The organism is Mesorhizobium sp. M1329 (assembly GCF_040318035.1).
GTDB lineage: Bacteria > Pseudomonadota > Alphaproteobacteria > Rhizobiales > Rhizobiaceae > Mesorhizobium.
The window spans coordinates 167915-222912 of the sequence record NZ_JAMYLN010000003.1 but is presented as its reverse complement, the minus strand read 5'-3'; the positions used below and the strand labels follow the sequence as shown (position 1 = coordinate 222912).

The following is a 54998-nucleotide window of genomic DNA, read 5'->3' as shown; positions in this document are numbered from 1 at the left end:
ATACTGCGCCCAATGCTTGCCGAAGGTGACGTTGTCGCCGCCGACATAGGCGTTGAAATCCGCCTTCGGGTCGGGCGTGTTGAAGTTGATGATCGGGATGTTCGCCGCCCGCGCTTCCTTGACGATCTCGACAAGGCTGCCCGGATCGGGGCTGGTCGTGGTGATGCCGTCGGCCTTGGCGGCGATTGCGGCGCGGACGGCTTCCTGTTGCGACGCCACGTCGCCGTTGTGGAACGAGGTGTTGACGGTATTGCCGGTGTCCGCCGCCCATTGCTTGGCACCGGCAAGGAAGTAGGTCCAGACCGGATCGGCCGGGCCGCCATGCGAAATCCAGTAGAACGTCTTGGCCTGTGCCGCGGCCGGAATGGCCAGCGCCATCACCAAGCCAAGTACAAGCAGTCTTAGCCTCGTCAGCATTTGATTTCCTCCCATTTGAACCTCCTCCTCCTCCGACGATCACCGCGAAAAGCCGTGCGCGGCCAAAACGGTGGTCGCATTTTGCCAGCGTCGACCTGGACGCATTAGAGCATTCCCTTTTTCGATCGATGGCAAGCCTCGATTGCCAATGGACGTTGGCGCAAGGCACCACGCCATCAGCAATCCCATCAGATTGCATCAGTTTGGCTGATATTTTCCAGGCGGCCGACGATCGTCCTTGCGACCGTCATGCAATGCCGCGCGGCGGCGCGCCGAGCACGGATTGCTCTAGGTCGATAAGCGTCCCGGTCATCAGCCCGGAGGCGTCGCTGAGCAGGAACAGCGTTAGCCGGGCGACTTCGTCCATGGTCAGCAATCGACCAAGCGGCAGGCCGGCGGCGGCGATCTTTGCCCAGTTTTCGCCCTTGCCCAGCGTGCGCGCCTGCATCTCTTGTTCGGCCGGCGTCGCTACCCAGCCCATGTTGATGCCGTTGACGCGGATGCGATCGGAGAGATGCGCGTTGGCAATGTTTCTGGTCAGCGTCGAAAGCGCGCCCTTGGTTGCGGAATAGATGGCAAGGTCCGGCGCACCGCAATGCGCATTCACCGACAGTATGTTGACGATGGCGCCCGCCGCCCGCCGTGTCTTCATGTCGGCTACGGCCGCCTGCATGAGGAAGAACGGCGCGCGCGCATTGACGGAAAACAACCTGTCCCAGTCGTCGATTGTGCCAGTTTCCAGCGAGGCCCGGTCGGTGAGGGCCGCGGCGTTCACCAGACAATCGATGCGGCCGAGTCTTTTGATCGCTTCCGCCATGACAGCTGCAGGCGCGGCCGGATCTCCAAGGTCGGCCTGGATGAAGACGACGGGCCGGCTTGGTCGTGAAAGCTCTTCGGCGATGCGTCTGCCACGCTCGGCATTGCGGCCGACAATGGCGATCCCTTCGCCGCCGCCGGCTGAGGCCAGCCGGGCGATGGTCTCGCCAAGCCCTTGCGTCCCGCCGGTAACGACAAGGGTCTTGCCCTCAAGAGCGACGATCAATGGACTCTCCCGAATGCCGACGAGCAGGTAATTTCCAATCAGAGAATTCTAGAATCTATCGGATGTTAGGCTGGGGGACTAGATGAGGTCGGCCCTTGCGAGGTCACGCATCAGATGGCTGGCGCCGTAGGTCCAGTGCGGGCAGTCGGGCGACAGCCGCACGCGGTTGACCAACGCACCGAACTTCTCCGACGAGATGGTGACGATGTCGCCGACCTTGTGGGTAAAGCCCTTGCCTTGTTCGCCGCGATCCTTCGACGGCACGAACATCGTGCCGAGATAGAGCACCAGCCCGTCCGGATACTGGTGGTGCGGCCCCATGGCGGCGGCGACCAACTCTTCCGGCGAGCGGCTGATCTCAGCCATCGAACTGGCGCCCTCTAGCGAGAACCCATCCTCGCCCTCGACCTTCAGGTGTACGATCGCCTGCTTCACGTCGCCGATGGAAAACGTCTCGTCGAACAGCCGGATAAAGGGGCCAAGTGCTGCCGAAGCGTTGTTGTCCTTGGCTTTGCCGAGCAGCAGCGCGGAGCGTCCCTCGACGTCGCGCAGATTGACGTCGTTGCCGATCGTCGCCCCGACGATCCTGCCGCTGCTCGCGGCAATCATGGCGATCTCCGGCTCCGGATTGTTCCATGTCGAAACCGGATGCAGGCCGACATCGGCGCCGAAGCCGACCGAGGCCATCGGCTGGCATTTAGTGAAGATCTCGGCATCGGGGCCGATGCCGACTTCCAGATATTGCGACCAGGCGCCGCGCGCAATCAGCTTGGCCTTGATCTCCATCGCTTCCGGCGAGCCGGGCTTGAGCTTCGACAGATCGTGGCCGATCAGCCCGGCGATGTCGGCGCGAATGGCGTCGGCCTTTTCGGCCGAACCGCGCGCCTGCTCCTCGATCACCCGTTCGAGCAGGCTGACGACAAAGGTGACGCCAGACGCCTTGATCGCCTGCAGGTCGACGGGGGACAGCAGGTACGGTTTCCCCGCATCGCGCGCTGTCTCGAAACTGTTGGCGGCAATGGCATCGAGCGGGCCGATCGGCCGTCCCTTGGCCGAGCGGACGTGCCCCGCCGGATCCGGCAATTCGCAAACGTCGCGTACGGTCGGCGCCACATTTGACGTGATGTCGAAGATCGTGCCGTCACGCACCGTGACCACCAGCGGATGGGAAGCATCGCTCGCCCAGGCGCGGCCTACGAAGAGGCCTTCGGCGGGCAAATGTGTGGCGTTCGTCATGGCTTACATTTCCTGTTGTCTTGTCCTTCGGCCGCGGCACTTTCAACAAATTCCCGCCAAAGGTCTATCCCGCTTGCAGGGCGAGCTTTGTCAATTCTTTCAAGCGGTCTTCGCATCGCTGGACCTTGATCGAGCCTGACGTGCGCCAATGGCGAGGGAAAACGCTCTTTCAAAATAATGAAACCGTCGCTAGGGTTTTCACCCACTGAAAATCTCCAGGTGACGCTTGCTCTTACGGTTTTCCGATCCAATCTGGCAGAAGCCGCGGACAGCCACCGCGTTCCAGTCGCTTTTTCCAGCCGGCCAATGCGTCGATGTCGTCATCGTCGGCGGCGGCATTCTGGGTCTGTCAACGGCCTTGCACGCTGCCCGGCTCGGCCTCGCCGTCCAGGTGGTGGAGGCCGGCGAAATCGGCAGTGGCGCATCCGGCCTGAACGGCGGTCAGGTCATTCCCGGCCTGAAATACGATCCGGACTGGCTGCTGGAGCATTTTGGTCTCGAACGCGGTGAGGCGCTCGTCAACTTTGCCGCCTCGACGGTGGACGCCGTTTTCGAATTGATCCGCGACGAAAAGCTCACGGTGCCGTTCGTCCGCAATGGCTGGATCCAGGCCGCGCATACCGAGACCGCGCTGAAAGCGGCGGCAAGCCGGGATCGGCAGTGGCGGGCGCGCGGCGCCGATGTCCGGCTGCTGAGCGCGACGGAGATCGCGACGATGATCGGCGCGCAAGGCTATCTCGGCGGCTGGCTCGATCGCCGCGCCGGTGTCATCGATCCGCTTGCCTACACGTCGGAACTGGCGCGCGTCGCTGCAGCGGCGAGCGTGAAGATCGCCGAACGCCAGAACGTGATGCAGATCAGCAAGAATGCTGGCATTTGGCACGTTTCTACGGAAAGCGGCGCCGAACTCAAGGCCAAGGCGATTGTCCTGGCGACCAACGCCTATACCGGCGGCCTGCTCCCCGGCCTCGCCGAGACGATCGTTCCGCTGCATTCCTTCCAGATCGCGACAGCGCCGCTATCGTCCAATCTCGCGGCGGCGATCTTGCCGGAAGGGCAGGCGGTTTCGGATTCGCGCCGCATCCTCGTCTATTACCGCAAGAGTGCCGACGGCCGGCTGGTGCTCGGCGGACGCGGCCGCATGGCCTTGCCGAACGGCCCGGCCGACTGGGCGCATCTGGAACGCGCGCTGCTGCGGCTCTACCCGGCGCTGTCCGATGTGGCCATTGAAAAGCGCTGGTTCGGCCGGGTGGCAATGACGCCGGACCATCTCCCGCATATCCACGAGCCAGAGATGGGTCTGCTGGCGGTCGTCGGCTGCCAAGGCCGCGGCATCGGCCTGATGACCGCGCTTGGTGAGCGCATCGCCTCCTACCTGTCGAGCGGCGACACCAGGCAATTGCCGTTCCCGATATCGCCGATCCGGCCGATCCCTTTTCACGCGTTTCGGCAGGTCGGCGTTGCCGCGACCATCGCCTGGTACCGGATGCTGGACGCGTTCGAACGCTGACTTTCATTCCCAAGCGTGAAACAGCTTGACAGTTTCACGAATATGAAAAAAGCTTGGTTGATTTCAAATTCCGATGGGCAGTCGATGTCGACCATCGCCGCAACGCAGCCGCTGCCGGAAACCCGGTCTTCGTCGGGTTTTCGCTTCGCCATGCTGCTGCCCGGCGGGCTGGTCACCTTTCTGCTGATCCTTTTCGCGCTTGGCCTGGTGTTCTTCCTGGCCTTTCGCGGCAATGACGGCTCGCTGCTGGGGGCCGGTTTCACCCTTGCGAATTTCGCCACGGTGGCCACCGATCCGCTGTACTGGACGGTGACGCTGCGCTCGCTGGGCATCGCCGGCCTGGTAACGCTGGCAACCGTCGTCACAGCATATCCTGTCGCCTACTATCTGGCTTTCCATGCCGGGCGGCGGCGTGGGCTGCTGCTGTTCCTGCTGACCCTGCCGTTCTGGACCAGCTATCTGCTGCGCGTCTTCGCCTGGAAGATCGTACTGGCCTATAATGGCGTGCTCAACTCGGCATTGATCGAAAGCGGCATCTGGTCGGAGCCGACATTGGCGTTCCTGAATACGCCGGCAGCGGTCGTTGTCACGCTTGCCCACGCTTATGCCCCGTTCGCCATCCTGCCCATCTATGTGGCGCTGGACACGATCCCGAAATCGCTGCTCGAGGCCGCTTCCGATCTTGGCGCAAAACCATTCACCAGTTTCCGCCGCATCGTGCTGCCCAACTCGATGCCGGGCGTGCTGGCGGCGGCCCTCGTCGTTTTTGTGCCGACGGTCGGCGATTACGTGACGCCGGCGCTGGTCGGCGGCCCTGCCAGTACCATGATCGGCACACTGATCCAGGCCGAGTTCGGCAAGGCCAATGACTGGCCGTTCGGCGCCGCACTCGCCGTCGCCGTCATGCTGGTCATTCTCGCCGTAGTGCTGGTGGTGCGCTTCGCCGACCGCCGATACGGCAGCCGCACATGAACACCGCGCGCCTGGACGCAAAGCAAGGCGGCGGCTGGCTCGGAGCCTACGTCCTTGCCTATCTGGTGTTCCTATATCTGCCGATATTGCTGATCCCGCTGTTTTCCTTCAACAATTCGATCCAGGCGGCATTTCCCCTGCAAGGCTTCACGGTTGAATGGTATGGCACGCTGGTCGGCAATTCGGCATTGTCCGGTGCGCTTGCCACCAGCCTCGTCATCGGCGCTATTGCCGCCATCGGCGCAACGCTCTGCGGCATCACCGTGTCGTATATGGACCTCTACGGCCGCTCGCCGCTGGCCGCAACGATCAGCGCCATTGCCCGGCTGCCGATCCTGATCCCCGGCGTTATCATAGGCATCTCGCTGTTGATCCTGGTCAATCTCGCCGGTTTCGGGCCGTCGCGCATTGCCATTGTGCTCGGCCACATATCGGTGGCGCTGCCGACGACGGTGGTGGTCATGCGCAGCCGCTTCGCCGCCATCCCGAAGACCATCCGTGAGGCAGCGCTCGACCTCGGCGCCTCGGACTGGACGACCTTCAGACGGGTGATGCTGCCGCTCAGCCTGCCCGCCATTATTTCGGCGTTCATGCTGGCCTTCCTGACCTCGTTCGACGAGTTCATCGTCGCCTTCTTCCTTGCCGGCACCGAGCCGACGCTGCCGCTTTATATCTGGAGCCAGCTGCGCTTCCCGAAATCGTTGCCGACCGTCATGGCGCTCGGCACCGCGATCCTGGCCGTGTCGTTCGTCATCGCCGCACTCGCTGAAATCCTGCGTCATCGCGGGCTTGTTGCCACCCGGCGGCCAGCACCCGCCAACCTGTCAAAACCAGAAGAAACCGAAGGAGGAGAACTGCAATGGCATTCGACCTGAAATCGATAACGGCAAAGACAGCGAAAACCGGACTGGCTGCCTTCGCGCTGGCGCTTGCGTCGACTGTCGCCTTTGCCGGCGACAAGCTGCAATATTTCACCTGGTCGGGCTATGAACTGCCCGACTTCAACAAGAGCTTCCTCGCCGCGCACCCCGATGGTGTCGAAGCCTCGATGTTCGGCGACGACGACGACGCCTTCACCAAGGTCAAGGCCGGCTTCCGCCCCGACATCGCGCATCCCTGCTATGACAAGGTGGCGCGCTGGAACAAGGAAGGCCTGCTGCAGCCGATCGACACCAAGCGCATCAAGAACTGGGATTCGATCTTCCCGGTCTTCAAGAACCTGCCCGACCTGCAGGCCGGCGACGGCAAGGTCTGGATGGTGCCGTGGGACTGGGGCAATACCTCGATCCTCTACCGCACAGATCTGGTGAAGAACCCGGAAGCCAGCTGGAACCTGCTCTGGGACAAGCAATATGCCGGGCGCATGGCGACCATCGATGCCGTCCACGACACACCGGTGGTGGCGGCCCTTCTCGCCGGCGTCAATCCATTCGACATGACACCGGAACAGATGGACAAGGTGGCGGAAAAACTGCGCGAGCAGCGCCCGCTGCTCTCGAACTACACCACCGACATGACCTCGGTCGAGCAGGCGCTGGCGAGCGGCCAGCTGGTCGCCGCCATGACTTGGAACGCCTCGGCCACCTCGCTGAAGAAGCAGGGCGTGCCTGTCGAGTTCATGAAGCCGAAAGAAGGCATGCTGACCTGGGCTTGCGGCTTCGTCATGCTCAAGGACGCCAAGAACGTCGACCTTGCCTATGACTTCATCAACAGCCGGCTGGAGACGGATTCCGGAAAATACCTGATCCAGGCCTACGGCTATGGCAGCTCGACCAGCTCGGCTTTCGCCGCCGTGCCGAAGGAGGAGTTGGAGAAACTGCAGCTGCCTTCCGATCCCGAGGTGATGCTGAAGACCACCATCTTCACCGGGCCGATGAAACAGAATGACGAACTCGCCAAGATGTTCGAGAAGGTCAAGGCAGGAGGCTGAGCCTGGTTCTTCCTTCTCCCCTTGTGGGAGAAGGTGTCGCCAAAGGCGACGGATGAGGGGTGTTCCAGATGGCACCGACGGCACTCCGGCCAACACCCCTCATCCGTCTCGGCGCTTCGCGCCGATCCACCTTCTCCCACAAGGGGAGAAGGGAAAACCTTACCAAACAAGGACGAACGAATGGACATGCTGGACGAAGCGGCTGGGAAGCCGAAGGACGACGCCGACGTCAGGGTCGGCCGGCGCGTGCGGGCGCTCAGGCTGGAGCGCAATCTCTCGCTGGCCGAACTTGCCGCCAAAGCCGGCGTGTCGATCGGTGCACTGAGCCAGATCGAGCGCGGCATGTCGTCATTGCGGGTGCGCGTGATCTGGCCGCTCGCCGCCGCCCTCGACATCGAGCCGTCGGCGCTGATCGCCGACGGCAATGATGTCGGCAACGACCTCTATTGTGTGCGCGCCAACAGCCGGCGTCAGATCCCGGTCAAGTCGGAGGGCATCGCCAAGGCACTGCTGTCGCCGCCGGCCGCCACGCTAACCGGCATGCTGGTAACCGTGGAAGCCGGTGGCGGCACCGCCGAAGCCTACGCTCATGCCGGCCATGAATTCGGCTTCGTCCTGTCGGGCGAGGTCGAGCTGGTGGTCGATTCGACCAGATACGGGCTGAAGGCCGGCGACAGCTTCGCCTTCAAGAGCACGTTGCTGCATGCCTTCCGCAATCCGGGCAGCGAGCGCTGCCAGATCCTGTGGGTTAACACCACCAAACCGTCCGAGGTTCGCGATGGCGCCTGATCCGCTCGTCCGGCTGGACAAGGTCTCCAAGATTTTCCCCGGCGGCATCGTCGGGCTCGACACCGTCGATCTCGACATTTCGCGCGGCGAGTTCCTGACCCTGCTCGGACCGTCCGGCTGCGGCAAGACCACCAGCCTGCGGGTCATCGCCGGCTTCGAGAGCCCGTCGAACGGCAGGGTCCTGCTCGACGGCCGCGACATCACGGCGCTCAGGCCCTTCGACCGCCCGGTCAACACCGTATTCCAGGACTACGCGCTGTTCCCGCACATGAACGTCGCCGAAAATGTCGGCTTCGGCCTGTCGCTGCGCAAGCTCTCCGGTGCCGAACAGGCAAGGCGCGTCGGCGCAGCGCTCGACATGGTCGGCCTTGCCGAAAAGCTCGGCGCCCGCGTGTCCGAATTGTCGGGTGGCCAGCGCCAGCGCGTCGCGCTTGCTCGCGCCATCGTCTGCGAGCCGCGTGTGCTGCTGCTCGATGAGCCGCTATCGGCGCTCGACGCGCATCTGCGCGAGCAAATGCAGGTCGAATTGAAGCGGCTGCAGTCGCGGCTTGGCACCACTTTCGTCATGGTCACGCACGACCAGACCGAGGCGCTGTCGATCTCTGACCGCATCGTCGTCATGAACAAGGGCCGCATAGAGCAGATTGCGCCGCCGGCGACCCTTTACGACCGGCCCGCCACCAAATTCGTCGCCAGCTTCATCGGCACCATGAACCTTCTGCAGTCGCGCTTTGTCGGCCGTGATGGCGAGCGCTTGCGGTTCACCGCGGGCACTCTGCCGCTGGAAGCGGTTTCGGAGACGGGCGAGCTGCCTAGCGAGGGCACGGTTCGCACCATCGGCGTGCGTCCGGAGGACCTTTTGGCCACGACCGAGGCCGCGGCCGGTACCGCACCGGTGCGGGTGAACAGTATCGTCTTTCACGGCCGCACCTTGCGCCTTCATGCAGAGCTGGGGCAGGGGACACAGGTGGTGATCGACGCGCCACGCCGGACAGAGGGTTTTCAATTCAGCGTCGGCGACGTAGCGTATATCAGCCTGCGCCGTGGCGCCAACTGCCCTATGCTGCCTAGCTAGTCTCACTCATTTCTAGAAAACCGGAGCACGGCCCATGAGCAATCATCTCAACTTTTTCATCGGCGGCAAGTGGGTCGGCCCCGTGGTGCCGGCAACGCTGGATGTGATCGATCCGTCCACTGAAGAGGCCTACACCAAAATCTCGGTCGGCTCGAAGGCCGATGTCGACAAGGCCGTTGCGGCAGCCAAGGCGGCATTCCCGGCCTTTTCGCAAACCAGCAAGGCCGAGCGCCTGAAGCTGCTGAAGCGTATCCTCGAAGTCTACAATGAGCGCTACGAGGACATCGCCCAGGCGGTCAGCCAGGAAATGGGCGCGCCGATCAGGTGGGCGCGCGAGGCGCAAGCCTGGGCGGGCAGGGCGCATATGGAAGCTACCATCAAGGCGCTTGAGGATTACGAATTCAATGAGAAGCGCGGCACCACCATGGTGGTCAAGGAGCCGATCGGCGTCTGCGCGCTGATTACACCGTGGAACTGGCCGCTCAACCAGATAGTCTGCAAGGTGGCGCCGGCCTTCGCCGCCGGCTGCACCGTCGTCTTAAAGCCTTCCGAAATCGCGCCGATCAGCGGCATCATCTTTTCCGAGGTGATGGACGCCGCCGGCATGCCGAAGGGCGTCTACAATATGGTGAATGGCACTGGTCCCGATGTCGGCCAGGTCATGGCTGGCCATCCCGACGTAGACATGGTCTCGTTCACCGGGTCGACCCGGGCCGGCATCATCGTCGCCAAGACGGCGGCCGAGACGGTCAAGCGCGTCGCGCAGGAGCTGGGCGGCAAATCGGCCAACATCGTGCTGCCCGACGCCGACTTCGAGACGGCCGTGCGCAAGGGTGTCAACGCCTGCTTCGGCAATAGCGGCCAGTCCTGCGATGCGCCGACCCGCATGCTGGTGCCGGCCGCCCGTCACGACGAGGCGCTGACCATCGCCAAGAAGGCCGCCGAACGGCACAAGGTCGGCGACCCACGCTCCGAGGAGACCAAGCTCGGACCGGTGGTTAGCAACATCCAGTTCGACAAGGTCCAGCGGTTGATCGAGGCAGGCATCGCCGAGGGCGCGACGCTGGTCACCGGCGGCCCCGGCCGGCCGGAGCACCTCAACCGTGGCTACTATGTGCGGCCGACCGTTTTCGGCCACGTCAGACCCGGCATGACCATCGAGAAGGAGGAGATTTTCGGGCCGGTCCTGTCGGTCATCTCCTACGATGACGATGATGATGCGGTGAAGATCGCCAACGACACCGTCTATGGGCTGGCCGCCTATGTGCAGTCCCGGGATATCGAACACGCCCGCAAGATTGCCGGCCGGCTGCGCGCGGGGCAGGTGTCGATCAACTATCCGGAATGGGATACGTTTGCGCCCTTCGGCGGCTACAAGCAGTCCGGCAACGGCCGCGAATACGCCGACTGGGCGATCCACGATTTCCTCGAGATCAAGGGCATCATCGGCTACGGCGCCTGAGCCTCGACATTGGCATTACGCAACCGTCAAGTTTATTGCAATGGTTGGTGCCTTCGGCACCGGCGTTCGCTTGAACGGCCACGACGATTCCGTGGCCGCAATGTGAGTGCGAAGCAGGGTCGCCTCAGATCGTCTTGAGATAGCCGGCCAACTGATCCGCCACCGTGCCCCAGCCGTCGTAGAAGCCCATCTCCTCGTGGCTGTTGCGCGTGGCTTCGTCGCGGTGGATGGCGGTGGCGGTATAGCGCGTCGTCTCGCCATGCGATTGCAGCGATATGACCGCTGTAATGAATGGATCGCCTGACGGCCGGTAGCCTGGCAGCAGCGCATCGGTCCACACCAGCCGCTCGTTCGGGACGATCTCGAGGTAGCAGCAACGCCTGTCGTTGACCTCCGTGCCGTCGGGCGACTGCATGCGGGTGCGGAACAGGCCGCCGGGCCGCAGGTCGATCTCGCAATCGGTGATGATCCACGGCTTCGGTGTGAACCATTGTCGGACATGCTCGGGCTTCGTCAAGGCCATCCACAGCAGTTCCCGTGGCGCCTCGATCGTGCGTTCGAGCACGAGGTCGAGCTTCGGATCGGGCTGGAACAACGGCGCCATATTCATCTGTCTGTCTCCTTGAGTTTCAGCACGTAGTCGTCGAACTGGTCGAGACGGCGCTCCCACAGCGCACGCTGCTCGGCCAGCCAGTTTTCCGCGAGCTTCAGCGGCTCCGGCGCAAGCCGGTAGGTCCTGACGCGGCCTGCCTTCTCCGAACACACCAGCCCGCAGCCTTCCAGAACCCTGAGATGCTCGATGAAGGATGGCAGGGCCATCTCGAACGGCTGCGCAAGCTCGCTGACCGAGGCGGGGCTTCGGTTCAGTCGCTCGACCACGCGTCGCCGGGTCGGATCGGCGAGCGCCCGGAAAATGCCGTCGATCGGCTGGGGGCTTTCGGTCTGCAGGCCCGTCATGGTCGTTTCCTTGCCTCGGCCATTCCGCGTGACCAGAGTTGGCTTAGAAAACACTTAGGGAAATTCCTTACTATTGGCAAGCGCGAAAATCGCGGAGCCCGGCGAGGCCGCTGGAAAACCGCGAGGCGCGGTTTTAGGGTGCCGTCAGATTCGACTGGTCCGAGGACGCGTTTTGACGATTACCATGTACGGCATCACCAATTGCGATACGGTCAAGAAGGCGCGTGTCTGGCTGGCAAGCCACGATGTTGCCTATCGCTTTCACGACTACAGGGCAGACGGGCTTGACGCGGATCGGCTGAACGGCTGGTCAGGCAAGGTCGGCTGGGAAATCCTGCTCAACAAGGCGAGCACGACGTTCCGGGAACTGTTGGAGGAGGACAGACTGGGCCTGGACGAGAAGAAGGCCAAGGCGCTGATGCTGGCCAAACCGACGATGATAAAGCGACCGGTGCTGGAACTGGGCGACAGGATACTGGTTGGCTTCAAGCCTGATGTTTATCAGCAGGCGATCGGTAGGAAGTAGAACCGACCCGCCGCGATCCGTCGCGCCCCCTCTGTCCTGCCGGACATCTCCCCCTCAAGTGGGGAGATTGGACGTCACTTCGGCTTTCGCTAGTCGCCAAAGAAGGGCGCTTTCGGCGAAGCTGCCGATCTTCACCCTCTTGGGGGAGATGGCCGGCAGGCCAGAGGGGGGCGCTGTCCCGCCGGCGTGACTAATTGATCCCCCGCAAATAGCTCGCCAACGCGACCGCATTATTGTGGGCCTCGTCATGGGCGCCGTAGAGCAGCGTCACCTTGCCTTCACGGAGCAAGGCGCGCAGTTCCGCCACGGCCTCGCCGTTCAGGTCGAGCTCATCGCGGTATCGCCGCTGGAACTCCGCCCAGCGCGCCGGCTCATGGCCGAACCGTTTGCGCAACGCGTTGCTTGGCGCGATGTCCTTCAGCCATAGCGTCAGTGCCGCGTCCTCTTTGCGGACGCCGCGCGGCCATATGCGGTCGACGAGCACCCGCTGCCCGTCATCGGGCGCCGGCGGCTCATAGATGCGCTTTACCGCGAGCTCCATTGCCAACTCCGCATGGGCCAGCAGGCGCCGTTGCTTGCTGGCCTTCGCTTAGCGATCCCGGGCCTAAACCCACTCGCCCTTGCGCATCACCGGTACGCGGCTGCCGTCCTTATGGACGCCGTCTATGTCGATCTTGTCCGAGCCGATCATCCAGTCGATGTGGATGAAGCTCTTGTTGCCCCCGCGCGCCGCCATCTCGTCCTGGCTGAGCGAGGCGCCGTCGACGAAGCACTTCGAGTAGCACTGGCCGAGGGCGATGTGGCTGGCGGCGTTCTCGTCGAATAGCGTGTTGAAGAACAAGAGCCCGCTCTTCGCGATCGGCGAGGAGTGCGGCACCAGCGCCACCTCGCCGAGACGGCGTGAGCCTTCATCGGTATCGAGCACCTTGTGCAGTACATCCTCACCTTTCGAGGCCTTTGCCTCGACGATACGGCCCGCCTCGAAACGCACCGCAATGCCGTCGATCAGCGTGCCCTGGTAGGACAGCGGTTTGGTGCTGGTGACATGGCCTTCGACGCGCCTTGCATGCGGCGTGGTGAAAACCTCTTCGGTCGGGATGTTGGGGTTGCAGGTGATGCCGTTCTTGGCGGTCGAGGCGCCGCCCATCCATTCGTGGCCGTCAGCCAGCCCGACGGTCAGGTCGGTGCCGGGGCCGGTGAAATGCAGCGCGTGGAAATTGTGGCCGTTCAGCCATTCGGTGCGGCTCTTCAGCGCCGCATTGTGCGCCGTCCAGTTGCCGATCGGGTCTTCGACGTCCACCCGCGAGGCGGCAAAGATGGCGTCGGCAAGCTTGGCCACGGCGACGTCTTCGGCGTCGTCCGGGAAAACCTGTTTGGCCCAGGCCTGATCGGGATAAGCGACGATGTTCCAGTTGATGTCGAAGCCGGTGATCTTCTCCAGCGCCGGCTGGTAGGCCATCGAATTCGCCTTGTTGGCACGCGCCACCTTTGCCGGGTCCTGAGCCGAAAGCAGCGACGGATCCTCGCCGCGCACGGCAAGCCTCGCCGCATTGTTGGCGAAGGCTTTGGCCATGCCTTCATAGAGCCAGCCGGCGGCGCGGTCGAAACCGGCGTCGGCGCCGTAGCGGAAGCGCGCCAGCGTGATCTCGTCATCGTTGAAGATCGGCGTCACTAGGCCGGCGCCCGCCTTGTAGGCGTGCTCGACGATCCGCCGCGTCAAGGGCAGCGCTGCGATAGACGAGGTCAGCACCAGATCCTGACCCGGTTGCAATTGCAGCCCGACCTTGACGGCGACTTCCGCCAGCCTGTCGAGCTTCACCGGGTCGATGGTTGCGGAAACGCCGCGCGAATGTGTGGTCATGATCCTGCCTGCCGTGATTGGGGACTGTTTCTTACATAGACCGGCGCTACCGACCTTTCCACCGTGATGTGCTGCAGACTCAGCTGGCGCTCTCGAGCGACCTGAACTGCGGCATCGTCGCTTCGATCTCCTCGCGCACCCAGATCTTGAAATCCCTGACCTTGCGGCTTTCGCTCTTGCTGGCCGAGGTCACCAGCCAGTAGCCGAGCCCGCTCTGCGCCCTCACGCCGAACGGTGCGACGAGCCGGCCGTCGGCCAGCGCGTCGGCGGCCAGCAACTGCCAGCCGAGCATCACGCCGTGACCAGCAATCGCCGATTCCAGGCACAGCATCGGATCGGTGAAGCGCGCGCCCTTCATGAAGGTGACCGGCTTCACCCCGGCCGCTTCGAACCAGCTCTCCCAACTGATCATCGATCTTTCGTCGGTGATCGCACAGGTCAAAGCAAGGTCCTCTATCGATTTCAGCTTGCTGGCGATCACCGGTGCACAGACCGGAAATACCTCCTGCGCCAGCAGCAATTCGGCCCGCCCGCCCGGCCATTTGCCGTCGCCGAGCCGGATGGCGACGTCGATGTCCGAACGGTCGAGATCGGCAAGCCGCACCGATGCGTCGATGCGCAGGAGCACATTCGGATGCCGGGCGAAATGCCGCGACAGCCGCGGCAGCAGCCATTTCGAGGCGAAAGCCGGCGCCACCGAAACCACCAGCGTGCACTCCGAGCTTTCGTCGGCAAGCGCTATCGCCTGTGCGAGTTCGCGAAACCCGGCGCTGAGCCGCGCGGTAAAGACGGTGCCGAATTCGGTCGCCACCAGGCCAGCTGGCGTTCGTTCGAACAGGGCCCGGCCGAGCTGCTTTTCGGTCCGGTTGATCTGCTGGCTGACGGCGCTGACCGAGACGTTGAGTTCGCCGGCCGCCGCCGCGAGCGAGCCCAGGCGCGCGACGGCTTCGACGGCGCGCAAGCCGTTGAGATGGACGCGGTTCAGCATAGCCATACAGTTTTTGTAAACTCGAACGGCTGAAATCTCAATTGCCAGACACTGCGGGATGCCGGATTCTAAGTGGGCTACTCAGAGTGAGGAGGCAATCTGATGAAGATTTTGTCATGGCTCGGCGCCTTTTCCCCGATCGGAACGCAGCCGTACCCGCATGACAGCGAGGCCACCAGCTGGGTGACCGATCCGCTGTCGCATCCGGTGCTCGACACCATGTCGGAGCGCGAACTCGCCGACATGCCGTTTAGGCTGACCGCGCGTCGTACCCGCTTCGAGACGGCCTCGACCTGCTGAGTTCCTGAACGAGGATCGTGCTTGGCACCTCAGGTGAGCCGGCCGCCGACGCGGCTGCGCAGCCCTTCTGGCACAATAAAAGGCGGATTGTCTCACCGGCAGGCGCACCTATGGTGCACCGCGATGAACATCGCTTCACCCTTGCGCCCGGCAATCGCCGGCATGATCGCCCTGGCCGTCGCCATGGGTATCGGCCGCTTCGTCTATACGCCGATCTTGCCCGGCATGATGGAAGAGCTCGGCCTGTCGCCGGCCGATGCCGGCTGGATCGCATCGGCCAATTATCTCGGCTACCTCGTCGGCGCGCTTGCCGCCACCGGCGGCTGGGCGCAAGGCCGCGAGCGCCACCTGATGCTGGCCGGCCTTGCCGCCACTGCGACCCTCGCCGGGCTGATGGGCCTGACCGGCACCATGCCCGCCTTTCTCCTCATCCGCTTTCTTGCCGGCCTCGCCAGCGCCTTCGTGCTGGTCTTCATGACCAGCATCGTTTTCGGTCATCTCGCCGCGGCCGGGCGAAGCGACCTGCAGGCGCTGTATTTCGGCGGCGTCGGCCTCGGCATCGCGGCGTCCTCGGCGCTGTTGGCAATCCTCGTCACCGAACATGCCGGCTGGGCGGCGGGCTGGCTGTGGTCGGCGGTGATTTCGGCCGGCGGCTTTGCCGCCGTCGCCCTGCTGGCCGGCGGCACCTCGGCCGCGAACAGCGCCACCGGGAGCGAGCCGGCACTGCCGAAAAACCGCTCGCTGGTGAAGATCATCGTGGCCTACGGCCTGTTCGGCTTCGGCTACATCGTCACGGCAACGTTCCTCGTCGCCATCGTCCGCCAGGGCGGTGGCGGCCGCGTCTTCGAGGCCGTCGTTTGGATGGTCACCGGCCTTGCCGGTTTCCCGTCGGTCTGGCTGTGGCAGAAGCTCGCGGCCAGGATCGGGCTCTATGCCACCTATGCCCTGGGGTGCCTGGTCGAGGTGGTCGGCGTCAGCGCCAGTGTCGTCATGGGCGGGCGCACCGGGCCGCTGCTCGGCGGCCTTCTTGTCGGCGGCACCTTCATCGCCATCACCGCGCTTGGCCTGCAGGCCGGCAGGCAGCTCGCTCCGCAAGCGCGACGCCGGATGCTGGCGGTGATGACGGCCGCCTTCGGCCTCGGCCAGATCATCGGCCCGATCGTCGCCGGGCTGCTTGCGCAGGCCTCGGGAGACTTTTTCCTTGCCTCGATCGTGGCCGCCGCCGTCCTGCTGGCCTCGGGTGCGATCGCCTGGTCGGCTGCGCCAAAATCGCCATGATTATGGTCTTGCTCGGCACCGGGCGTCGGGTAGCGGGCATTTTCTTTCCCACTAATGTGTGACTTTATGCGCGCTGAACCCGCTGATTTGCGCATCGACCGAGGATTTTCGCACAGTGTTTGTATCGTTTTTTCCGCAGCCGAAGCTCTTCTTCTCTTCGGTAGCCGTCTGGAGCCTTGCCGCTATCCTGTTCTGGTTTTTCGGTGGCGAGCAGCTGGGCGCTGTGTTCGGCTTGCCGCCGGCTGCGGCTGATGCACCGCCCGTTATCGGTATCACCGTACTCTGGTCGAACCCGTTTCTGTGGTTCTATCTCTATTTCGCTTTTTGCGTTGCCGTCTTCTATGCATTCTGGAGCTGGTATGCACCGCATCCGTGGCAAAACTGGTCGATATTGATCAGCGCGGTCATCCTGTTCCTCATCTACTTCAATGTGCAGGTCAGTGTAGCGGTCAACGCCTGGTACGGCCCTTTTTATGACTATATCCAGGGACTTATGTCGGGGACTATCAAGTCGACCGCCGGAGAGTTTTATGCCGGACTAGGCAGCTTCGCTTGGCTTGCGCTGGTCGGGATGAACGTGCAGGTGGTCAACGCCTTCATTGTCAGTCACTGGATTTTCCGCTGGCGAACGGCGATGAACAATTACTTCATTGAGAACTGGAGCAGGCTTCGCCACATCGAAGGCGCCTCTCAGCGTATCCAGGAAGATACGATGCGGTTCTCGCAGATCATGGAGGATCTGGGCTCCAGCTTTGTCCAGTCGATCATGACCTTGATTGCATTCCTGCCGGTGATGATTCAACTGCAGAGCCACATTAGCGAATTGCCGATCGTCGGTGCCATCCCGCAGCCATTGGTCTTTGCCGCGCTTGCCTGGTGCCTGTTCGGAACGATTTCGGTCATGGTTGCAGGTCTGAAGCTGCCTGGGTTGCAGTTTCGCAACCAACGTGTCGAGGCTGCCTATCGCAAGGAACTTGTCTACGGCGAGGATCATGCGGACAGGGCCCAACCGGCAACCACTTCGGAGTTGTTCGCCAACGTTCGTCACAACTACTTCAGACTGTATTTTCACTATATCTATTTCAATGTGGTCCGTTACACCTATCTGCAAGCCGACGGTATCTTCTCAATGTTGATCCTGGGGCCGTCCTTTGTGGCTCATAAGATAAGTTTCGGGGCGTTTAGTCAGATTTCCAACGCGTTCGGCCGAGTAACAGGATCGCTCCAGTTCCTGCTCACATCCTGGTCGACCATCGTTGAATTGCAGTCGGTGCACAAACGCCTGCGCGCCTTCGAGGCGACACTGGAAGGGGAACCGCTGCCTGAAATCGACCAGCGCTATCTGGAACGTGAGCAAGCCGGCTTGCGCCCTGAGGACCAGCCGGTAAGCTGATGATGGCGGGCGGCGATCACTTGGGCTCAGCCGCCCACCGCCGCCTGCCGTTCGCCTTGCCGCGAAACATAATCGCGAAAGCTGATACACTCGACTTGTTTCATCACGCAGACCTCGCCGGCAAAGCGTTCGAGCGCGTTCCAGTAGGCGCCGTCGTTCATCAGCGTGAAGTGGAAGCCGAGCTCAAGCGGAATGCGCTTGCTCTGGTATTGCGCATCGAAGGCGGCGCGAAAGGCATCATAGGTCCGCTCAGTGAACTCTTCCGCCATGCTCGGCCGCTCGAAGCCGCCGGAATGCCTGACATAGAGATTGTAATCCATGGCGATCACCCGCCTTGAGTTCGGCCCTTCCGGAATCTGCGGCAGCGAAAAGCGTGTGAGGCCGTTGACGGTCGGCGGCTTGACCGGCCCACTCGAGACGCCGCTTGCGTCGAGCAGGAAACCGGCCGCGGGCAGCGCCTCGTAGAGCGCCTTGTTTGCCGACAGGTAAGGCGCGCGGAACCCGACCACCGACTTGCGCGCGAAATCGCCCCAGCCCTTCGGTTCAGGAGCAATGCCGTTGATCGAATAGGCGTTTTCGAGAATATGCTTGAACGAGCCGAACTCGCTCAGCCAGTCGGCCTTGCTCCAGTCCTTGCCGTCGAAATGGCCGCAGCCATGGCTGCCGATATCGTGGCCTTCCGAGGCAGCGAGGTTGATCTGCTCGAGCCGGTCGGCGACTTCCTGTTTGGAGGCGGCGAAGCCGATATTCGATTTGCCTTCTGTCTTGCCTGGCGCGGTGTATTCCTTGCGTGTCTGCGGCGACAGCAGGAACACGCAGGAGACGAAATAGGTGAAATGCGCACCGGTGCGCTGGGCCAGCGCCCGGCTGCGCTGCCACTGCGAAATGTCCCGGGCACTGTCGAACGAGATGATGACGACCTGTTTCGGCTTTGCCGGCGCCGCCGGCGGGTCGGCAAAAGCCGCGCCGGTAGCAAGCGCGGCAATCGAAAACGCAATAACGCGGGACAAACGGGGCAAAGGCATCTGACCGGATCAAGGAATGTAGAAGCACCGCCTACCGGTGAAATATGGCACGGATACGATCGACCTGTGCGCCCGCCTTTGGCGGCGACTGCCTCGTGAATAGGCGATTTTCCTGCCGAACCCCTTCCATGCCGGCAAAATTTCGCTAAAACGCGGGCTCATCAACCGCCCCGGCCGGGGCATGAATGGTTTTGATCCATGTCGGACGACAGTTTTATCCGCGAAGTCAACGAAGAGATTCGTCGCGACCAGGCGCATGCGCTGTGGGACCGCTTCGGTCCCGCCTTGCTCGTGCTGGCCGTGCTGGTGGTGCTCGGCACTGCTGCCGTCGTCGGCTACCGCTATTGGGACGAGACCCGCGCCAACCGCTCGGGCGATGCTTTTTCGCAGGCGCTCAAGCTCGCCAATGACGGCAAGAACGACGAGGCGCTTGCCGCTCTGGAGGCGTTGGAGAAGGACGGCTACGGCGCCTATCCGCTGCTCGCCCGTATGCGCGCGGCAACCGTCAAGGCGGACAAGGGCGACGTCGACGCCGCCGTCAAGGATTTCGACGAGGTCGCCGCCGACACCAAGATCCCCTCCGGCATTCGCGACATGGCGCGCCTCAGGGCCGCGCTGCTGCTGGTCGATCACGGCTCTTTCGCCGATGTCTCCAGCCGCGTCGAGGCGCTCACCGCCGACACCAACACGCTGCGCCATACGGCGCGCGAAGCGCTTGGCCTTGCCGCCTGGAAGGAAGGCAAGGCGGCGGATGCATTGAAGCTGTTCGACCAGATCGCCGCGGATGACGGCGCCCCGCGCAACACGCGCGAGCGGGCGACTTTGATGTCCGAGCTGATCCGCGGCTCGGGCGGCGTGTCGTGATATTCCATGACCTTCAAAGTCGCCATCATCGGCCGGCCTAACGTCGGCAAATCGACCCTTTTCAATCGGCTGGTGGGAAGGAAGCTGGCGCTTGTCGACGATACGCCGGGCGTCACCCGCGATCGCCGCGTCCATGCCGCAAAACTCTACGATCTGCATTTCGACGTCATCGACACCGCCGGCTTCGAGGATGCGGCCGCCTCGACGCTGCCCGGCCGCATGCGCGCCCAGACCGAGATCGCGATCCGCGAGGCCGACCTGATCTTTTTCACAATCGATGCCAAGTCCGGGCTGATGCCCGACGACAAGACCTTCGCCGAGATCGTGCGCAAGTCCGGCAAGCCAGTTGTCGTCGTCGCCAACAAGGCCGAGGCGCGGGGCGCCCAGGGCGGCATGCTGGAGGCCTGGGAGCTCGGCCTTGGCGAGCCGATCCCGGTCTCGGCCGAACACGGCCAGGGCCTGCCTGATTTGCGCGACGCGGTGATCGCGGCACTGGGCGAGGCGCGCGCCTTCGGCGAGGACGAAGAGGCCGGCGAGGAGGAGGTCGCCGCCAGCGAGGTGCTGATCGGCGAAGACATCACCGACCCGGACGCAGAGCCGAGCTATGACGACACCAAGCCGATGCGCATCGCCGTCGTCGGCCGCCCCAACGCCGGCAAGTCGACGCTGATCAACGCGCTGATCGGCGAGGAGCGGCTGTTGACCGGCCCCGAGGCCGGCATCACCCGCGATTCCATCTCGGTCGACTGGGACTGGCATGGACGCCGGTTAAAGCTGTTCGACACCGCCGGCATGCGCCGCAAGGCCAGGATCCACGAAAAGCTCGAAGTCATGTCGGTGCAGGACGGCTTGCGCGCCATCCGCTTTGCCGAAATCGTCATCATTGTGCTCGACGCCACCATTCCCTTCGAGAAGCAGGATCTGCAGATTGCCGACCTGATCATCCGCGAGGGCCGTGCCCCGGTGATCGCCTTCAACAAATGGGACCTTATCGACCATCCCCAGGAGTTGCTGGCCGAGCTGCGCGAAAAAACCGAGCGGCTGTTGCCGCAGGCGCGCGGCATGCAGGCGGTGCCGGTCTCGGCCGAGACCGGGCGTGGCCTCGACAAGCTGATGGATGCTGTCATCAGGACGCATCGAGTTTGGAACAGCCGTGTCTCGACCGGCAAGCTCAACCGCTGGCTGGAAGGCATCCTGGCGCATCATCCGCCGCCCGCCGTCGCCGGACGCCGGCTGAAGATCAAATATGTCACGCAGGCCAAGACGCGCCCGCCCGGCTTCGTCGTCTCCTGCTCACGGCCGGATGCGATGCCGCAATCCTACGTCCGCTATCTCTCGAACAGCCTGCGCGAGGCTTTCGACATGCCAGGCGTGCCGATCCGTATCGCCTTGCGCACCTCGGACAACCCTTTCGCCGGCAGGGCAAAGAAGCGCCGCTGAGCGCCACTTCTCCTCTACGCCACGTTGCGCAGAACAGGCGCTGTTTGCGTCTCCGGCAACGCTTCCAGCGCCGCCTGCAGCAGGATGTCGCCAAGCCGCGCCGCTACCGGGTCGAGCTCGGCCTCCTTGCGATGCAGGAACAGCGCCATCTTGGGCAAGGCGGGCAGCCCGGCGATCTCCGGCGTCATCGCCCTGACGCTGGCCGGCAGGCCGATATCGGTGCGGATCGTCAGTCCGAGCCCGGCGGCAACGGCTGCCCAGATACCGCCAAGGCTCGGACTGGAGAAGGCCATCCGCCATGCCAGGCCGGCGCGGTCGAGCGTTTCGGTCGCCACGCTACGCAGCAGGCACGGCGCTTCGAGCGCCACCAGCGGCAACGGCTCGCCATCGCCCAGGCTGGTCTCGATCTGTTTTGCCGGGCCGATCCAGCGCATCTGGACGTCGGCGACATGCCGGCTGTAGGGCAGCGTCGCGCCATTGTGCCAGGCAAGCGCGATATCGAGGCTGCCCGACATGATCCTTTCGGCAAGCTCATGGCTGCGTGCGATCCTGGCCTCGATCTTGACCTTGGGATGGGCGCGGGCGAAGCGCCCGAGCACCTCCGGTAGCACCGCCTCGCCGAAATCCTCCTGTAGCCCAAGCCGCACCCAACCCTCCAGCTCGACATCGTGGATGGCGGAGGCGGCCTCGTCATTGAGCTCGATCAGCCGCCGCGCGTAGGCAAGCATGGTCTCGCCCGCGTCCGTCAGCGCCAGGCCGCGCCCCGATTTGCGGAAGATCGGCGTCGTCGCCTGCTCCTCCAGCTTCTTCAATTGCGCACTGATTGCCGAGGTCGAGCGGCCGAGCCGGTCGGCGGCCTTGGCGAAGCTGCCCAGCTCCATGCCGGTGACGAAGCTGCGCAGGACGTCGAGATCGAATGTCACGCGTCGCATGGAAATAATCCTGATATTTGGGACATTACATCCAAAACTTCCTGATATTCAGTACGAAGCTATGGCGGTAGAGACAGCGCGTCAAGACCGAATGCAGCCGACCCATGCAGGAGCTGAACCATGTCCGCTATCGCCACACGAGCAGATTGCAAACCGTTTCGCCCGGCCGCCGTTGCCGCCCCGTCAGAAGCGGCGGCACGTCGAGCCACCCATCGCTGGAAGGTGCTGGGCATCGGCGTCGCCGCCAATGCGTGCTTTTCCGCGACCTTCTCCGGCATTCCGGCGACGGCGGTGTTCCTGCGCTCGGGCTATCAGCTCTCCAATGGCGAACTCGGCCTGGCGCTTGGCCTTCTCGGCCTGGGCGTGGCGCTGAGCGAATTGCCGTGGGGACTGCTGACCGATCGCTGGGGCGACCGCCGCGTGCTGCTGACAGGGCTCGGCGCAACCGCGGTTTGGCTGCTTGTCATGGCCGCGCTGGTCGTGCCGTCACCGGCCCACATTCCCGGCATCGCGCTTCTCGCCGCTGCCCTGCTGGTCACCGGATTGCTCGGCGGCAGCGTCAACGGCTCCAGCGGCCGCGCCATCATGGCCTGGTTCGGCGAAGGCGAGCGCGGCTTTGCCATGAGCATCAGGCAGACGGCGGTGCCGCTTGGCGGCGGGCTTGGCGCGCTCGTGCTGCCATCGCTCGCTTCAGCCCATGGCTTCACGGCGGTCTTCGGACTTCTGGCGGCTGCATCCGCCGTCTCGACCTCGCTCGCCTGGCGCTGGCTGCATCAGCCGCCGGCGCATGACGATGCCAATTCGGCCGGCACGGCATCGCCGGCCGGCCCGGCGCCGCTGCGCAACCCGGCCGTCTGGCGCATCGCAACAGCCATCGGCCTGCTGTGCTTTCCGCAGGTGGCGGTGCTCACCTTTGCTTCCGTCTTCCTGCATGATTTCGCCGGCATGGGAACAGCCGTGATCAGCGCCAGCCTCGCTGCCGTGCAGGTCGGCGCCATGGTCATGCGCGTCTGGAGCGGCCGCTACACCGACCGTCATGGCAACCGCCGGCCGTTCCTGCGTCTGTGCAGCATGCTGAGCGTGGCCGCCTTCACCGTGCTTGCGGCGCTCGTCTTGTTTTCGGCCCAATTCTTGTCAGGCCAAGCGCCGATGCTTTCGCCGGCGATCGTTGCGGTGCTGGTCGTGGCCGGCATCTGCGTCTCCTCCTGGCACGGCGTTGCCTACACCGAGCTTGCGACGCTGGCCGGCGCGAGCCAGGCCGGAACGGCGCTCGGCCTTGCCAACAGTCTGGTTTTCATTGCCTTCTTCCTGGTGCCGATCGCCATTCCGGGGCTTCTCGTGCTCTGCTCATGGGCAGGCGTCTGGCTGGGTGCGGCTATTTGCGCGCTGGTCGCCTGGCCGATCTTTCTTCCGTCAAGCGATGGCCGCAAAAGCGCCTGACTTCGACACGAGATGGGAAAACAACGTTCTAAGCTGTTAACGCCCCATCAAGGTTAATGCATCATTGTAGCTCTCCAGTGGGGTCCGTCGCGTTTCTGGAGAGTTCCGTGCATCGACGTGTTTTGACGCGGCTTGTCGCCGCCGCCGGTGAGAAAAAGCGTTCCTTTCTGTCTCCGCTCGTTATTGGCCTTGGTATCTGGATCGGCTTCCCGAGTGTCGTTGCCTATCAGGACATGACCAGCCTGGTCTCCGGCCTGGAGGCGCCGAGCGTCCGCTGGAACGCCTATGTCGAGAAATCCGTCGCCGGCTCGGTTCACGCCGCCGAAATGCCCTTCCTCGATTCAAGCAGCACCGGCTCGCTCTCCGGCTCCGGTGTCCAACTGCCCGGCATCGGCGCCGTTTCGTTTCGCGGCAAGGGCAGCATCGCCGGCACGACGCCGGACGAGGACCGCATCATGCGCGCCGACAAGAAGGGCCGCATCATTCAGGTCTCGCCTGTCTCGCCGCCGAAGAACTTCAACGCCGGCTCGATCTTCGAGCGCACCTCTTCGCTGCTCCGCCCAAGCATGGACAGCGGCCTGAGGATGGCCTTCGCCAAGCCCGAGATCAAAGGCAAGGAAATCCAGATCGCCGCCGCCTTCCACGCGCGCGTCGACAAGAAGCCGGATCCCGGCGTGCCGGCGATGCTTGCCGCGCTGGTCAACAACGATCATCCCGACGTGCTGGCGACCGCCTATGCATCGTCCGCTCCCGATTACGCGCAGGCATCGCCGTTTGAGGCCTTGCTGCAGGACGAGGACCCGAACGATGGCCGGTTCATTCCGCCGCTGAGCAAGGGCGATCATTCTTGGATGCAGACGCCGCTGCCGGCGAGCGTCTTTTCCAAGCCGGAGCAGGCCTGCCTCGCCAAGGGCATCTATTTCGAGGCGCGCGGCGAATCCGTGCGTGGCCAGGCCGCCGTCGCCCAGGTCATCCTCAACCGGGTCCGCAACCCGGCCTATCCGAACTCGATCTGCGGCGTCGTCTACCAGAACGACAACTGGTTCAATCGCTGCCAGTTTTCCTTTGCCTGCGACGGCAGGAAGAAGCGCATCGACAACCCCGCCGCCTACCAGACCGCACAGGATGTCGCCATGGCCGTCACAGCCGGCAAGATCTTCATTCCGGAAGTCGGCTCGTCGACCCATTATTACGCCAACTACGTCCATCCGGGCTGGGCGAGGACGATGCAGAAAATGACCAGGATCGGCCTGCACATCTTCTACCGTACCTATGGCGGCGGCTGGAGCTGAGTGCTCGGGCAGCCGTTGCGTCTTTCGCGGGAGAGCGGCCGATCGAAGACCCATCGCCGCGGGGATTCGGCCGCGGCCCGCCAGAGACTGTGTCGGGCACGATGTCGCACCCGGGCAAGTAGCTGATTTATAACGGAAAAATACTTGAGCTTGAACGTCGGCCCGTGGCTTGACGGGCGCGGACCCTCTAACTATGTTGCCGGCGACTTTAAGAAGCGGACGGACGGTGACGGTCTGACCGGGCAGGGGGGTTGCGTGGCCGACAAGAATGGGCCAGACGGAACCGGCAAAACCGGTCGCGGCAAGCAGCATGAAGCCGACATCCGCGACGACGATCTTGAGCGCCGCCGGCGCGACCTTGAAGCATCGCTTGCGACAAGGCGGCCGGATCGGCTCGAGGGGAAAGACGACGCGAAAGCGGGCAGTGTGGCCGGGTACGGCCAGGCGCTCAAGCTGTCCAGCGAGTTCATCGCCGGGATAGTGGTCGGGGCTGGCATCGGCTGGGTCATTGACCGTGTGGCGGGGACAACGCCATGGGGTCTGATCGTTTTTTTGCTGCTGGGTTTTGGCGCCGGCGTGCTCAATGTCATGCGCTCAGCAGGGCTTATGGCAGAGTTCGGACGAAGCGAGAAATCGCGCGATCCGAAGGAATGAATTAAGGCGCACTCACTGGGCGCGATGAACGGATAGTAGAGTCGCGTGCGGCTTCGATGGGGATTTAAAAGTGGCTGCTGACAAGGTCGATCCAATCCACCAGTTCCAGATCCATCCGCTTATTCCGATTCACATCGGCGGTTACGACCTGTCCTTCACCAATTCGGCGCTGTTCATGCTGGCGACGGTTGCTGTGGCGGCGGCGTTTCTCTACCTCAGCACATCGAGCCGCAGCCTCGTTCCCGGCCGCCTACAGTCGGTCTCGGAAATGGCCTATGAATTCGTCGGCAATATGCTGAGGGACGCTGCGGGCACCCAGGGCATGAAGTTCTTCCCCTTCGTGTTCTCGCTGTTCATGTTCGTGCTTGTCGCCAACCTGCTTGGCCTGTTCCCGTATTTCTTCACCGTCACCAGCCATATTATCGTGACCTTCGGCCTCGCCGCGCTGGTGATCGGAACGGTTGTCGTCTACGGCTTCACCAAGCACGGCCTTGGCTTCCTGAAGCTGTTCGTCCCGCATGGCGTGCCGGTCTACCTGCTGCCGCTGGTGGTGCTTATCGAGGTGATTTCCTTCGTCTCGCGCCCGGTCAGCCTCTCGGTTCGTCTGTTCGCCAACATGCTCGCCGGTCACATCACGCTGAAAGTGTTCTCGGGCTTTGTCGTCAGCCTGAGCGCGCTCGGCGCGGTCGGCGTAGCGGGCTCGGTTCTGCCGCTGGCGATGGCCGTGGCGCTGACTGCGCTGGAGCTGCTGGTCGCGTTCCTGCAGGCCTACGTCTTTGCCGTGCTGACCTGCATGTATCTCAACGACGCCCTGCATCCCGGGCACTGACAAGGTTTCCGGCATTGCCGCCGGATGGAATCGCAACGGAATTTTAGATCCAAAGGAGTTGAATAAATGGACGCAGAAGCAGCAAAGTACATTGGCGCCGGCATCGCATGCCTCGGCATGGGCGGCGCGGGCATTGGCCTCGGCAACATCTTCGGCAGCTATCTGGCGGGCGCGCTGCGCAACCCGTCGGCCGCCGACGGCCAGTTCGGCCGCCTGATTTTCGGCTTCGCCGTGACCGAAGCGCTTGGTATTTTCTCGCTTCTCATCGCGCTTCTCGCCCTGTTCGGCTGAATACTTGTTCGGCTGAACATTGGGAAGAATTGAACAGGCCGGCCGCGATCCTGCGGCGGGTCTGAATTTCGGGGATAGTCCATGTTTGTGACATCTGCCTTTGCGCAAGAGTCCGCGCCCGCCGCAACGGAAGGCGAAACGCACGCCGCCACCGGCGTGCCTGCCGAGGCGCATGGCACGTTCCCGCCATTCAATCCGGCGACGTACCCGTCACAGCTGCTGTGGCTGGCAATCACTTTCGGGCTGTTCTACCTCTTCTTGAAACGGGTAGTGATGCCGCGCGTCGGCGGCATCATCGACGTTCGCAACGACCGCATCACGCAGGATCTCGATCATGCTGCCCGGCTGAAAAGCGAGGCCGATGCCGCCGTTGCCGCCTATGAGCAGGAATTGGCGGAAGCCAAGGGCAAGGCCAATGCGATCGGCCAGCAGGCCAACGATGCGGCTAAGGCGGAAGCCGAAGCTGCCCGCAAGACGATCGAGGCAGCGCTTGACCAGAAGCTTGGCGAGGCCGAGGCGCGCATATCTTCCATCAAGGCCAATGCCATGAAGGAAGTCGGCACCATCGCCGAGGACACCGCTTCGGCCATCGTCGAGGCGCTTGTCGGCGGCAAGGCCAGCAAGGCCGAAATCGCGGCCGCGGTCAAATCCGTGGCCGGGTGAGGAGCGCATCATGGACGCCACATCTCTCGCGACGCTTTGGGCAACCGTTGCCCTCGTAATCTTCCTCGGCATTGCCATCTACATCAAGGTGCCGGGCATGATCGCCAAGGCGCTCGATGCGCGGGCCGACAAGATCAGCTCCGAGCTCGAGGAAGCGCGCCGGTTGCGCGAAGAGGCCCAGCAGCTGCTCGGCCAATACCAGCGCAAGCGCAAGGAAGCCGAGCAGGAGGCCGCGGCCATCGTCGCCGCCGCCAAGCGCGAAGCCGACATGCTTGCCGCCGAGGCGCACAAGAAGACCGAGGACTATGTCGCCCGGCGTACCGCCTTGGCCGAGCAGAAGATCGGCCAGGCCGAGCGCGAAGCAATTGGCGAAGTGCGCGCCAGCGCCGTCGACATCGCGGTCGAAGCCGCGCGCGCGCTGCTGGCCGGCAAGATCGACGCCAAGGCCGGCGCCGATCTGTTCAACGCCTCGCTGCAGGATTTGAAGTCGAAGCTGAACTGAACGGAGCGTAATCTCCCCCTCGAGGGGGGAGATACGCGCCTAGCCGCTTTCGCCAATCTCAATCCAGGTCCGAAAAACCCTCTTCCTCCAGCACCTCGGTGCCGCCGAACCGGAACGGCGCGAAGGAGGCGCGGTGTAGCCGTGCCACTGGCCCGTGCAGATCGATCGCCGTCCGATGGCGGACGGTGGCGTAGCCCATATGCAGTTCGAAGCCGTAACGCGCATGATGGCTGCCGCAGCCGCACATCATGCGGTCGCGCAACACCTTGGCGACGATCGAGGCTGCGGCTATCGACTGCGAGCGCTGGTCGCCCTTGATCAGGGCTTTGCCCTCGCAGGGCAGGCCGGGCGGCACGTCGCGGCCGTCGGCCAGCGCCAGCTTCGGCCGGATCGACAGGCCGGCCACGGCACGGCGCATCGCCTCCAGGCTGGCCTTGAGGATGTTGGAGGCATCAATGCCTTCGGCGCTGACCGAGGCCATCGATACGGCGAGTGCGGAGCCGAGGATTTTCAGGAACAGCGCCTCGCGCTGCAAATGCGTCAGCCGCTTGGAATCATCGAGGCCGTCGGGGATGTTGGCGGGATCGAGAACGACCGCTGCCGCCACGACCGGCCCGGCGAGCGGGCCGCGGCCGGCCTCGTCCGTTCCCGCCACCGGCCACAGGCCTTCGGCCATCGCCTTCGTCTCGAAGGAGAAGTCGGGTCTCTCGACGATTTCGAAGAGAAGCGGAGAATCGGAACGCGGGCGAGCCATGGTGCGGCGAGGTTCGCATCGGCTCCGATTCTCCGCAAGTCCCTCCGGGTCGGGCGGGGCACCGGACCTGGAGGGGCTACCGTCGGAAGCCCGGGGACAGGACAGGCCGGACGGGATTTTTTCGCCTGCTGCCGGCCGCTTCAAGCGGCTGGCGCGAGACGCTTTGTCACAGCAGCATCAGCTGCTCGGTTGCCTTGGCAGCGGGGACGAACTGGTCGGTCCTGAGCGAGCGCCGCTCGGCATTGAGGCCGAGCCGTTTGGCGGCGATCTCGAAGCGCCGGCCGATCTGCCAGGCATAGGGGCCGGAGCCTTTCATGCGCTTGCCCCATTCCGAATCGTAGTCCTTGCCGTCGCGCATCGAACGGATCAGCGACATGACGTGGCGATAGCGGTCGGGATAATGGCGCAGAAGCCAGTCCTTGAAGATCGGCGCGACCTCCAGCGGCAGGCGCAGCAGCACATAACCGGCCTCGCGCGCACCCGCAGCCTGCGCCGAATCGAGGATGCGCTCCATCTCCGGGTCGGTCAGTCCGGGGATGATCGGCGCGACCATCACCGAGGCCGGAATGCCGGCGTCCGAAAGCTGCCTGATCGCCTCCAGCCGCTTGGTCGGCGTCGACGCGCGTGGCTCCATGGTGCGCGCCAGCATGCGGTCGAGCGTTGTCACCGACAATGCCACCTTGGCCAGCCCGCGTTCGGCCATGCGTGACAGAATGTCGATATCCCGTGTCACCAGCGCCGATTTGGTGACGATGCCGACCGGATGTCCGCGCGCCTCCAGCACTTCGAGGATCTCGCGCATGATCCGGTATTGTTTCTCGATCGGCTGATAGGGATCGGTGTTGGTGCCGATGGCGATGGTGCGCGGCTGGTAATTATCCCTGGATAATTCCTTGTCGAGCAGCCGCGCTGCATCCGGCTTGGCAAACAGCTTCGATTCGAAATCCAGCCCCGGCGACAGACCCATGAAGCTGTGCGTCGGCCGCGCGAAACAATAGACGCAGCCATGTTCGCAGCCGCGATAGGGATTGATCGAGCGGTCGAAGGAGATGTCGGGCGATTCGTTGCGCGTGATGATAGTGCGCGGCTTCTCGACCTGGACCTCGGTCTTGAACGGCGGCAGCTCCTCCAGCGAATTCCAGCCATCGTCGAACACATGCCGGCTGACCGGCTCGAAACGGCCGGACGGATTGATGCCCGCCGACCTGCCGCGATTGCGGTCCGGACGCACGCGCATGCCGCTCTGCTCGATCATCGCATTCGCCATCTCGGCCCTGCCAGCGCCGAAGGCGGCAATGTCGGCACGCACGATCTGTTCCATCTTGGCCCTTTCCCAGGGACTGTCCGCCCGCTGTCGAATCGCTCTGCTCATGAATGTATTCCTATCGTATCGATGAGAACAAAGCAAGAACTTTCTCGCGGCGCGCGGCAAAAACTGGCGCTGCCCATTGCTTTCCGCTATTCGGCTAAACATGCTCAGCGTCCTGATCGAAACCCTGAATGACGAGGAGGGCCTTGCCCGCACGCTCGCCTCGCTGATCGGCGGCGCCGTCGAAGGCGTGGTGCGCGACGTTCTCGTCTGCGACACCGGCTCGACCGATCAGACGCACCGCGTCGCCGAACATGCCGGCTGCCACTATGTCAGCGGCGGCATCGCCGCCGGCATCAGGCAGGCCAAGGGCGACTGGCTGCTTTTGCTGGAACCGGGCGCGCGGCTGGGGGAGGGCTGGATCGATGAGGTCGTCGCCCATACGGCGAGGCAAACCATGGCGGCGCGGTTCTCGCGGGCACGCGGCAGCCGCGCGCCGTTCCTGTCGCGCGTCTTTGCCGGAAATCGCGCTCTTGCAGAAGGCCTGGTGATCAGCAAGCGTCAGGCCGCGGCACTGTCGAAGAACGCCCGCAGCGCCGAAGCGATCGCCCGCGGCCTGGCGACCAGGAGGCTGCAGGCCGAGATCTGGGTCGCTCCGCGGAAGTGACGGCTTACCGTGACGGTTCAGGGTACCCGCCCAAGCAAATTTTCTGGCGGGTCGTCGTTTATTGTGCATTGCACAAAATCTGCCCGGGGGTTACCATTCCCAGCGATACGGGCGAATGGGTTTGGGGTGTGCCGGAGCGGTGACGACGACTGTCGTCGATGCTGTTCCCTCGATATTTTGAGGACGCCGATGACCCTTTCAAGCCCTGACAAGTCCGGCGCTGCAAGCCTCGAGGCGATCGCACGAAACGGCGGCACGCTGCGCCGCATCGCCGCCCGCATCCCGACCTATCTGTCCGACCTTCGCGAGAATCCGGCATGGCTGCCGATGTTCATGCTGGCCCGCACCATGCCGGCGCGGCGCCTGCACTGGCGCGGTGCGAAGCCGGTTCCGCCGGCGCGTAATGTCGCTGAAACGATGTTCGCCGGCGTCGATCGCGATGCCGTCGTCGGCGCGCTGCGGACGGAGGGGCTCTATTCGGGCCTGATGCTGCCAGCCGCCATCCATGAGGAGATTGCCCGCTTCGCCGAGCGCACGCCATGCTTCGGCAATTTCGACCGCCGGCTGGAATTCCTGCCGGAAAAACACGCAGATGCCGAAAAGCATTTCGGCCGCCCGCTGCTCAGCGGCCACTATTTCGAGCGGGTCCTCGACTGCAACGCTGCGGTCGCCGTGCAGCGCGATCCGCTGCTTCTCGATGTCGCAGCGCACTATCTCGGCAGCCAGGCCAAGCTGATCACCACCCGCATCTGGTGGAGCTTTCCGACCGGTGGCGTCTCCGACGCCGACAAGAACATGGCCTCGCTCGGCAAATACCATTTCGACCTCGACGACTGGCGCATGCTGAAGTTCTTTTTCTACCTGGTGCCGGTCGACGCCGACACCGGGCCGCATGTCTATGTCCGCGGCTCCCACAACCGCCGCATCCTGAAGCACCAGCTGACGCTTCTGGTCGGCCATTCGGCGGAAGAGGTGCTGGGCGTCTATGGCGAGCAGAGCCCGGTCACGCTGACCGGGCAGGCCGGTCTCGGCTTTGTCGAGGACCCGTTCGGCTTCCATATGGGCACCGTGCCGACGCGCACGCCGCGGCTGATGATGGAAGTCGGCTTCGGCGTGTCACCGCCGTCGCGCCGCCGGTTTCACGGCGAGCCGGTCATTCGCTGAGGCGGGATCGCCCGGCTGACGCCTCGCTCCGTCTCAGCCGCGGCGCAAATGCTCGTCCAGGCGCGGCATGATCTCGACGAAGTTGCAGGGCATGTGCCGATAGTCGAGCTGCGGCTTCAAGATGCCGTCCCAGGCGTCCTTGCAGGCGCCGGGCGAGCCCGGCAGCACGAAGACGAAGGTGGCATTGACGACGCCGCCAGTTGCCCGGCTCTGGATCGTCGAAGTGCCGATCTTGTCGTAGGAGATGCGGTGGAACACTTCGGAAAAGCCGTCCATGCGCTTTTCGAAGATCGGCTCCAGCGCTTCCGGCGTCACGTCGCGGCCGGTGAAGCCGGTGCCGCCGGTGGTGATGACGACATCGATCGCTTCGTCCCTCGACCAACCCAGGACCTTGTCGCGGATCTTGTCGCGATCGTCGGTGACGATGTCGCGGGCGGCCAGGACATGGCCGGCCTCGGCAATGCGGTCGGCCAGCGTCTGCCCGGATTTGTCATCGGCGAGGCTGCGCGTATCGGAAACGGTCAGTACCGCGATGCGCACGGGAACGAAGGGGCGGCTCTCGTCAATCCTGGCCATGGGCATCAGCCTCCGATGTCACGCTTCGCGTCGCTGCGACAAACCAGTCAGGATGGCGGCCGCGGATATCGACGGCTGCGCGCTTGGCCACATTGCCGGTCTCGAACAGGCCGAAGCAGGTGGCGCCGGAACCCGACATCCGGGCAAAACCGGCTCCGGCCTTGTTCAGCACGGAAAGCGCCTTGCCGATGGCGGGCTGGATTGCGCGCGCCGCAGGCTCGAGATCGTTGCGGGTGATCTCCAGCCAGTTGCGGATGCTGTGGAAGTCTAGGTTGCGCGGCAGCGGCGGCAGCCCCGCATTGTCGCGGCGGCCAAGCGCCTCGAACACGTCGGCCGTCCAGACGGCAGTGCCGGGATTGACGAGCACCAGACCCAGCGCCGGGAAACCCGGCACGAGCGTCAGCTCGTCGCCGATACCGCGGGCTATCAGCGGCTTGGCTGCCAAGCACATCGGCACGTCGGCGCCGAGCGACAGGCCGATCCGCGCCAGTTGGGCATCGCCGACATCAAGTCCCCAGGTCTGGACCAGGGCGCGCAGCACCGCCGCCGCGTCGCTCGATCCGCCGCCGACGCCGGACGCGACCGGCAGGTTCTTTTCGAGCCTGATGGCGACAGCCGGCGCCTGCTGGAGACCGGCCTCGCGCCGTACCGCGTCGCGCGCTTTCACGACCAGATTGCCGTCGTCGGCTGGTACTGCGGAGGCGTATTTGCCGGACACCGAAAACCCATCGCTGTCGGCAAGTTCCGTCTCGATGCGGTCGCCAAAGCGCGTGAACACGGCCAGGCTTTCGATCGTGTGATAACCGTCGGCGCGCCGGCCGGTGACGTGCAGCGCGAGATTTATCTTGGCATGCGCATGCGACACCCGGATGCTGGCCCCGGAATTCATTGGCTCGGCTGCGAGGGGGACGACGGTCAATCCTTGGCCAGACGGTATTCGCCGGTCTTCGGATCCTTGACCAGTGTTCCCATTGTGCCGTTGGCCGTCTGCTTTTCGGCCCGACGTACCTTGGCGGTCACCCGCTCGGCTTCCCTGACGAAGGAGCGGTAGCCGAAATAGGCGGCAATGCCGACGACGGCGAAGAAAATGATCTGCGGCATGTCAAACTCCTCCCTCGCAAGGCCGGCGGAGCGGCCGGTCGGGTCGGTTGATGATTTATGCTAGACGTTTTCACCGGCTTTTCAAAGCCCGAAGCGCGCCCACAGCGCGCGCTCTTCCGCCGCATCGATGACGCCGCTTGCCGCGGCGGCGGCGATATCGGGCGCCGAAAAGCTCGAGCCGAACAGGCCGAAGCGGCCGAACAGGCCGCGCGGCGCGGTGATCAGCTTGAGCTGGGTCTTCGGCCCGAAACGGCTCTTCAGCACGCTGCGCATGTCGCCGAGCGCATCGACCAGCCCGAGCTCGAGCCCCTTCTTGGCCGTCCAGAACAGGCCGGTGAACAGGTCGGGATCGTCCTTCAGCTTGCTGCCGCGCCTGTCCTTGACGAGATCGATGAAGGTCTCGTGGACCTCGAGCTGCAGCGCCTTCAGGCGCTCGACGTCTTCCTTCTTTTCCGGCTTGAACGGGTCGAGCACCGCCTTGTTCTGGCCGGCGGTGTGGACGCGGCGCTCGACGCCGATCTTCTTCAACAGCTCCGGAAAGCCGAACGAGGCCGACACCACGCCGATCGAACCGACGATGGAGGACGGGTCGGCAAATATCTCGTCGCCGGCGACCGCGATCATGTAGCCGCCCGATGCCGCCACGTCCTCGACGAAAACCAGGACCTTCTTGTTCTTCTCGCTGGCCAGGTCGCGGATGCGCCTGAAGATCAGCCGCGACTGCACCGGCGAGCCACCTGGCGAATTGATCGAGATGGCGACCGCCGGCGCGTCGAATGAAAACAGCTTTTCGAGAAGACCGGCGGTGGAAGCGAGCGACAGGCTGGGCCGGAACTGGCCGCCGCCGGGCATGATGGTGCCGTGCAGCCGGATGACCGGAATGGTGACGACGGTGGAGCGCCAGGATTTCGGCAGCAGGCGGTTGAAAAGGCGTTTCACGAGGGGGCGGTCTCCGGTCGATTTGCTTGAGGCATGTAGGAATTCGCCGGCCAACGGCAATGCCGTCACCCTGGCAATCAAAATGGATCAATCTCCGAACAGCGACGCCAGCCCGTTATTGATCAACTCTGCCCTCTCCGAAGGGCCATTGCCTGAGTAGGCATGCAGCATCAGCGGCGGCTGGATCGACAGTTTGCCGCGTGCGCCGAGTGCTGCCCGGACGACGATGCGGATCGCCGCCGCTTCGGGGCGAGGATGGACGGCCAGCATCTCGGCGTCGCCGAAGCGGCCGGCAATGGCATCGAGGATGGCGCCGAGCTGTTCCGGCCGGGCGATGACGGCCAGCCCGCCGCCCGGCCTGACCACCGCGGCCGCGCTGCGGATCCAGCTGTCGAACAATCCGTCCTCCGAGACATGCGCGGCCTTTCTCAGCGGATCGGGCGTCGCTCGATCCACGGCGGCATTGAACGGCGGGTTCATGATAACGAAATCGAAGCTGTTGTCCTCGAGGCCGGCGGCCGTTCGCGCCCGGCCCGAAAGCGCGACATCGGCGACGAGCACCGAAGCGCGGTCGCTGAGATGCGCATTGCCGGGATGGGCAAGCGTGGTTGTGGCGAAGGCCGCCATTTCCGGAGAACGCTCGACGAGCACGGCCGCGGCACCGGGGCAGCGCGACAGTACCGCCAGGCCGGCGGCACCCGCGCCCGCGCCAAAGTCGGCAAGCCGCCCGGCGAACGAGGACGGCACCGCAGCCGCCAGCATCATCGCATCCATGCCGGCGCGGTGGCCTGCCTTTCTCGGCTGCACCAGCCAGAAGCGACCGCGATGGAAGGCATCGACCGTATGAGCCGGCATGTCCGGGACAAGGGCAGCGGGCGACGCGGACATTATTTTTGGCGGATCTCGTTGGCGATGCCGGCATCCGTCAGGATGCGCCGTGCCGCATCGGCCTTGTCGGCGTCCACCATGACACGGCGGGGCAGGATGCCGATCGAGCCGTCGAGCACGCTCATGTTCTGGTCGGCGACGAAACAGCCGATACCGGCATCGCGCATCAGCGATTCGACAAACGAAATGATGACGGCGTCGTTGGTGCGGATGAGCTCTATCATCGGATGAAACTCGCAGTTTGCGGCGTTGATGTAAACGTAGGCGTGATCATGTACCAGAGCCGGCGCGCCAATTCGCCTCTTGCCGCACCGGTGGGTGACACCCTAGAGTCTGTCCAGGGACCATGTTGCCGTCGTGCATATCGAGGTTGGGAGTTTTGCCGTGGGTGTCGTTCTCAACATTGAAAACGGGAAGCGCGAAGCCGCCTCGATAAAGGACCTCATCGACCTGACCGCCGCCGATATGGGGCGCGTCAACAAATTGATCCTGTCGAAGGCCGGCTCCGATGTCGAGATGATTCCGGAGATTGCCAACCATTTGATCTCGTCCGGCGGCAAACGGCTGCGGCCGATGCTGACGCTCGCCGCCGCCCAGATGTTCGGCTATTCCGGTGACGGCCATGTCAAGCTCGCCACATCGGTCGAATTCATGCATACAGCGACACTTCTCCACGACGACGTTGTCGACGAAAGCGGCATGCGGCGCGGCAAGAAGACGGCGCGCATGATCTGGGGCAACCAGGCCAGTGTTCTGGTCGGCGATTTCCTGCTCGGCCAGGCCTTCCGCATGATGGTCGATGTCGGCTCGCTGGAAGCGCTCGACATCCTGTCGAGTGCGGCCTCGGTGATCGCCGAAGGCGAGGTGATGCAGCTTGCCGCCGCCAAAAACCTCGAAACCACCGAGGACGAGCATTTCGCGGTGATCAAGGCCAAGACCGCGGCGCTGTTCTCAGCCGCCGCCGAGGTCGGCCCGGTCATCGCCCAGGCGACGCGCAACGATCGCGCAGCACTCCGCTCCTACGGCATGAATCTCGGCCTTGCCTTCCAGCTGATCGATGACGCGCTGGATTATGGCGGCACCAGCAAGGATCTCGGCAAGAATGTCGGCGACGATTTCCGCGAGGGCAAGGTGACGCTGCCGGTGATCCTCGCCTATCGGCGCGGCACCAAGGCCGAGCGCAGCTTCTGGAAACGCGCCATCGAGGACAATGCCGCCGACGATGCCGGGCTGGAGAAGGCCATCGGCCTGATGCTCCGCCACGGCGCGATTGCCGACACCATCGGGCGCGCCCGCCATTTCGGCGAAATCGCCCGCGACGCGCTGGCACCGCTCGAGGCGACGCCGCAGAAATCGGCGCTGATCGACGTCATCGATTTCTGCATCAGCCGGGTGAACTGAGAGGCGTCAGCGCCCCGCGCCTGTTCTCATCGAGCCTTCGCCGGAAGAACGATTGCCGCGAGCAGGCTGACGACGATGCCCGCCGCCGCGAGCCAGAAGGCGACCTGGATGCCGTCTGCGACGGCGGTTTTCAAGGCATCGCCGGACAATTCGCCGATTTGGCTGTTCGCAATCGCAATCAGCACGGCCATGCCGATGGCGTTGCCGACATTGAGCGTCGTCGAAGCCATGCCCGAGGCGACGCCTTGCTGGTCAAGGGCAACGCCGGAAGCGGCGGCAATCCACATTGCGGTCCAGACGATGCCTTGTCCGACGCCGGAGACGATCAGGCCGGGTACGAGGGACAGATAGCTGCTCTCCGCGGTCGCGCCTGATACCATCAATGCTGTGCCTACCGCGCCGACGATCATGCCGCCGACCAGCGTGCTGCGTGTCGAAAAGCGCGTCGCCAGACGCTCGCCGGCTTGCGTGCCGGTGGCGATGGCGACCGACGGCACGAGAAAGGCGAGGCCCGTCTGCAAGGCGGTGAAGCCGTGCACGTTCTGCAGCAGCACGGTGAGGAAGTAGGGCAGCGCTCCGAAAGTGGCCATGTAGAGGAAGGTGATCGTCATGCCGGCGACGAGGCTGCGGTTGTGGAACAAGCGCAGCGGCATGAGCGGGTCGGCGCTCGTCGCCTCGATCACGGTGAAGGCGATCAGGAAGAATGCGGCCAGTGCCGCGCTGGCGATGATTGCGGTCGATCCCCAGCCATATTCGGGCCCCTGAACCAGGGTGAAGACAAGCAGCGTCGCGCCGGCGGTGACGGTCAGTGCGCCCGGAATATCGAAGCTGCGCTGCTCGTGCCGCTTGCGATCGCGAGGGATGATGGCGAAAGCCGCGATGATGGCGATCCCGGCCAACAGCACGTTGACGTAGAAGACCGACGGCCAGCCGAAGGCGCTGGTCAGAAACCCGCCGGCAAGCGAACCGAGCGTCAGGCCGCTGGCGCCCGCGCCGCCCCAGACGGCGAGCGCCCGGTTGCGTTCCGCTCCCTCGGCGAACAGACGGTTGATCAGCGACAGCGTCGCAGGAAACAGGAACGCGGCGCCGATGCCTTGTACGGCGCGTGCCGCGATGATGATTTCCGGCGACCAGGCGAGGCCGCCGACCAGAGATGAGAGCGCGTAGAGCCAGAGCGCGAAGATGAAGACGCGGCGCTGGCCGATCAGGTCGGCGGCCCGGCCGCCGAACAGCAGGAAGCCGCCGGTGAAGACGGTATAGGCGCTGACCACCCACTGCAGGGTCTGGCCTGAAAATCCGAGGCCGGCGCCGATCTCCGGCAGCGCCACGAAGACGATGTTGAGGTCGAGCGAGATGATGAGCTGCGCGAAGGCGAGGAGCGCCAGCGTTGCGCCATGTTTCGCCCTGCTTGCTCCTTGCGCTGCCATTGCCCCGAGCGGCGCGCCTTGATCGAGTGAACTCATGTGGGACTCCTTGTCGACAATTATTTAATGATCGACAAAGAATTGAGATTTGCAATCCGAAGTCAAGCGGATTATTTGTTGATCGACAAAAATTGGAGACCGCCATGGCAGGCAGGCCAAGGGAGTTCGATCGCGACCATGCCTTGGAGAAAGCCCGCGACGCTTTCTGGAGGCGCGGCTACGAGGGCACTTCGATGGCCGATCTCGTATCGGCGCTTGGTCTCGCATCGGCGCGCATTTATGCCGCCTTCGGCTCGAAGGAGGACCTGTTTCGCGAAGCGGTGGCACTTTACGAGGCCAATGAGGGCGGATTCGCCACGCGGGCGCTGGAGGAAGAACCAAACGTCCGGCGCGTCATCGAGCGCGTGCTTCGCGACGCCGTCGAAATCTATACCAGGCCGGGGCGGCCGCAGGGCTGCATGGTGGTGACGGCCGCCACCAATTGCGCCGTCGAAAATGACGCCGTGCTGCAATGGCTGGCGGAGCACCGGTTGGCGCGTACCGCATCGATCGTCGAGCGGTTGAAGCAAGCGGTGCGCGATGGCGAATTGAAGCCGGACACCGATGCCGAGGCGCTGGGTGACTATTACGCCACGCTGATGCACGGCCTTTCGGTGCAGGCACGCGACGGCGTGCCGAAAAAGCGGCTGCACGATCTTGTCACCGTCGCCATGCAGGCGCTCGACGCAAGGCTTTCGCAAACGTCCTGAGTTCGGGGCCGTGACGCCGGTCTCCCATTGCCGGATTGTCGCAATGCGGTCGTGCGACCTCTTTCGGTATGGTTTATTAATTGCTTGACCCGATTGTGAATTCGGGCCGGGTTGAAGCACGACCCCAAAAAGGCCATGCTTTACCTGGAAAGATCGAGTCTACGGCGATCCCGCTGACGCGGAGATGGCGTTTGGCTGAAAGGGATATGATGCGGCAAGGATATGCGCGCTGGCTGACGGGGCTGGCAATCGCGACGGGCATGGCGATCTCGGCTTTGCCGGCGCATGCCAAACAGACCGCCGAGCCGGTCAGGATCACATCCTTCTCGGGAGCCTATCTCGCCGCGCGGATTGCCGATGGCGACAACGACCTCGACAGCGCCATTTCCTATTACAAGCAGGCGCTTGCGTTCGATCCGAACGATACGGGACTGCAGCAGAGCCTGATGCTGTCGCTGATCGCGCAGGGGCGCTTCGACGAGTCCCTGGTCTATGCCGACAAGCTCAAGGCGGTTCCCGACGTCGAGCGCTTCTCGCGCCTGGCGCTGGCCATCGATTCCTTCCACAAGAAGGATTTCTCTAAGGCCGAATACTGGCTCAAGCTGTCGCTCGAATCCGATCTCGACCGGCTGATCTCCGGCGTCATGACCGGCTGGGCCAAGCAAGGTGCGGGTGACGCCGGCGAGGCCATGGCTTCCATCGACAAGCTGCAAGGCCCCGACTGGTTCAGCCTGTTCAAGTCCTTCCACCGTGCCTTGATCGCCGACGCCTCCGGCCTGCCCGACAGGGCGGATGCGCTCTACACCGCCACCCTGCAGGACACGGCGGCAGGCGGTGCGGCCCCCGAAACATGGATGCGCAACGCGCAGGCCTACGCCTCTTTCCTCGCACGCAAAGGCGACAAGGCTAAGGCGCTGTCGGTGCTCGACAAGGCCGAGGCGTTTGCGCCCGGGAAGGTCGAGATTGCGGCCCTTCGCGACAAGATCAACAAGGGCGAAAAAATCGAGCCCTTCGTTGCCGGTCCGTCCGACGGCGCCTCGGAAATCCTGCTCGATCTCGCCACCGCGCTCAACCGCGGCGGCGGCGAGCCGTTCGTGCGGCTCTATCTGCAATATGCGCTGGCGCTGCGGCCCGACAATGACGCGGCGCTCGTTCAGCTTGCCGCCGTTGCCGAGCAGCTGAAGGACGGCGAGGGCGCCATCGCGCTCTATCGCCGCATCCCCGCCGGTTCGCCGCTTAAGGAGCTTTCGGACCTGCAGCTTGGCCTCAACCTTGCCGATCTCGACCGCAACGACGAGGCGATCACCCACCTCAAGGCTATCGTCGATGCGCATCCCGACGACATGCGCGCCTATCTGGCGCTCGGCGGCGTCTATTCCTCGAAGGAGGATTTCCGCTCCGCCGCCAATCTTTACGACAAGGCGGTCGAGGTGCTGAAGACGCCGACCGCCGCCAACTGGAACATCTTCTACCAGCGCGGCATCGCCTATGAGCGGCTGAAGGAATGGCCGAAGGCCGAGCCGAATTTCCGCAAGGCGCTGGAGCTCTACCCCGACCAGCCGCAGGTCCTGAACTATCTCGGCTATTCCTGGGTCGACAAGAACATGAACCTCAAGGAAGGCCTCGCGATGATCCAGAAGGCCGTCGACCTGAGGCCGAGCGACGGCTACATCGTCGATTCGCTGGGCTGGGCCTATTACCGCCTTGGCCAGTTCGACGACGCGGTGCGCGAAATGGAACGCGCCGTTTCGTTGAAGCCAGAGGATCCCGTGCTCAACGATCACCTCGGCGACGCCTACTGGCGCGTTGGCCGCAAGCTGGAAGCCACCTTCCAGTGGAACCAGGCCCGCGACCTGAAGCCGGACCCGGACGTGCTTGCCACCTTGCAGCAAAAGCTGATGAAGGGCCTGCCGCCGATCGAATCCAACACGGCGCAGGAAACCCCGAACGTAAAGCCCGTGCCGGCGCCCGCGCCGAAGGGGTGATCCCATCGCCTTGACGGTCGCGGAGCGGCACTCTACGAGGTGCCGCATCCCGCCGGAGGCCGCCGTGACCGTTGATATCCCTGCCCACATGCATCCCAGCTGCTCGTTCCAGGGGCTGATCCTGACCTTGCATAATTACTGGGCGGACTATGGCTGCGTGGTCCTCCAGCCTTACGACATGGAAGTCGGCGCCGGCACATTCCATCCGGCAACGACGTTGCGCGCGCTCGGCCCAAAACGCTGGAACGCCGCCTATGTCCAGCCCTCGCGCCGCCCCAAGGACGGCCGCTATGGTGAGAACCCGAACCGGCTGCAGCACTATTACCAATACCAGGTGATCCTGAAGCCCAATCCGCCCAATCTGCAGGAGCTTTACCTCGGCTCGCTGGCCGCGATCGGCATTGATCCGCTGCTGCATGACATCCGTTTCGTCGAGGACGACTGGGAAAGCCCGACGCTGGGCGCCTGGGGGCTGGGCTGGGAGTGCTGGTGCGACGGCATGGAGGTCTCGCAGTTCACCTATTTCCAGCAGGTCTGCGGCATCGAATGCGCACCGGTGGCGGGTGAGCTCACTTACGGGCTGGAACGGCTGGCCATGTATGTGCAGGGCGTCGACAACGTCTACGACCTCAACTTCAACGGCCGCGAAGGCGCCGACAAGGTGACCTATGGCGACGTCTTCCTGCAGGCCGAGCAGGAATATTCGCGCCACAATTTTGAATTCGCCAACACCGCGATGTTGCTGCGCCATTTCGAAGACGCCGAAGCCGAGTGCAAGGCGCTGCTCGAAGCCGGCGCGCCGGCGTCGAACGACAATCTAGCGATGCACCGCATGGTCTTCCCTGCCTACGACCAATGCATCAAGGCCAGCCACGTCTTCAACCTGCTCGACGCCCGCGGCGTGATTTCGGTCACTGAGCGCCAGAGTTATATTTTGCGGGTGCGCAATCTGGCCAAGGCCTGCGGCGAGGCATTTCTGCTGACGCAGGCGGGTGGAATGGCGGCTTAGCTCCAGGCGATTTCGGCAGGAGCGCTGATTTGTAACGCACCTTGGCCGCTTGCACCGGCTATTGTCCGCAGCGCTTGCCTGACGCCGGGCATCGAGAACGTGCCATGCACCTGCGCTGTAAAACAGGCGCTGAGCGCGAGGATCTGCAGGAATGTCGATGCCGTTTTCATGGTCGTTCAGCCAATAGCTCTCTGCCTGAGCGTTGGTCGCTTCAGCGCTGCGTTCGGTTCATGGAAATCTTTGATCCAAGGACGGGCGGACCGGCGCGTGTCCGACAGGCGGCTGAATTTTTTCGGAAATCGCCGTTGGACGCCCTGATCGTGCTGGCCCGATCTTGCTGGGAAGGGTGACAGCAGCCGACCGAGTTGCTATGCCCCGCTTACCTCCGCCTCGATGGGGGAGGACGCCGCCAAGCGGCGGCTGTTTTTTGTCGCGTGAGCTCTTTCAATGCCTGACCTGCTTCTAGAACTTCGTTCCGAGGAAATCCCCGCGCGCATGCAGCGCAAGGCGGCCGGCGATCTCAGGAAGCTGCTGACCGACGGTCTGGTCGAAGCCGGGCTGACCTATGAGGCTGCGCGCGAATATTGGACGCCGCGCCGGCTGACGCTCGACATTCGCGGCCTGACCGCCCGCTCGAAGGACATCAGTGAGGAGATCAAGGGCCCCTCGACCAAGGCGCCCGAGCCGGCGGTGCAAGGTTTTCTGCGCAAGGCCGGCCTTGCCTCGATTGCCGAGGCGCATGTTCATTCCGATCCGAAGAAGGGCGACTTCTATGTCGCCCATATTTCCAGGCTGGGCAGGCCGGCGGAGCAGATCATCGCCGAGCTGGTGCCGGGCATCATCCGCAACTTCCCCTGGCCGAAAGCGATGCGCTGGGGGCCGGCTTCGGCCAAGCCCGGCTCGCTGCGCTGGGTGCGGCCGCTGCAATCGATCCTGTGCACCTTCGGCCCCGAAACCGAGGAGCCGGTGGTGGTCGATTTCGAGATCGACGGCATCCGCTCCGGCAATGTCACCTACGGCCATCGTTTTCATGCGCCGGGCGCCATCACGGTGCGCCGCTTCGACGATTATGTCGCCAAGCTTGAGGCGGCCAAGGTCGTGCTCGATGCCGACAGGCGCAAGGAGATCATTCTTGCCGATGCCAGGAATCTCGGCTTCGCCAGCGGGCTCGACCTCGTCGAGGACGAGGGCCTGCTGGAGGAAGTGTCGGGCCTGGTCGAATGGCCGGTCGTACTGATGGGCGAATTCGAGCAGGATTTTCTGGCCATACCGGCCGAGGTGATCCGGCTCACCATCCGCGCTAACCAGAAGTGCTTCGTGACACGACCGCACGGCGCGGGCGACGAACTCTCCAATCGTTTCATCCTGACCGCCAATATCGAGGCCAAGGATGGCGGCAAGGAGATCGCCCACGGCAACGGCAAGGTGGTGCGCGCCCGCCTGTCCGACGCGCTCTATTTTTGGAAGACCGACCAGGGTGACCTGCCGGATCTCGACCAGCTGCAGGCATCGGCGGAAAAGTTCGGACTTGATCTCAAAAAGCCGCTCGACCAGCGCATGGCCCGCCTCGACCATCTCAATGTGACGTTTCATGCCAAGCTCGGTACGCAAGGCGAGCGGGTGGAGCGGATTGCCAGGTTGGCGGAAGAACTGGCACCAATCGTGGCGCAGTCGATCTCCCCCCTCGAGGGGGAGATGGCCGGCAGGCCAGGGGGGGTCGCTTCGGCTGACGCGACGCGATCTGGCCTTTCGAAGCAAAAGGAAGTCGGCGCTCCACGCGGGACGACCCCCTCTGTCGCCTTCGGCGACATCTCCCCCTCGAGGGGGGAGATTACCGCGCTCGCCCGCCGCGCTGCCGTTCTGGCTAAGGCCGATCTCACCACGGAGGTGGTCGGCGAGTTCCCGGAACTGCAAGGCGCCATGGGCCGCAAATACGCGCTGCTGCAGGGCGAGCATCCTTCCGTCGCCGCGGCGATCGAGGAACACTACAAGCCGCAGGGACCGTCAGATCGTGTTCCCACCGATCCGGTTTCGATCGCAGTAGCGCTTGCCGACAAGCTGGATACACTGGTCGGGTTCTGGGCGATTGATGAAAAGCCGACGGGATCGAAGGACCCCTATGCGCTGAGGAGGGCGGCGCTGGGGGTAACGAGGATACTGATCGAGAACGGGATTAGGTTGTCCCTGAAATCTGTGGCCAATATCGCGTCCGAAGATATTGCAGATCACATACGCGATCCCAAACTCGACCGACAGTTCGAAATTGCTGCGGAGCTAGAGCAGCAACTCGGAGGAGATTCGCTTACCGATCTCGTCATCGAACGCGATTCCGCGATCTCAAACAATACCTTTGAGCGTTCCGAAGAAAGGCAGCAGCAAGAGATCAACAACCTCCTGTCCTTCTTTCACGATCGCCTGAAGGTCTATCTCCGCGACCAGGGTGCGCGGCATGACCTGATTGACGCGGTGCTGGCGGCAGGTTCGCGCCCAATCTCCCCCCTCGTGGGGGAGATGTCGGCGCAGCCGACAGAGGGGGGCGCTGTCCCGCCGGCCTCTCGGCGCGAGGCGCCCCCCTCTGCCCTGCCGGGCATCTCCCCCACAAGGGGGGAGATTGGCCAATTACAAAACGACGACCTGCTGCAAATCGTCCGCCGCGTCGAAGCGCTCGGCTCTTTCCTCGATACCGAGGATGGCAAGAACCTGCTTGCCGGCACCAAGCGTGCGGCCAACATTCTCGCCGCCGAGGAGAAGAAGAACACGCTGATCGCCGACCGTGTCGAGCCGGCGCTTTTCCGCGAAGATGCGGAAAAGAAGCTGTTCGCGGCGGTGAATCAGGCCGAGAGGCAAGCCGGCGAAGCAATTCAAAACGAAGACTTTTCCGCCGCCATGCTGGCGCTTAGCGTGTTGCGCGAGCCGGTTGATTCATTCTTTGAGAAAGTCCTCGTAAACGATGAGGACCAGGCGGTGCGCGCCAATCGCCTGGCGTTGCTCGCCCGCATCCGCGCGGCGACCGATCGGGTCGCCGATTTCTCGAAGATAGCCGGCTGACGTCCGCGAAGAAATCTTCGCTTCAGGCCCTATTTTGGCTGGTCGGGAGCTGCTAGCGGCGCCGGCTGCGGTGCCGCCGGTTCAGGAGTTTTGCTGGCGACCTTTGGATCGGCCTTGCTGTCCGCGGCCGGCGCGGCAGCGGTGGCCGGCACGGCCTTGGGTGCGGGCGTTGCAAAGGCATCGCCGACGATACCGCCGCGAATGATCATCGGGCTTGCGGTGAAGCCATGACTCGGCTGGCTCGGGATGGCCGCGACCTTTTCATCGGTGACGGTTTCATTGACGTTGGGCAACTTCTCGCCGAGCACGACGATCGACGGTGTTTTCCCCCGCTCGAGCGCGCTGGCACTTACCACAGAAGGCGTCGCGGTCGTTTGCCCGAGAAAAACCAGCGACGAGGCCTGTGCCGTGCCGGCCATAAACGCCAGACCAAGCGCTCCAACGATACGCATCGAACGCATAACAATCCCCCTTGCCCAACAACACAGCACCTTTAGCCGAGGGCAATTGATACCGGCTTGCGGGGAAACATAGCATTTTAACGATTTGCGATTCGCCAACGCCGGGCTTGCTCGCCCGGCGTCGCCGTATTAGGCAGCCGCATCCGTGAGGTAACGACAGTGGCTGAAATTCGTGCCGTCGGCGAGGCGATGGAAAGGGCGTTGGCGCTGCTCGAGAGCGGCGATGTCGTCGCCATCCCGACCGAGACCGTCTATGGGCTGGCCGGCGACGCGACCAATGGCGTTGCCGTGGCTCGTATCTTCGAAGCCAAGGGCCGCCCTCGCTTCAACCCGCTGATCGCCCATATAGCCGATCCGGCTATGGCCGAGCGCATCGCGCGGTTCGATCCGCTGTCGGAAAGATTGGCGCAGGCATTCTGGCCGGGACCGCTGACGCTGGTGTTGCCGCAACGGCCCGGCAACGGCATTCATCCGCTGGTCACCGCAGGGCTGGACACGATCGCGCTGCGCATGCCGAAAGGCTTTGGCGGCGAGCTGATCGCCAGGTTCGGCCGCGCTCTTGCGGCGCCCAGTGCCAATTCCTCGGGCAGGATCAGCGCCACGACGGCCGAAGCCGTGGCCGCCGACCTCGGTCCCAGGATCAAGCTTGTGGTCGATGGCGGCGCGACGCCGGTCGGGCTGGAATCGACCATCGTCAAGGTCGAAGCTGGAAAGCTGCGGCTGCTGCGGCCGGGCGGCATTGCCGCCGAAGAGATCGAAGCGGTCGCCGGGACAAAGTTGCTGCGCGGCGCTTCGGTCGTCGAGGCGCCCGGCATGCTTGCCTCGCACTATGCACCAGGTGCGGCGGTGCGGCTCAATGCTGCGGAGGTCGCCCCAGGCGAAGCCTTGCTGGCCTTCGGTGGCCGCCGTGCCGAAGGCTGGCGCGATGCAGCCGCACTGCGCAATTTGTCGGAGACCGGCGACCTGCGCGAGGCGGCAAGCAATCTCTTCGCTCATCTGCAGGATCTCGATCGCAGCGGCGCCAAAACCATCGCCGTCGAGCCGATCCCGTTCGACGGGTTGGGCGAGGCGATCAACGACAGGCTTTCGCGCGCCGCCGCCCCGCGTGACAAGATCGCCCCGCGTGACAAGATGGATTGAGCACCATAGTTTCCACCCATGAACGACATTTCCCCCGACCTCGACCCCGCCGTCGTCGCGCGCTTTGCGACAATCGTCGGCGATAAATATGCACTGCGCGACCAGCAGGACATCGCGCCTTACCTCGCCGAGCGGCGCGGACTTTGGCACGGCAGGACGGCCCTGGTGCTGAGGCCGGGCAGCGTCGAGGAGGTCGGCCGCATCATGCGGCTGGCGAGCGAAACCGGCACGCCAATCGTGCCGCAAAGCGGCAACACCGGGCTGGTCGGCGCCCAGGTGCCGGACGCATCCGGCCGCGAGATCGTGCTGTCGCTGTCGCGGCTGAACCGCATCCGCGAGATCGATACACTGTCCAACACGGTGACGGTCGAAAGCGGCGTCATCCTGCAGACGCTGCAGGAAGCGGCCGATGCCGCCGACCGGCTGTTTCCGCTGTCGCTTGCCGCGCAGGGCTCCTGCCAGATCGGCGGCAATCTATCCTCCAACGCCGGCGGCACCGGCGTGCTTGCCTACGGCAATGCGCGCGAGCTCTGCCTCGGCGTCGAAGTGGTGCTGCCGACCGGCGAAGTGTTCGACGATTTGCGCAAGCTGAAAAAGGACAATACCGGCTACGATTTGAAGAACCTGTTCGTCGGCGCGGAAGGCACGCTCGGCATCATCACCGCTGCCGTGCTCAAGCTTTTCCCCAAGCCCAAGGGGCGCGAGGTGGCGTTTGCCGGCCTGTCATCGCCGGAGGCGGCACTGTCGCTGTTCAGCCTGGCGATGGACCGTGCCGGGGCAGCGCTCACCGCCTTCGAACTGATCGGCCAGAGGCCCTACGACTTCACGCTTGCCCACGCACAAGGCGTGGCGCGGCCGCTGGCCGGCGATTGGCCGTGGTATGTGCTGATGCAGATCTCGTCGGGCCGCTCGGCCGAGGATGCACGGGCGCTGATCGAGGAGGTGCTGGAGGCAGGCCTCGAGCAAGGGATCGTCGGCGATGCCGTGATCGCGGCAAGCATGGCTCAGGGCGATGCGTTCTGGAATTTCCGCGAGGTGCTGCCCGAGGCGCAGAAACCGGAAGGTGCCTCGATCAAGCACGACATCTCGGTGCCGGTGGCGTCGATCCCGCCCTTCATCGAAAAGGCCGCCGGCGCCGTGCAATCGGTCAGTCCCGGCGCGCGCGTCGTCTGCTTCGGTCACATGGGCGACGGCAACCTGCACTACAACATCTCCCGGCCGGTCGACGGTGACGACGAGGTGTTTCTCGGCCTTTATCACGTCATGAACAAGGCCGTGCACGACGTCGTGCGCTCGTTTCACGGCTCGATCTCGGCCGAGCACGGCATCGGCCAGTTGAAGCGGGACGAATTGATCGCGACGGCACCGCCGATGGCGATCGAGCTGATGCGCAGGGTGAAGGCCGCGTTCGACCCGGCCGGCATCATGAATCCGGGTAAGGTTATCTGATCCTTTCGCCGGTCAGTGCCGGTTGGCATTCCGATAACCATCCGCCCCGGATCAGCAAAATTTAACCGACTTTCTTAAGCGCGAGGATAAGAAGCTCGCGCTAATGTTTCTCCACAACGAGGCTGGGAAAACCGGCCCGGAGAACCGGAAACACCGGCTCTCAGGAGAAACAGGAAAGGCACGATATGAACACTGGACTGAAGCCAGTCTGGGCCGGCCGCAATATGCGTCTCGACCCATTCCGCCTGCCGCAGGTGGTGAGCTACGCCACGCGCGACGACTATGGCGACGTCACCTTCACCATCGACCAGCGCGGCGCGGTTATCCGCCGCACGCTGGAGATGAGCGGCGTGCCGGCGATCATCGCTCTGCCCGCCAACGCGTTTCGCGGCGTCGCCGCCCGCGCCATGGAGGATCCGGATGGCAATGTCACAGTGACGCTTGAGCTTCTGCACAACGACCCGATGCTGTCGGTGCCGCTGCTGGTCGCCGACGATCTCGACGACGTCGCCGCCGACTGGCGCGCCTGGGCCGACGCCTACCGCCTGCCGATGCTGCTGATCGAGGCCGACGGCATTGCCCGCACGCTGGAAGAATCGCTCGGCGCCGCCATCCAGGCGCTGCCGGCGCAGGACCGCCGCAAGGGCCGCGTCTCGACCATGCGCCGCCCGCGCTTCCTCGCCCGCCGCCGCGCCGGCGACCTCGGCCTCAGGCTGGTCATCGGCGGCGAGGAGCTTATTTCGCGGGAGTAGGCCTGAGCGCCTCTTCCTTCTCCCCCTGTGGGAGAAGGTGGCCGAGCGGAGCTCGGTCGGATGAGGGGTGTTCCAGGGAAGGCCAACGCCTCATTTCTTCTAACACCCCTCAACCGTCTTGACGCTACGCGCCAATCCACCTTCTCCCACAGGGGGAGAAGGGAAAAGGCGCCTAAACCAGCCGCTTCAGCGCCACCCAAGCCGCGCCGCCGATCAGGCCGAGGAAGATCAGCCAGCCGACCTGGTTGTTCGATCTGAACAGTCTTAGGCACTGGTCCGGATCGTCGATGTCGAGCACGGCGGTCTGCCGTGCCATATGCGCGCCGGCGGCGATCAGCCCGGCCAGCGCCGGCACGGGTGCCTGCGCCGAGGCAAAGGCAATGGCGAAGCAGACCAGCGCTCCGCCATAAAGCCCGGCCAGCCAGGCCTTGGTATTGTCGCCGAACAGGCGCGCCGTCGAGCGCACGCCGACGATGGCGTCGTCTTCCTTGTCCTGATGCGCATAGATCGTGTCGTAGCCGATCACCCACAGGATCGAGCCGATGTAGAGCATGATTGCCGGCCCATCGAGATCGCCGAACTCGACCGCCCATCCCATCAGCGCTCCCCAGGAAAAGGCAAGGCCGAGAATGAGTTGCGGCCAATTGGTGTACCGCTTCATGAATGGGTAGACGGCGACGATGACCAGCGAGCCGATGCCGAGCGAGATGGCGAAGCTGTTGAACTGCAAAAGCACGGCAAGGCCGACCAGTGCCTGCACGACAACAAACATCCAGGCCTGCCGGCGCGTGACCTTGCCGGCCGGCAGCGGCCGCGAGCGCGTGCGTTCCACCTGGTTGTCGATGTCCTCGTCGACCAAATCATTGTAGGTGCAGCCGGCGCCACGCATGGCGAACGCGCCAAGAAAAAACAATAGGAGATACCAGGGCGACGGCAACAGCGAGAGCAGCGGATCCGACGGACGTGGATAGGCGCTCGCGGCAAGGGCAGCCGACCACCAGCATGGCCACAGCAGCAATTGCCAGCCGATCGGCCGGTCCCACCGGGCAAGCTGCGCATAGGGCCACAACCCCCTCGGCAGCGCGCGATAGACCCAGTGGCCGCTCGGCGCATCGGCGACGCGGCCCTGGGCCGCTTTCGACTGGACGGTTTCCATTTTGCTGGAGTGGCAGCAGAGGCGAATGCCGTCAAGCGTCAAGCAGGCCCCGCACGCTCGCCACGCGCAATCGGCGCTTCGCCAGCCAAATGTCTTGACCCGTCGCGCGCGGCGCAATAGCGCAGTCCTGGTCTTGGAATGACGAGGAATCTGGACATGCGTGTTTTGTTGATCGGCTCCGGCGGACGAGAACATGCGCTTGGCTGGAAGATCGCGGCGTCGCCGCTGCTGACCAAACTCTACGCGGCGCCCGGCAATCCGGGCATCGGCCGCGAAGCCGAGCTGGTGAAGCTCGATATTGCGGATCACGCAGCGGTGGTCCGGTTTTGCCGCGGGAATGAAATAGACCTCGTCGTGGTCGGACCGGAAGGGCCGCTGGTCGCCGGCATAGCCGACGACCTGCGCGCCGAGGGCATCCGCGTCTTCGGCCCGTCAAAGGCAGCGGCGCGGCTGGAAGGCTCGAAGGGCTTTACCAAAGACCTCTGCGCCAAATACGGCATCCCGACCGCCGCCTATGGCCGGTTCGGCGATCTGGCTTCGGCTAAGGCCTATGTCGAGAAGACGGGCGCGCCGATCGTCATCAAGGCCGACGGCCTCGCTGCCGGCAAGGGCGTCACCGTCGCCATGACGCTTGACGAGGCGCGGGCCGCGCTCGACGCCTGTTTCGACGGCTCCTTCGGCCAGGCCGGCGCGGAAGTGGTGGTCGAGGAGTTTCTCGTCGGCGAAGAAGCAAGTTTCTTCTGCCTATGCGACGGCACCACCGCGCTGCCCTTCGGTACCGCGCAGGACCATAAGCGCCTCAGTGACGGCGACACCGGCCCGAACACCGGCGGCATGGGCGCCTATTCGCCGGCCCCGGTGATGACGCCGGAGATGATCGACCGCACCATGCGCGAGATCGTCGAGCCGACCATGCGCGGCATGGCTGAAACAGGCGCGCCGTTTTCCGGCGTGCTGTTCGCCGGGCTGATGATCACTGACAAGGGGCCGAAGCTGATCGAATACAACACCCGTTTCGGCGACCCGGAATGCCAGGTGCTGATGATGCGGCTGAAGGACGATCTGCTCGTCCTGCTCAACGCCGCCGCCGACGGCCAGCTGGCGCACACCTCGGTGCGCTGGCGCGACGAGGCGGCGCTCACCGTGGTGATGGCAGCCAGGGGTTATCCCGGCACGCCGGAAAAGGGCTCGGTCATTCGCGGCGTCGAGGCGGCGGCAGGTGAGAGCGTCGAGATATTTCATGCCGGCACCGCCATAAACGGCGGCGCACTCGTCGCCAATGGCGGTCGCGTGCTCAACATCACGGCGACCGGCCGTACCGTCGGAGAGGCGCAGAAGAAGGCCTACGCCGCGCTCGACCGGATCGACTGGCCGCAAGGCTTTTGCCGCCGCGACATTGGCTGGCTGGCAGTGGCGCGCGAGCAGTCGAACTGACGCTTAAGGCGGGCCTCGAGCTCAACGCAGGCCCCGATCGAATCCGGTCGAGACGCTGCTGACCGCATCGGCGGCGGGGGCAATTGCAGACACCGATGCCAGGCGCTCTTCGTTTCGCGTCCAGGCAACATATTCGGCAATCCCGCGCGGAAGGCTCGGCGCGGTCTTGGCCGTAGGCGTTTGAAAGCCGCTGCTGAATTTGGCCAGGCGCCTTCTGAATACCGCGACCAGTTGCTCGAGGCTCGGGGGTGCTGCCACAGTGGCGTAGGTCATGGCAGTGCCGGCGAGCCCGGCCTCGCGTGAGAGCGGCACCGGTATCGAGGCGAGGTAATCCGGCTGCACGTCGATCAGGCCGCCGAACGGCCACTGCGCGCGCAATTCCGTCGCGTTCATCGGCGCGACGCTGACGTCGATATCGTTGGGTGTGCCCGCGACCCGGTAAGGACAGCGGAACCGGCCGCAATTGGCTCGCGCCGAAAACTGCCAGAGCGCATAGCCCTGCCAGTTGCCCATCGGAAAATGCACATCGATGTCTGGCTTGTAGCGCGCATACCACAGCGGCAGCCGGGACAGGAGCGGGTATTTATACTTGTTGCCGGCGATATGCCTGGCCGTCGTGCCGTTGGTGTAGAGCACCGGAAAGCGGCCAACCCGACGATGCACATGGCGCACGAATTCCTCGGCATCCTCGAGCGACATCCACTGCGTCGGATCATCGTCCTCGATATCGAGGGCAAGCAGGTCATCCGGCCCGGGTTTCACGAAATTGATGAAATTATTGGCCTGTCCCACGGGGTTGCCGGGCCGGGCGAGATGATAGGCACCCCATTTCAGGCCCAGCGCCTTGGCCACCACCTTGCGCGTCTGGAACAGTTCCTGTGCCATCGCATGGCGCTTCCAAAGCGTCTTGCACAGCCGCATCTCGGTCTCGTCGCCGAAACAGAAATAGGGTGGCGGCATTCCGTCGGATGCCTTGTTGATGAAGCCGACAAGACGCTTGTCGGCGGCTAGCCGGGTCCAGTCGATGGAGTTGTATTCGTAGGCGTCGACGACCAGCGCCCGGTCCGCATCCTTCCACGGTTCGGAGAAATCCGAGGCCTTTGCCGGCGTCAGCGCCAGGGTCATCGCGGCGACAAGGAGAAGCGCTGAGCGGATAAGAGGGTGCGCCGGCGTTTTCAAACAGCAGGTCCTTGCTGGCCAAAGCCCAATCCTGAGCCGCCATGGTTAAGGAAATGCTTCGGGTGCCGAGGGGGCGAGTTGGAGCGCAGGCGAAGGGACCCTTGGTGCTCCTCTAGAGGAAAGCGATGGTTGCGATTGTCAGCCAAATAGTTTCAACGCTGTTGCTATGGGCAGGAACAGTGATAGCGGGCGGCTCTGAAATGAGGTGAAGCCATGTTTGCGATAAAACGCGACCGCCTGGTCATCCTTTGCATCGACAATCAACGCGAAGGCTGCCGGGGCAGCGCCAACGCTGCGTCGTAGCGCATCCACGATCAGCGCCGACCCGATCCGCCGCCCCTGGTATCGGGCATCGACGGCCAGCCTGCCGACCAATATCGCAGGCAGGACCGGGTAGCGTGGCAGATGTCTTGTCTGTTCGTCAGGCAAGGACGCGATTGGTATGCTCGACGCCGCCAAAGTGTAGTATCCGGCGATCGCGCCGCCATCGCGATCCACGGCAACGAAGCAATTGCCGACTCGGCGTTTGACATCTTGGCTGGCTTGCTCCCGGATATAACGGTCGAGCGCCGACACCCCACAACTGAAAGCCTTGCGATCATGCGATCCGCCGAGCGGTTCGATGATGACGGCGAAATTCACCGGGATTCGATGACAAGGCGCTTGTGGGCGTCGGCAGCTTTGCGAAGTGCTTCATTGGGCTCGGGCGGATTGAGAATTGCCTCCATCATGGCGCGCTGATCCTCGACGGAAATACGCATGATGGTGGTGCTCTCGATGGTACGCTGAGCCGCCTCTTGAGCGGCAGCGACCACGAAGTCGCTGACGCTGCGGCCCTGGATTTCGGCGGCGCGTTTCACCACGTCCAGAATATCCGGCGAAATACGAGCTTCGAGACGAGCGGTACGCGTTTGTTGGTTTGGCACTATCTTCACCCCTGATGGACGACTTGTACGGGAATTAGCCGTACAGATCAAGTGCATGGTCCGACTTGTAATTTTGAGGCGAGGCAGCAACTGCAAAATCCGCGTGACAAAAGTTGACGTTTACGTAAAAAGAAGATGGGCTGACAATTCCAAAAGCAGATGGTTTTGCGTCGGCGCGGGTCTTAAGTTGACCCGCTGGGCTGAGGAGGAGCGAAGGCCATGTATCGGGCACCGGTCGAGGAAATCGCCTTCACCCTGAAACATGTCGCCGGCCTGAAGCCGGCGCTCGATGCCGCCATCTTTGGCGAACTCGGCGAGGACCTCGTCGACGCCATTCTGGCAGAGGCCGGCCGCTTCGCTAGCGAGGAGGTGGCGCCGCTCTATGCGGTCGGCGACCGGCACGGCGCGGTGCTCAACGGCGCTGCCGTCACTACCCCGCTCGGCTGGAAAGAACTTTATCGCCGCTGGATCGGCGGCGGCTGGAATGCGCTGTCCGCGCCGGAAGCGTATGGCGGCCAGGCGCTGCCGACCATGCTCGGCGTCGCCGCGCTCGAAATGTGGAACTCCGCCTCGATGGCGTTCGGCATCGCCCCGACGCTGACCATGGCCGCGGTCGAAGCACTCGACAAGCATGGCTCGCAGGCACTCAAGGCCAGATATCTGGAAAAACTGGTCTCCGGCGAATGGATGGGCACCATGAACCTGACCGAGCCGCAGGCAGGCTCGGATCTGAATGCCTTGCGAACCCGCGCCGAACCGGCCGGCGACGGCACCTACCGCATCTTCGGGCAAAAGATATTCATCACCTATGGCGAGCACGATTTCACCGACAACATCATCCATCTGGTGCTGGCGCGGCTGCCGGACGCGCCGCCCGGCACGCGCGGCCTGTCGCTGTTCCTGGTGCCGAAATTCCTGGTTGGCGACGATGGCGCGCCGGGCGCACGCAACGACGTCTTCTGCTCCGGGCTGGAGCACAAATTGGGCATCCACGCTTCGCCGACCTGCACCATGATCTATGGCGATGGCTTCGAAGGCAGCAGGCCCGGCGCGATCGGCTGGCTGGTCGGCGAGGAGAACAAGGGCCTCGCCTGCATGTTCACCATGATGAACAATGCGCGCCTTGCCGTCGGCATGCAGGGCGTGGCGGTCGCCGAGGCGGCGACGCAGAAGGCGCTCGCCTATGCAAACGACCGCCGACAAGGCAAGGCGGCGAGCTATCGCGGTGCCGGCATGGCGCCGATCGTGCATCATCCCGACATCCAGCGCAGTCTTCTGACCATGAAGGCGCTGACCCAGATTGCCCGCGCCATCTGCTATTCCTGCGCCCACGCCATCGATCTCGCGTCGCAGAGCGAGGATGCAAAGCACTGGCAGGAGCGCGCCAATCTTTTGACGCCGCTGGCCAAGGCATTTTCCACCGATGTCGGTGTCGAGGTCGCCTCGCTCGGGCTGCAGGTGCATGGCGGCATGGGGTTCATCGAGGAGACGGGGGCCGCAGCACTTTATCGCGACGCGCGCATCGCGCCCATTTACGAAGGCACCAATGGCATCCAGGCGATCGATCTGGTGACGCGCAAGCTGCCGCTCGCCGGCGGCCGGCATGTGCATGGCTACATCGCCGAACTTAAGACCGTCGCCGATGCGGTGCGAGCGTCGAACCTCGAAGGCTTCGGCCGCACCGCCGATCGCCTCGACCAGGCGCTCGACGACCTGTCACAGGCGAGCCGTTTCCTGCAAGACCTGCAAGCCGAAGGCCGTTCGGACGAGGCGCTGGCCGGCGCCACACCCTATCTCAGGCTGATCTCGCTTACCGCTG

General features: G+C 64.0%; 57 protein-coding genes (2 of these 57 running past the window's edge). 32 read left to right on the top strand and 25 right to left on the bottom strand.

Features of this window, described 5'->3' with window-relative positions:
- The 3 genes from NKH21_RS04710 to NKH21_RS04700 form a co-directional block, all read right to left on the bottom strand.
- Nucleotides 1-417: the 5' end (the start) of a substrate-binding domain-containing protein gene (locus NKH21_RS04710; protein ID WP_352661309.1), read on the bottom strand. It extends 516 nt beyond the left edge of the window; only the first 417 of its 933 coding nucleotides appear in the window; it begins with the start codon at nt 415-417; the stop codon falls past the left edge of the window.
- Nucleotides 418-664: 247 nt separating this feature from the next.
- Entirely contained in the window at nt 665-1459 is a 795-nt protein-coding gene (locus tag NKH21_RS04705; protein WP_352660834.1) for an SDR family oxidoreductase, read from the bottom strand.
- A 78-nt stretch (nt 1460-1537) separates the two neighbouring features.
- Nucleotides 1538-2695 carry a fumarylacetoacetate hydrolase family protein gene (locus NKH21_RS04700; protein ID WP_352660836.1) on the bottom strand — a complete coding sequence of 386 codons (1158 nt, stop codon included), beginning with the start codon at nt 2693-2695 and terminating at the stop codon, nt 1538-1540.
- Nucleotides 2696-2921: 226 nt separating this feature from the next.
- Here NKH21_RS04700 and NKH21_RS04695 point away from each other — a divergent pair, with 226 nt between their 5' ends.
- The 7 genes from NKH21_RS04695 to NKH21_RS04665 all read left to right on the top strand — a co-directional run bounded on the left by NKH21_RS04695 (nt 2922) and on the right by NKH21_RS04665 (nt 10433).
- A complete protein-coding gene (locus tag NKH21_RS04695) occupies nt 2922-4205 on the top strand; it encodes an NAD(P)/FAD-dependent oxidoreductase (protein WP_352660837.1) in 1284 nt (427 codons plus the stop codon).
- A gap of 84 nt (nt 4206-4289) precedes the next feature.
- Nucleotides 4290-5177 (top strand): ABC transporter permease, encoded by an 888-nt coding sequence (locus tag NKH21_RS04690; protein ID WP_352660839.1) that lies wholly within the window; start codon nt 4290-4292, stop codon nt 5175-5177.
- Complete coding sequence (locus NKH21_RS04685; RefSeq protein ID WP_352660841.1) at nt 5174-6052, top strand: ABC transporter permease; 879 nt, start codon at nt 5174-5176, stop codon at nt 6050-6052. The genes NKH21_RS04690 and NKH21_RS04685 overlap by 4 nt, the downstream gene beginning before the upstream one ends.
- Complete coding sequence (locus NKH21_RS04680) at nt 6037-7107, top strand: ABC transporter substrate-binding protein (RefSeq protein WP_352660843.1); 1071 nt, start codon at nt 6037-6039, stop codon at nt 7105-7107. The genes NKH21_RS04685 and NKH21_RS04680 overlap by 16 nt, the downstream gene beginning before the upstream one ends.
- Before the next feature lie 180 nt (nt 7108-7287).
- The gene (locus NKH21_RS04675) at nt 7288-7896 is read left to right on the top strand and encodes a cupin domain-containing protein (protein ID WP_352660846.1); all 609 of its coding nucleotides are present in this window, start codon (nt 7288-7290) and stop codon (nt 7894-7896) included.
- Nucleotides 7886-8971: an ABC transporter ATP-binding protein gene (locus NKH21_RS04670; RefSeq protein WP_352660848.1), complete on the top strand. Its 1086-nt coding sequence runs from the start codon at nt 7886-7888 to the stop codon at nt 8969-8971. Before NKH21_RS04675 ends, NKH21_RS04670 begins: the two co-directional genes overlap by 11 nt.
- 34 nt (nt 8972-9005) lie before the next feature.
- Entirely contained in the window at nt 9006-10433 is a 1428-nt protein-coding gene (locus tag NKH21_RS04665; protein WP_352660850.1) for an aldehyde dehydrogenase family protein, read from the top strand.
- A gap of 124 nt (nt 10434-10557) precedes the next feature.
- Here the strand turns inward: NKH21_RS04665 and NKH21_RS04660 are convergent, their stop codons facing one another.
- Nucleotides 10558-11037 (bottom strand): SRPBCC family protein, encoded by a 480-nt coding sequence (locus tag NKH21_RS04660; RefSeq protein WP_352661312.1) that lies wholly within the window; start codon nt 11035-11037, stop codon nt 10558-10560.
- 2 nt (nt 11038-11039) lie between these two features.
- Nucleotides 11040-11390: an ArsR/SmtB family transcription factor gene (locus tag NKH21_RS04655; RefSeq protein ID WP_352660853.1), complete on the bottom strand. Its 351-nt coding sequence runs from the start codon at nt 11388-11390 to the stop codon at nt 11040-11042.
- Nucleotides 11391-11562: 172 nt separating this feature from the next.
- Between NKH21_RS04655 and NKH21_RS04650 the strand changes: the two genes are divergently transcribed.
- Nucleotides 11563-11916 (top strand): ArsC family reductase, encoded by a 354-nt coding sequence (locus NKH21_RS04650; protein ID WP_352660856.1) that lies wholly within the window; start codon nt 11563-11565, stop codon nt 11914-11916.
- A gap of 190 nt (nt 11917-12106) precedes the next feature.
- Here the strand turns inward: NKH21_RS04650 and NKH21_RS04645 are convergent, their stop codons facing one another.
- The 3 genes from NKH21_RS04645 to NKH21_RS04635 all read right to left on the bottom strand — a co-directional run bounded on the left by NKH21_RS04645 (nt 12107) and on the right by NKH21_RS04635 (nt 14771).
- Nucleotides 12107-12463, bottom strand: coding sequence for a DUF488 domain-containing protein (locus NKH21_RS04645; RefSeq protein ID WP_352660859.1), 357 nt, complete (start codon nt 12461-12463; stop codon nt 12107-12109).
- A 57-nt stretch (nt 12464-12520) separates the two neighbouring features.
- Complete coding sequence (locus NKH21_RS04640; RefSeq protein WP_352660862.1) at nt 12521-13777, bottom strand: aminopeptidase; 1257 nt, start codon at nt 13775-13777, stop codon at nt 12521-12523.
- 79 nt (nt 13778-13856) lie between these two features.
- Nucleotides 13857-14771, bottom strand: coding sequence for a LysR substrate-binding domain-containing protein (locus NKH21_RS04635; protein ID WP_502903344.1), 915 nt, complete (start codon nt 14769-14771; stop codon nt 13857-13859).
- Between the two features lie 96 nt (nt 14772-14867).
- Here NKH21_RS04635 and NKH21_RS04630 point away from each other — a divergent pair, with 96 nt between their 5' ends.
- The 3 genes from NKH21_RS04630 (at nt 14868) to sbmA (ending at nt 17736) form a co-directional block, all read left to right on the top strand.
- A complete protein-coding gene (locus NKH21_RS04630) occupies nt 14868-15065 on the top strand; it encodes a hypothetical protein (protein WP_352660865.1) in 198 nt (65 codons plus the stop codon).
- A gap of 123 nt (nt 15066-15188) precedes the next feature.
- Entirely contained in the window at nt 15189-16343 is a 1155-nt protein-coding gene (locus NKH21_RS04625; RefSeq protein ID WP_352660868.1) for a YbfB/YjiJ family MFS transporter, read from the top strand.
- Nucleotides 16344-16458: 115 nt separating this feature from the next.
- Nucleotides 16459-17736 (top strand): peptide antibiotic transporter SbmA, encoded by a 1278-nt coding sequence (gene sbmA / locus NKH21_RS04620; protein ID WP_352863234.1) that lies wholly within the window; start codon nt 16459-16461, stop codon nt 17734-17736.
- Between the two features lie 26 nt (nt 17737-17762).
- Here sbmA and NKH21_RS04615 read toward each other — a convergent pair whose 3' ends face one another.
- Nucleotides 17763-18755 (bottom strand): polysaccharide deacetylase family protein, encoded by a 993-nt coding sequence (locus NKH21_RS04615; RefSeq protein ID WP_352661315.1) that lies wholly within the window; start codon nt 18753-18755, stop codon nt 17763-17765.
- 204 nt (nt 18756-18959) lie between these two features.
- Between NKH21_RS04615 and NKH21_RS04610 the strand changes: the two genes are divergently transcribed.
- Nucleotides 18960-19625: a tetratricopeptide repeat protein gene (locus tag NKH21_RS04610; protein ID WP_023674063.1), complete on the top strand. Its 666-nt coding sequence runs from the start codon at nt 18960-18962 to the stop codon at nt 19623-19625.
- Nucleotides 19626-19631: 6 nt separating this feature from the next.
- Nucleotides 19632-21065: a ribosome biogenesis GTPase Der gene (gene der, locus NKH21_RS04605; RefSeq protein ID WP_352660874.1), complete on the top strand. Its 1434-nt coding sequence runs from the start codon at nt 19632-19634 to the stop codon at nt 21063-21065.
- Between the two features lie 14 nt (nt 21066-21079).
- Here der and NKH21_RS04600 read toward each other — a convergent pair whose 3' ends face one another.
- On the bottom strand, nt 21080-21997 hold the full coding sequence (locus NKH21_RS04600) for a LysR substrate-binding domain-containing protein (RefSeq protein ID WP_352863231.1): 918 nt from the start codon (nt 21995-21997) through the stop codon (nt 21080-21082).
- Between the two features lie 120 nt (nt 21998-22117).
- Here NKH21_RS04600 and NKH21_RS04595 point away from each other — a divergent pair, with 120 nt between their 5' ends.
- The 7 genes from NKH21_RS04595 to NKH21_RS04565 all read left to right on the top strand — a co-directional run bounded on the left by NKH21_RS04595 (nt 22118) and on the right by NKH21_RS04565 (nt 27668).
- A complete protein-coding gene (locus tag NKH21_RS04595; protein WP_352660880.1) occupies nt 22118-23437 on the top strand; it encodes an MFS transporter in 1320 nt (439 codons plus the stop codon).
- 107 nt (nt 23438-23544) lie between these two features.
- Nucleotides 23545-24729, top strand: a complete 1185-nt coding sequence (locus NKH21_RS04590; RefSeq protein WP_352660883.1) for a cell wall hydrolase — start codon at nt 23545-23547, stop codon at nt 24727-24729.
- Nucleotides 24730-24984: 255 nt separating this feature from the next.
- Nucleotides 24985-25383 carry an AtpZ/AtpI family protein gene (locus NKH21_RS04585; RefSeq protein WP_352661318.1) on the top strand — a complete coding sequence of 133 codons (399 nt, stop codon included), beginning with the start codon at nt 24985-24987 and terminating at the stop codon, nt 25381-25383.
- Between the two features lie 70 nt (nt 25384-25453).
- Nucleotides 25454-26212: a F0F1 ATP synthase subunit A gene (locus tag NKH21_RS04580; protein WP_352660885.1), complete on the top strand. Its 759-nt coding sequence runs from the start codon at nt 25454-25456 to the stop codon at nt 26210-26212.
- A gap of 66 nt (nt 26213-26278) precedes the next feature.
- Nucleotides 26279-26503 carry a F0F1 ATP synthase subunit C gene (locus NKH21_RS04575; protein ID WP_006206606.1) on the top strand — a complete coding sequence of 75 codons (225 nt, stop codon included), beginning with the start codon at nt 26279-26281 and terminating at the stop codon, nt 26501-26503.
- 81 nt (nt 26504-26584) lie between these two features.
- Nucleotides 26585-27166, top strand: a complete 582-nt coding sequence (locus NKH21_RS04570; protein WP_352469058.1) for a F0F1 ATP synthase subunit B — start codon at nt 26585-26587, stop codon at nt 27164-27166.
- Nucleotides 27167-27176: 10 nt separating this feature from the next.
- A complete protein-coding gene (locus NKH21_RS04565) occupies nt 27177-27668 on the top strand; it encodes a F0F1 ATP synthase subunit B (RefSeq protein ID WP_023674071.1) in 492 nt (163 codons plus the stop codon).
- A gap of 58 nt (nt 27669-27726) precedes the next feature.
- Here NKH21_RS04565 and rnhB read toward each other — a convergent pair whose 3' ends face one another.
- Both rnhB and NKH21_RS04555 read right to left on the bottom strand, forming a co-directional pair.
- Nucleotides 27727-28422 (bottom strand): ribonuclease HII, encoded by a 696-nt coding sequence (gene rnhB / locus NKH21_RS04560; protein ID WP_352660888.1) that lies wholly within the window; start codon nt 28420-28422, stop codon nt 27727-27729.
- Nucleotides 28423-28588: 166 nt separating this feature from the next.
- Complete coding sequence (locus NKH21_RS04555; protein WP_254818651.1) at nt 28589-29743, bottom strand: PA0069 family radical SAM protein; 1155 nt, start codon at nt 29741-29743, stop codon at nt 28589-28591.
- 151 nt (nt 29744-29894) lie between these two features.
- On the opposite strand from NKH21_RS04555, the gene NKH21_RS04550 reads away from it, so the two are divergent.
- Both NKH21_RS04550 and NKH21_RS04545 read left to right on the top strand, forming a co-directional pair.
- A complete protein-coding gene (locus NKH21_RS04550; protein WP_352661321.1) occupies nt 29895-30398 on the top strand; it encodes a glycosyltransferase in 504 nt (167 codons plus the stop codon).
- 189 nt (nt 30399-30587) lie between these two features.
- Complete coding sequence (locus NKH21_RS04545; protein ID WP_352660891.1) at nt 30588-31562, top strand: phytanoyl-CoA dioxygenase family protein; 975 nt, start codon at nt 30588-30590, stop codon at nt 31560-31562.
- A gap of 33 nt (nt 31563-31595) precedes the next feature.
- On the opposite strand, the gene moaB is transcribed toward NKH21_RS04545, so the two are convergent.
- The 6 genes from moaB to NKH21_RS04515 all read right to left on the bottom strand — a co-directional run bounded on the left by moaB (nt 31596) and on the right by NKH21_RS04515 (nt 35290).
- Nucleotides 31596-32138 carry a molybdenum cofactor biosynthesis protein B gene (gene moaB / locus NKH21_RS04540; RefSeq protein ID WP_352489568.1) on the bottom strand — a complete coding sequence of 181 codons (543 nt, stop codon included), beginning with the start codon at nt 32136-32138 and terminating at the stop codon, nt 31596-31598.
- On the bottom strand, nt 32125-33027 hold the full coding sequence (locus NKH21_RS04535; RefSeq protein ID WP_352660894.1) for a 4-(cytidine 5'-diphospho)-2-C-methyl-D-erythritol kinase: 903 nt from the start codon (nt 33025-33027) through the stop codon (nt 32125-32127). Before NKH21_RS04535 ends, moaB begins: the two co-directional genes overlap by 14 nt.
- Nucleotides 33028-33053: 26 nt before the next feature.
- A complete protein-coding gene (locus tag NKH21_RS04530) occupies nt 33054-33239 on the bottom strand; it encodes a hypothetical protein (protein WP_292665400.1) in 186 nt (61 codons plus the stop codon).
- An 81-nt stretch (nt 33240-33320) separates the two neighbouring features.
- Complete coding sequence (locus tag NKH21_RS04525; protein ID WP_352456850.1) at nt 33321-34178, bottom strand: S49 family peptidase; 858 nt, start codon at nt 34176-34178, stop codon at nt 33321-33323.
- A gap of 87 nt (nt 34179-34265) precedes the next feature.
- On the bottom strand, nt 34266-35066 hold the full coding sequence (locus NKH21_RS04520; RefSeq protein WP_352660897.1) for a tRNA1(Val) (adenine(37)-N6)-methyltransferase: 801 nt from the start codon (nt 35064-35066) through the stop codon (nt 34266-34268).
- The gene (locus NKH21_RS04515; protein ID WP_023674082.1) at nt 35066-35290 is read right to left on the bottom strand and encodes a putative signal transducing protein; all 225 of its coding nucleotides are present in this window, start codon (nt 35288-35290) and stop codon (nt 35066-35068) included. Before NKH21_RS04515 ends, NKH21_RS04520 begins: the two co-directional genes overlap by 1 nt.
- 160 nt (nt 35291-35450) lie before the next feature.
- Between NKH21_RS04515 and NKH21_RS04510 the strand changes: the two genes are divergently transcribed.
- Entirely contained in the window at nt 35451-36467 is a 1017-nt protein-coding gene (locus tag NKH21_RS04510) for a polyprenyl synthetase family protein (protein ID WP_292663011.1), read from the top strand.
- A gap of 26 nt (nt 36468-36493) precedes the next feature.
- Here NKH21_RS04510 and NKH21_RS04505 read toward each other — a convergent pair whose 3' ends face one another.
- Nucleotides 36494-37930, bottom strand: a complete 1437-nt coding sequence (locus NKH21_RS04505; protein WP_352863224.1) for an MFS transporter — start codon at nt 37928-37930, stop codon at nt 36494-36496.
- Nucleotides 37931-38034: 104 nt separating this feature from the next.
- On the opposite strand from NKH21_RS04505, the gene NKH21_RS04500 reads away from it, so the two are divergent.
- The 3 genes from NKH21_RS04500 to NKH21_RS04490 all read left to right on the top strand — a co-directional run bounded on the left by NKH21_RS04500 (nt 38035) and on the right by NKH21_RS04490 (nt 41634).
- A complete protein-coding gene (locus NKH21_RS04500) occupies nt 38035-38640 on the top strand; it encodes a TetR/AcrR family transcriptional regulator (RefSeq protein ID WP_352660902.1) in 606 nt (201 codons plus the stop codon).
- 209 nt (nt 38641-38849) lie between these two features.
- Nucleotides 38850-40625: a tetratricopeptide repeat protein gene (locus NKH21_RS04495; RefSeq protein WP_352661326.1), complete on the top strand. Its 1776-nt coding sequence runs from the start codon at nt 38850-38852 to the stop codon at nt 40623-40625.
- 88 nt (nt 40626-40713) lie between these two features.
- Nucleotides 40714-41634 carry a glycine--tRNA ligase subunit alpha gene (locus NKH21_RS04490; RefSeq protein WP_352661329.1) on the top strand — a complete coding sequence of 307 codons (921 nt, stop codon included), beginning with the start codon at nt 40714-40716 and terminating at the stop codon, nt 41632-41634.
- On the opposite strand, the gene NKH21_RS04485 is transcribed toward NKH21_RS04490, so the two are convergent.
- Nucleotides 41631-41804, bottom strand: coding sequence for a hypothetical protein (locus NKH21_RS04485; protein ID WP_352660904.1), 174 nt, complete (start codon nt 41802-41804; stop codon nt 41631-41633). The two genes, NKH21_RS04490 and NKH21_RS04485, sit on opposite strands and share 4 nt — an antisense overlap.
- 277 nt (nt 41805-42081) lie before the next feature.
- Between NKH21_RS04485 and glyS the strand changes: the two genes are divergently transcribed.
- A complete protein-coding gene (gene glyS, locus NKH21_RS04480; protein WP_352863221.1) occupies nt 42082-44682 on the top strand; it encodes a glycine--tRNA ligase subunit beta in 2601 nt (866 codons plus the stop codon).
- 29 nt (nt 44683-44711) lie between these two features.
- On the opposite strand, the gene NKH21_RS04475 is transcribed toward glyS, so the two are convergent.
- Complete coding sequence (locus tag NKH21_RS04475) at nt 44712-45242, bottom strand: hypothetical protein (RefSeq protein ID WP_352660909.1); 531 nt, start codon at nt 45240-45242, stop codon at nt 44712-44714.
- 60 nt (nt 45243-45302) lie between these two features.
- Here NKH21_RS04475 and NKH21_RS04470 point away from each other — a divergent pair, with 60 nt between their 5' ends.
- From NKH21_RS04470 to NKH21_RS04460, 3 genes are all read left to right on the top strand, one after another.
- Nucleotides 45303-46283, top strand: coding sequence for an L-threonylcarbamoyladenylate synthase (locus NKH21_RS04470; protein WP_352660911.1), 981 nt, complete (start codon nt 45303-45305; stop codon nt 46281-46283).
- 18 nt (nt 46284-46301) lie between these two features.
- Nucleotides 46302-47732, top strand: a complete 1431-nt coding sequence (locus NKH21_RS04465; RefSeq protein WP_352863218.1) for an FAD-binding oxidoreductase — start codon at nt 46302-46304, stop codon at nt 47730-47732.
- A gap of 185 nt (nt 47733-47917) precedes the next feature.
- Nucleotides 47918-48484: a DUF6101 family protein gene (locus NKH21_RS04460; protein WP_352660917.1), complete on the top strand. Its 567-nt coding sequence runs from the start codon at nt 47918-47920 to the stop codon at nt 48482-48484.
- Nucleotides 48485-48656: 172 nt separating this feature from the next.
- On the opposite strand, the gene ubiA is transcribed toward NKH21_RS04460, so the two are convergent.
- Nucleotides 48657-49640, bottom strand: coding sequence for a 4-hydroxybenzoate octaprenyltransferase (ubiA, locus tag NKH21_RS04455; protein ID WP_352660920.1), 984 nt, complete (start codon nt 49638-49640; stop codon nt 48657-48659).
- 156 nt (nt 49641-49796) lie between these two features.
- On the opposite strand from ubiA, the gene purD reads away from it, so the two are divergent.
- On the top strand, nt 49797-51074 hold the full coding sequence (purD, locus tag NKH21_RS04450; RefSeq protein ID WP_352660923.1) for a phosphoribosylamine--glycine ligase: 1278 nt from the start codon (nt 49797-49799) through the stop codon (nt 51072-51074).
- A 21-nt stretch (nt 51075-51095) separates the two neighbouring features.
- Here the strand turns inward: purD and NKH21_RS04445 are convergent, their stop codons facing one another.
- From NKH21_RS04445 to NKH21_RS04435, 3 genes are all read right to left on the bottom strand, one after another.
- Nucleotides 51096-52199: a glycoside hydrolase family 25 protein gene (locus NKH21_RS04445; RefSeq protein ID WP_352661332.1), complete on the bottom strand. Its 1104-nt coding sequence runs from the start codon at nt 52197-52199 to the stop codon at nt 51096-51098.
- 192 nt (nt 52200-52391) lie between these two features.
- Nucleotides 52392-52895, bottom strand: a complete 504-nt coding sequence (locus NKH21_RS04440) for a GNAT family N-acetyltransferase (RefSeq protein WP_352660926.1) — start codon at nt 52893-52895, stop codon at nt 52392-52394.
- Nucleotides 52892-53179 (bottom strand): type II toxin-antitoxin system TacA family antitoxin, encoded by a 288-nt coding sequence (locus tag NKH21_RS04435; RefSeq protein WP_352863215.1) that lies wholly within the window; start codon nt 53177-53179, stop codon nt 52892-52894. Before NKH21_RS04435 ends, NKH21_RS04440 begins: the two co-directional genes overlap by 4 nt.
- Before the next feature lie 219 nt (nt 53180-53398).
- Between NKH21_RS04435 and NKH21_RS04430 the strand changes: the two genes are divergently transcribed.
- Nucleotides 53399-54998: the 5' portion of an acyl-CoA dehydrogenase family protein gene (locus NKH21_RS04430; protein ID WP_352660931.1), read on the top strand. Its footprint extends 164 nt past the window's final position; 1600 of the gene's 1764 nt are visible here — the first part of the coding sequence; its start codon is at nt 53399-53401; its stop codon lies off the right edge, out of view.

What these genes read in the sequence shown, in the direction of transcription:
- NKH21_RS04700 (WP_352660836.1), bottom strand. Translation starts at nt 2,695, where the DNA reads ATGACGAACGCCACACATTTGCCCGCCGAAGGCCTCTTCGTAGGCCGC.
- NKH21_RS04690 (WP_352660839.1), top strand. Translation starts at nt 4,290, where the DNA reads ATGTCGACCATCGCCGCAACGCAGCCGCTGCCGGAAACCCGGTCTTCG.
- NKH21_RS04685 (WP_352660841.1), top strand. Translation starts at nt 5,174, where the DNA reads ATGAACACCGCGCGCCTGGACGCAAAGCAAGGCGGCGGCTGGCTCGGA.
- NKH21_RS04680 (WP_352660843.1), top strand. Translation starts at nt 6,037, where the DNA reads ATGGCATTCGACCTGAAATCGATAACGGCAAAGACAGCGAAAACCGGA.
- NKH21_RS04675 (WP_352660846.1), top strand. Translation starts at nt 7,288, where the DNA reads ATGGACATGCTGGACGAAGCGGCTGGGAAGCCGAAGGACGACGCCGAC.
- NKH21_RS04670 (WP_352660848.1), top strand. Translation starts at nt 7,886, where the DNA reads ATGGCGCCTGATCCGCTCGTCCGGCTGGACAAGGTCTCCAAGATTTTC.
- NKH21_RS04665 (WP_352660850.1), top strand. Translation starts at nt 9,006, where the DNA reads ATGAGCAATCATCTCAACTTTTTCATCGGCGGCAAGTGGGTCGGCCCC.
- NKH21_RS04660 (WP_352661312.1), bottom strand. Translation starts at nt 11,037, where the DNA reads ATGGCGCCGTTGTTCCAGCCCGATCCGAAGCTCGACCTCGTGCTCGAA.
- NKH21_RS04655 (WP_352660853.1), bottom strand. Translation starts at nt 11,390, where the DNA reads ATGACGGGCCTGCAGACCGAAAGCCCCCAGCCGATCGACGGCATTTTC.
- NKH21_RS04640 (WP_352660862.1), bottom strand. Translation starts at nt 13,777, where the DNA reads ATGACCACACATTCGCGCGGCGTTTCCGCAACCATCGACCCGGTGAAG.
- NKH21_RS04635 (WP_502903344.1), bottom strand. Translation starts at nt 14,771, where the DNA reads ATGGCTATGCTGAACCGCGTCCATCTCAACGGCTTGCGCGCCGTCGAA.
- NKH21_RS04630 (WP_352660865.1), top strand. Translation starts at nt 14,868, where the DNA reads ATGAAGATTTTGTCATGGCTCGGCGCCTTTTCCCCGATCGGAACGCAG.
- NKH21_RS04625 (WP_352660868.1), top strand. Translation starts at nt 15,189, where the DNA reads ATGAACATCGCTTCACCCTTGCGCCCGGCAATCGCCGGCATGATCGCC.
- NKH21_RS04610 (WP_023674063.1), top strand. Translation starts at nt 18,960, where the DNA reads ATGTCGGACGACAGTTTTATCCGCGAAGTCAACGAAGAGATTCGTCGC.
- der (WP_352660874.1), top strand. Translation starts at nt 19,632, where the DNA reads ATGACCTTCAAAGTCGCCATCATCGGCCGGCCTAACGTCGGCAAATCG.
- NKH21_RS04600 (WP_352863231.1), bottom strand. Translation starts at nt 21,997, where the DNA reads ATGCGACGCGTGACATTCGATCTCGACGTCCTGCGCAGCTTCGTCACC.
- NKH21_RS04595 (WP_352660880.1), top strand. Translation starts at nt 22,118, where the DNA reads ATGTCCGCTATCGCCACACGAGCAGATTGCAAACCGTTTCGCCCGGCC.
- NKH21_RS04575 (WP_006206606.1), top strand. Translation starts at nt 26,279, where the DNA reads ATGGACGCAGAAGCAGCAAAGTACATTGGCGCCGGCATCGCATGCCTC.
- NKH21_RS04570 (WP_352469058.1), top strand. Translation starts at nt 26,585, where the DNA reads ATGTTTGTGACATCTGCCTTTGCGCAAGAGTCCGCGCCCGCCGCAACG.
- NKH21_RS04565 (WP_023674071.1), top strand. Translation starts at nt 27,177, where the DNA reads ATGGACGCCACATCTCTCGCGACGCTTTGGGCAACCGTTGCCCTCGTA.
- rnhB (WP_352660888.1), bottom strand. Translation starts at nt 28,422, where the DNA reads ATGGCTCGCCCGCGTTCCGATTCTCCGCTTCTCTTCGAAATCGTCGAG.
- NKH21_RS04555 (WP_254818651.1), bottom strand. Translation starts at nt 29,743, where the DNA reads ATGGAACAGATCGTGCGTGCCGACATTGCCGCCTTCGGCGCTGGCAGG.
- NKH21_RS04550 (WP_352661321.1), top strand. Translation starts at nt 29,895, where the DNA reads ATGCTCAGCGTCCTGATCGAAACCCTGAATGACGAGGAGGGCCTTGCC.
- NKH21_RS04545 (WP_352660891.1), top strand. Translation starts at nt 30,588, where the DNA reads ATGACCCTTTCAAGCCCTGACAAGTCCGGCGCTGCAAGCCTCGAGGCG.
- moaB (WP_352489568.1), bottom strand. Translation starts at nt 32,138, where the DNA reads ATGGCCAGGATTGACGAGAGCCGCCCCTTCGTTCCCGTGCGCATCGCG.
- NKH21_RS04535 (WP_352660894.1), bottom strand. Translation starts at nt 33,027, where the DNA reads ATGAATTCCGGGGCCAGCATCCGGGTGTCGCATGCGCATGCCAAGATA.
- NKH21_RS04530 (WP_292665400.1), bottom strand. Translation starts at nt 33,239, where the DNA reads ATGCCGCAGATCATTTTCTTCGCCGTCGTCGGCATTGCCGCCTATTTC.
- NKH21_RS04520 (WP_352660897.1), bottom strand. Translation starts at nt 35,066, where the DNA reads ATGTCCGCGTCGCCCGCTGCCCTTGTCCCGGACATGCCGGCTCATACG.
- NKH21_RS04515 (WP_023674082.1), bottom strand. Translation starts at nt 35,290, where the DNA reads ATGATAGAGCTCATCCGCACCAACGACGCCGTCATCATTTCGTTTGTC.
- NKH21_RS04505 (WP_352863224.1), bottom strand. Translation starts at nt 37,930, where the DNA reads ATGAGTTCACTCGATCAAGGCGCGCCGCTCGGGGCAATGGCAGCGCAA.
- NKH21_RS04500 (WP_352660902.1), top strand. Translation starts at nt 38,035, where the DNA reads ATGGCAGGCAGGCCAAGGGAGTTCGATCGCGACCATGCCTTGGAGAAA.
- NKH21_RS04495 (WP_352661326.1), top strand. Translation starts at nt 38,850, where the DNA reads ATGCGGCAAGGATATGCGCGCTGGCTGACGGGGCTGGCAATCGCGACG.
- NKH21_RS04490 (WP_352661329.1), top strand. Translation starts at nt 40,714, where the DNA reads ATGCATCCCAGCTGCTCGTTCCAGGGGCTGATCCTGACCTTGCATAAT.
- NKH21_RS04485 (WP_352660904.1), bottom strand. Translation starts at nt 41,804, where the DNA reads ATGAAAACGGCATCGACATTCCTGCAGATCCTCGCGCTCAGCGCCTGT.
- glyS (WP_352863221.1), top strand. Translation starts at nt 42,082, where the DNA reads ATGCCTGACCTGCTTCTAGAACTTCGTTCCGAGGAAATCCCCGCGCGC.
- NKH21_RS04465 (WP_352863218.1), top strand. Translation starts at nt 46,302, where the DNA reads ATGAACGACATTTCCCCCGACCTCGACCCCGCCGTCGTCGCGCGCTTT.
- NKH21_RS04460 (WP_352660917.1), top strand. Translation starts at nt 47,918, where the DNA reads ATGAACACTGGACTGAAGCCAGTCTGGGCCGGCCGCAATATGCGTCTC.
- ubiA (WP_352660920.1), bottom strand. Translation starts at nt 49,640, where the DNA reads ATGGAAACCGTCCAGTCGAAAGCGGCCCAGGGCCGCGTCGCCGATGCG.
- purD (WP_352660923.1), top strand. Translation starts at nt 49,797, where the DNA reads ATGCGTGTTTTGTTGATCGGCTCCGGCGGACGAGAACATGCGCTTGGC.
- NKH21_RS04445 (WP_352661332.1), bottom strand. Translation starts at nt 52,199, where the DNA reads ATGACCCTGGCGCTGACGCCGGCAAAGGCCTCGGATTTCTCCGAACCG.